Raw genomic sequence first — 57,671 nt, forward strand, 5'->3', positions numbered from 1 at the left:
TCGCTGGTTTTGGTCTTAGCACACTCAAGCAATTATTTAGAATGAAATAGCCCTGGAATTATTGGCTGTAATGAAAGCAGCTTAGAGGTTATTTAAAAAGTCTAAATTCATACTTTATCTCGTTCCCAATCGGAGACTAGGAACGAAAAAGTTTTCATCAACTACAACACATTGCAGGTTGCAGGAGTTACAAATTTGAAATCAACACTTAAACATTATTTAGGGCTTGCTGAATAAACGCAAAACTTAGATAAATCAAGAGTTTGAAGGTGAAAAAGGTGAATCAGGTGCAAGGAATCAGGGTGGAAATTAGCAAAAACCTATCACTTTACCAGATTCAAGACTATTCTTCTCTTCTTCTAATTCTTCCTCCTGACTCCTGACTCCTGACTCCTGACTCCTGACTCCTGACTCCTGACTCCTATTTCTATTCCTCTAACTCAATCTCTTCTTCTTCCTCAATATCATGAGGTTGAACTACAGAATTAGCAGAAACTACAGCCCCCTTATCGAGTTTTTCCAAAACCTGTTCTTTAACTTTGGCAGCAAATTCTGGTTTTTCTTCTAAATACTTAATCGCGTTATCTCTACCTTGGGAAATGTTTTCACCACTGTAGCTATACCAAGCACCTTTACGCAAAAGAACACCCGTTTCTTCAGCTATATCCACTAAACAACCAATGGTAGAAACACCCTTACCAAAAATAATGTCAAATTCGGCAATTCTAAAAGGTGGTGCAACTTTATTTTTAGCTACTTTGACTTTGACACGGTTGCCAAATTCATCAGTTCCTTTTTTCAAAGTTTGAATTCTGCGAATATCCAAGCGCACAGAAGCGTAAAACTTCAGCGCATTACCACCTGTTGTTGTTTCGGGACTACCATAGGTGACACCGATTTTTTGCCGTAACTGGTTAATGAAAAGAACTGTGCATCCAGATTTACCAATATTACCAGTGATTTTTCGGAGAGCTTGGCTCATTAACCGAGCTTGTAAACCTACGTGAATATCCCCCATATCCCCTTCAATTTCAGCGCGGGGAACTAAAGCAGCAACGGAGTCAATAACAACAATATCCACAGCCGCAGAACGCACAAGTTGATCAACTATTTCTAATGCTGATTCACCATTGTCTGGTTGAGAAACGAGTAAGTTATCAATATCTACACCCAATGCAGCGGCGTAGGTAGGATCTAAGGCGTGTTCAGCGTCCACGAAAGCCGCTATACCACCATTCCTTTGCACTTCTGCAAGAGCATGGAGAGCAATAGTAGTTTTACCAGAACTTTCTGGTCCGTAGATTTCGATTACCCGTCCTTTGGGTAAACCACCACCCAAGGCTAAATCTAGGGTGAGCGCCCCGGTGGATATTGTTTCTACCTTCATCCGGGTGGCATCACCTAAGCGCATAATTGCTCCCTTTCCGAAGCTGCGCTCAATTTGTCCAAGTACGATATTTAACGCTTTTTGCTTGCCAGAAGTCTCAGTATTAGCTGCCATTTTTGCCTCTAAGTATAGGATTTTCCAAAATTACTGGACGGGAGTTTTAATAGAACGGATATACTATCCTAACCGGAAAGTGTGCCAATTAGGAATGTTTACAAAATTATGTTTGCCAAGATCCTAAGGCGATCGCTGAAAAATTATAGCATTTTCGATTTAAGATTGTGAAAGACTGGCTGTATCGGCTTTCTATCTATCGCCATCGTTAAAGCCAACTGGTATAATTTTCAAGGTTAATAGCAGTAGTCTGAGCATAAATCAGTATGGAACGAGTCATCAAAAGCGGCACTGGTTGGCGCATAGGCTGGAATCCAGATGCACCAGAATTTAAAGGACTAGTGGGAACCCAAGATTGGGCGATAGAATTAACCGAAGCAGAATTAAATGAATTTTGTCGTCTATTGAATCAGCTTGCAGATACCATGAAGCATCTAGCTACAGAATTAATGGACGAGGAAAAAATTGCCTGTGAAGCCGAAAGTGACTTATTATGGATGGAAGTGGAAGGTTATGCTCATGCCTACAATCTGCGCTTTATCCTCAACACAGGACGAGGGACAGAAGGTAAATGGGAAGCGTCCGCCGTAGCTGAATTGTTGTCAGCCGTCCGAATGCTAAAAGTTTTTTGAATCACCCCTTGCTATTTTTCCTAACCTTGTGATATACTCGCAAGAGTGACTTAATTAATTTTAGATTCATACATTTGGAAACATCCCCACACCAAAAGTCTAAAATCTCAAGTTCACATTTACGGGACGTAGCGCAGCTTGGTAGCGCGCCACTTTGGGGTAGTGGAGGTCTAGGGTTCAAATCCCTACGTTCCGATTTACGGAAACTTTAATAATGGCATATTCTTCTAATTTTCAGTATATGTCTGAGTGGTTTATATGAAATACTGCTTTTGATGGTTGTGCGTCTCTCCAGATGTGGGAACATTTTAAGTACAGGATGTTTCATGCCAGCTCTGACGAATCAAAACTTATGGCTATTTATGTCTGATTTTAACTGGAAATTTTTAAAAGTAGTTTTATCTTGGCAAGGTTTATTGACTGTAATTATTACTAATTGCTTATTGATTCTCAACCTAGCTACAAAACCAGCCATTGCTCAAACCGGACAAGATTGTTGGCTATCACCGAAAGCAACTCAAGAAAAAGAAAACTTACGTTTATTAGCTTTTAAAGGCAATAAAGAGGCAGCGAGTCGCTATCAGAAATTACTCAAACAGCATACACAAGAATTAAAAACCTGTCGTAGTCAGACTTGGCCGCAAACTCAGGCTGTGTGGTTGCGCCTGTATCCCTGTGATATCCAGCCGGGAGCAGTTGATAAAATTATGGATAGAATTGTCAACCAAGGCTATAACCAAGTTTATTTAGAAGTATTTTATGATGGACGGGTACTATTACCAGCCGCAGCTAACCCAACTGTTTGGCCTGCTGTAGTTCGTCTTCCTGGTGCAGAAAAAATTGATTTATTAGCATTAGCAATAAAAAAAGGGCAACAACGGGGGTTAAAAGTTTATGCTTGGATGTTTACTAATAACTTTGGTTACACCTATGCTAAACGTGCAGATAGACAAAATGCGATCGCTCGTAATGGCAAAAATCAAACCAGCTTATCCGTAGTAGAAGATAGTTCCCAAGTCTTCATTGATCCCTACAACACCCAGGCTAAAACCGATTACTACCGTATGGTACAACAGGTTGTCCGCCGTCGTCCAGATGGTATTCTCTTCGATTATGTTCGCTATCCCCGCCAGACTGGTAGTGACTCCATTGCTACCAAAGTTCATGACCTCTGGCTATTTACTCCAGCCACTCAAGAAGTCTTATTTCGTCGCGCCAAAAATTCCAAAGGGTTAGAATTAATTCGTCGTTTTCTCACTAGGGGATATGTCAGTGCTGGCGACATAGCAGAAATTGATAAACGCTATCCTCAAGAAGATGAACCCTTATGGGAAGGGCGTATTCCCGCAAGAAAGCAGAAATCTTTACCTTCTCCAGAGGAAAAACAGCGGGTTTTGCAATTGGATTTGTGGTTACTCTCCGTTGCTCACGCTATGCAAGGTATCGTAGATTTTATAACTTTAGCAAGTTACCCAGCCAAACAAAAAGGTATTCCTGCGGGAGCAGTATTTTTTCCCGAAGGTAATCAAGCTTTAGGACAAGGGTATGATTCCCGCTTGCAACCTTGGGATAAGTTCCCCAGTACCCTAGAATGGCATCCCATGTCCTATGCAAATTGCGGAAATGCTAATTGCATTGTGGCGCAAGTTCAACAAGTTTTAAAAATGGCACAACCAGGCACAAAAGTGATTCCGGCCTTAGCTGGGAAGTGGGGAGAATCAATTAGCAATCGTCCCCCATTAGAAGTACAAATGCAAGCCCTCCGCCAATTATCTCCTCAAATTAAGGGTGTTAGCCATTTTGCTTATTCTTGGCAACATCCTGAACATGACAGTGAACGGAAAGCTTGTAATGTTCGGTGAAAAATGTGACAGCTACGAATCAACATACTTATCTAATGTAGCAGATAATGTAGTTTTAGGAACAGCACCAACAACTGTTTTAATTTGTCGTCCTCCCTTAAATATCATCAAAGTGGGAATACTGCGAATCCCATAATGACTAGCAACAGTAGGATTTTGATCAGCATTCAACTTTACCACTTTTACCTGTCCTGCATATTCCGCAGCCACTTCTTCCACTACAGGAGACAGCATTTTACAAGGACCGCACCAAGGGGCCCAAAAATCAACTAAAACAGGAGTTTGACTTTCTAGCACTTCTTGTTTAAATGTAGCTTCAGTAACATTGGTAATAGATGACATAAATTGTTTGCCTAGATTTCAATCAATAACTTAATAATATCGAATAAATGAGGAGAGCAGAAAAACCAAATTATCTGCGTTTATCTGCGTCTATCTTCTGCCATCTGCGTTTAATTATTGCCAATTATACCTGACTTGCATCGAAATTTTTATATAGGAATAATATTTGATTTATGAAAAGATACGTAGGGTGCGTCAGACCGCATAAATTCTATCAATCAACAGATTTGTAATATCTGACGCACCCTACAATACCTAATTTTTTTCAAAAATAAAATATGAGTTCTATACTTTCTTAAAGTGTCAATTTATCTCTAAATTAGGAGAATTTTGATCAGCACCGCAATGATGACAATAAGGTAATTCTTTATAGGTTAAATTATGACAACTATGGCATTCGACATATTGATAGTAACCGCAGTGGGGACAGTGGCTATCTTGAGGACGAATTTTTTTAGCACACCGAATACACTTTGATTTTTGAATTCTGTTAGCCGCTTGAATTTTATGATTAAAGACAACAGTTTGGAAGAATTTAATCATGCCAAAACCAACCAAGGGAATTAGCAAAATATAAGCGTAACTAATTAAGAAAATTAATCCCCCAAATAGGGAACTAATGATATCAAATAAGAATTGAAATATTATACCAATCTGTAAAAATTGAAATACTTTCAGAATTAGGGGAATGATAAATATCACTAGCAAATGCCAGCTAATTAATCCTATTAATCCATATCCTTTCCGTTGACTGAAATTATTAACTAATAATGCCATCAGAATGAGTGGAATTAAAAAGATAGCTTGAAAAACTAATTGAATGCTAGGATACCAAAAGGAAGCATCTTTATAATCTTTAGCAACTTGATTAAATTTAGTTTCATCTTTGACAAAAGACAATAAGTTAACACTTTCAGATTTTGTCAGCAGTTGATTTTGCAGATTAGCAATTTCCTGTTTTAAGGTGGAAATTTTTTCGCTATTTTGTGTTAATTCCTGTTTAGCTTTTTCGGCGCGAACCTGATTAATAGAATTACCTGAAGACTGACCGGCAATTTTTTCTAATAAGGTTGAATCATATTGTTGACGAATGGTAGCATTTGCTTGTTCAAGACGACTAATTTTATCTTGTGTCTGATTTATCGTGGTGAGAATTTTCTGATTTTGCGGATTATTCAGTTTATCTTTAGATTCACCATAGTTCAAACATATTTCCGAAACCTTACCCAAATGTCCAATTTCTGCATCTTGATATCTTTGCCGAATTTTTTGCTCGTTACTACCATAAGGTAATGAACTCCTCAAAAATTCATAATCTTTATTTTTGGTAGTTTGGGTTTTGTAACTATTCCATTCAGAATAACATGGATAAGCTTGAGTCGGGCTAAGATGCCATTCACTAATATTATTTAAACCCGTAAATACATTAATTAAAATAAAAATATCAACTAAAATAATGACAACTAAACTCACTTTATTTAGTGGTTCGTTGTTTACTGTTCGAGAGTTATTAAAAAACCGATTTGAAAGCCGGCGGATTCTGGTAAACATATAAACAGGATTGAGAATAGTTACAACTGAAATTAATTTACCATTTTCTGGTTACTTTGGTGTTTTTTGTTAAGTTTGATATACTTGTTACGTAGTTAGTTCTGACTTTTTGTGAGTAAGTTAAATATTTTTTCTCACGCAAAGACGCAGAGTTTGAGAGATGGAATTTTTGCTTTTTTATAATGAATAATAAAATTATATACCTTATCACATTAGAGCAAATTAAACCCAATATGGACTAAGTAGGTTAACAAAATAAAAATGAGGTATCTTGCGTTTTGTAAAATGGCTGAAACTCAACCAGAATAACGCATTAGGACAACTTTACATACCGATACATACCTTGAAATTTTTCTGTTAAACTACTTAGACACCACCGCTCATTTTATCCCCCCAAGTTATTTATTTGTCCAGGTTTTATGTTTATATAGCTAACGCCACGTTACGCTATCAGCAAGCCCTAATAATACACTAAATCGTAACTTAAAAAGCTAAATTGAATTTAAAAAATTCCACTCATCAAACCAAAGTGATCTATCTATTTGCTCAATTAATTCAATAAATTCAGTTTTTACATCAAAACTTACCCCATGAGGCTGTAAGGTAGCAGAAATAACAGTTTCCACATCATCTTTTGTCATCAATTTAAAAAGATCATTATTCATAAAACAGTTATTAACGTGCTGACTTACATTAGTGTTTAATTGTTGATCGTTAGCTTTCATGTATTTATTGTCTAAGACAATATTTAATTTAATTTGAAGATTTCTATACCAAAATGCTACGTCCTCATATTTCTTATCATTATAGCGGGTTGCTAACATAGGCTGACAATTTAAATAATTAGTTTGTAACTCATTTTCCAAAATATTAATATCAACATTCACACCTTTTTTAAATAACCATTTGTTTAACAGTCGAGCTAATTTTGATATATCAGTAAATAGAGTTGATTCAAATGTGTAAGCAGACCAAATATGAGATTTTAAATTAATTCTATTCTGAAACTCATTAGTAAGTCCAAATTGATGAATGTCAATCAAAAAATCTCTATCTATTATTAACACGGATTTCTGCCAAAGTGTTTGATTATTTTTAACTTCCGAAAAAACGGTTTTGTAATGTGAAATTCTCTCAGAAACTTCACTAACTCCTCCTAAAACCCAATAAACATATTTTTTATGATTACTAATATTCTGCTTCAGTAAGATATCAATTACTTGTGCATCATCTGCACCTTCAACAAAGATTAGAGTATCTGATTCAATGGCATTTAAAAAATCTAACCCACTTACAGTTCCTAATGCACTAATAACTGGATTAACTTGAGAGGGATAAATACCATAAAAACGTGACGTTACTGCTATCAGATTATTACTATTTATGTTTTTATATATGCCTGTAGGTTGACCATCAAGATGGAATAAATTAGATAAATTTGCACTACGAATTAACGCTTCGTTATGAGTTGTGATAAAAATTTGATTTTTTTCGGAGAATTGCACTAATATTTTTAACAAACGACTCTGGATTTCCCTATGAATATGACTATCGGGTTCGTCCAAAAGAATCAAATTTAAGTCTTTTTGAATAGAAGAAGGATGATAAAGATTTAGCAAAATTTCAATAATTTGTAAACTGCCACTACCTAGAAGTGCAATATCTTTTTCAATGTCTATTTCATTATGTTTAAAGTTAAATAAAACTGTTACATCTTTTTGAATTTGGCTAACTGTAGAAATATTCATGTTCTGATTTCGATTGTAAAGAATAAAAGATAGAGTCTCTAAAAAATTGCTAAACAAAGAAGGATCAGAAGAGTTATAAAGTTGATATAACCGATTACGAATAACGCTTGATGAATCACGATTGATAATAGATTCTTGGATTTGTGGGATTGTTACGAATCTTTCTATTTGCCGAATTGCACTAGAAGGTGAGGTATAGTAAAAACTAAAAGGAGACGGTAAATTTTGCAAAAAATTATTGAATTTGTTAAAATCATAACTTCCAAAATCAAGTAACTCAATTACATAGTTACGTCCTGAACTACTAATTTTAAAACATATTGTGATTTCTTCATTATCATTAACAAGTGTCGCGGATAATTCAATTTTATTATTTTTATCTCTTTGATAAAAAATATCTTCAAAATTAGGACTCAAAACACTATTAATTTGGGCTCTTCGGTAGTTGTTATGCCAAACTATTAGCTACACTCACTAAACAATATTACAAAATGTATCAATAAATATCTAAAAGTGCTGTAAGGGTTGACATATAAAGAATATTTGTTATTAACTATAAATACAATGCAGATTATTTTTAGATGAAATTAGTGCTATGACTGGTAAAAGAGATATTAAAGTTCTAACAGAGATTCTTGATTTAAGCGATGTAAAAGTTATATCACATCGTCTTCACACTGGGATTGGGATGATTTTACAAATTGAACAAGAAAAGTCATTTGCTACCTGTCCTAAGTGTGGCACAACCAGCCATAAATTACATCAAAATCATAGACATATTATTAAGGATCTCCCGTTTGGAGAAAAAGAAGTATTTTTAGAAATTAATCGCCGACAGTTTAAATGTCGAGAATGTAAAAAACCTTTTAGTGAAGATTTAGATTTTGTAAAAAAGAAAAGAACCTATACAAACCGTCTTGCACATAAGACGATACAAGAAGTTTTAGAAAATGATATTTATAGTGTAGCAGCAAAAGGTATAGTAACAGAAGACGAAATAGAAAGAATGTTAAAAGACGCATCGGAAGAATTACCAAATTTAAAACCTATAAATCTGAAAAGACTAGGAATTGATGAAATAGCTTTGAAGAAGGGACATGGAAATTACTGTGCTGTATTAGTAGATTTAGATCAAAGCAAACTAATTGCAATTTTAAGTGGACGAACAAAAGAAATAATCCAGCAAACCCTTATAGAATGGGGAACGGAGATTTTAGAAAATATAGAAGAAGTCAGTATAGATTTATGGACTGGCTATAAAACTTTAGTAACAGAATTAATGCCAAATGCTCAAGTAGTAGCCGATAGATTTCACGTAATGACACAGATTAATAAAGAATTAGATACACAAAGAAAAAGAGAAAAACGAAAAGTTGAAGATTTAATTAAGAAAGCAAATGCAACAGACAAATTAAAATATGAAGAAATATTAGCCGGATTAAAGAATAGTAAATATCCTTTACTTAAGAATCAAGATAAGTTAACTCAAGAGCAATTGGATAAACTTATTCAAGTTAAAAATGTCTCGCCTATTTTGAAGGAAATGCACGAATTTAAAGAAAAGATTAGGAAGATTTTTAATAACACAAATGATTGGTATACAGGAGTTTTTAAACTAGGTATGTGGTTATCAAGAGCTAAGAAATACTTCCCTAATAGCAACAATACTATTATTCGTTGGTATCAGGAAATTATAGCCTATTTTGATAATAGGACAACCAGTGGTACTGTGGAAGGAATTAATAACAAGCTTAAACTAATAAAACGGTCGGGATATGGATTTAAAAACTTTGAGAATTTCCGAATTAGATGCTTATTAAACTGGCATTTTGTTTAATAGTTTAGCATAACAAGTACCGAAGAGCCTTAATTTGATCAAAGTATTTGTCTTGAGTAGTTCCTAAAATATAATCATTTCTTCTATAGTTACTAGTTGTTCTAAGGGCTTTTCTAATTAATTTAGTAAAACATTCATGCCATAAAGATAACGCTTGTAGTAGTGTGGTTTTACCTGAATTATTAACTCCAGTAAAAATATTAAGAGTCTGGTTAAACTCTACTTCAATATCTTGAAATAACTTAAAATTCTTGACTTTAAACCGAGAAATATGCATAATATATTTCAAAAAATACTGTGATTTATACCCTGTTTACCAAACCCAGCAATTCTCATTTTGAAAAGAATAAAATAAGGTTAGAATCACGGATTAGACGGATTGCACTGATTTCACGGATTTTAGTAACTCTTATCATAGCAAAAAACCTAATCCGCGCCATCTTTTAATCCATATAATCCGCGATTCTGACTTTTGAGCGATGAAACCTTAAAATGAGAATTGCTGTACCAAACCATCGGTTATAGATGAACAAAAACAGTTAGATTAATTTTGGCACAATCATAGGCGAAACGTATAGATTAAAAACACTCTTGTTCCTCTCTTCCTTTGCGCCTCTGCGTCTCTGCGTGAAACAAATTCCTACTTTGATTCCTGCGCTTCCGTAGGTTGAGTAATAGCTTGACAATACCCAATTAGAGTATTAATTCGTTCTTCAATGGTTTTTAACCTAGCTTGTAGTGTTGTTAATTGCTTTGCTCCTTGAAGAAACATCATATCTACTTCCAATAGTCGCAACTGCTTACTTATTTCGGTTTTATAGGATTGTTCTCGTGAATTAGCATCAACCAAAGGAACAATTTGCTGGCTAAAAAACACCTGTAATTTGGCTAAATGCGGACGTAACTCCCCAGCATTGAGTTTACCTACTGTTACATTAGTCCGAAACTCATCTAGAAATGTTGCCAATTCCTGATATTTATCACAATTAAAAGACATCTGTTGCTAGTTAAGATAGTATTAATGTCAAGAAAATTTTCTTATATCCCCAAGCTTTCCATTGTTCCTGCTCAAAATCACAAGTCTCAAATTTTATTTGGAGGCTTGATTTACCGTCAATAGGTTTTTTATGATGTTTGGATGAAACCTACAATGGATGATGACCATAGGCAATTAGGACATCATCTCTCCAACCTTGTCTCTAAACCTTCAGTCAACAGCATCTATTTATAGAAATGCTGTTATTTTTGCTTATCTCTTAACCTATCCACAAATTACCTTTTTTATTTTATGAGTAGTGTAGCCGTCAAATCTCCTGTTGATGTTGTTCTCCCAGACTGGCTTAACAAATGTTTAATTGCACCGCCAGCGCCTATCCTTACGGAGGAAGAAGACCGAACGTATAACGGTAATGCCTTAATTTGTCGGGCTTTTCAATTTGCATATCAACTGCATGGTGGTCAAATTCGCAAATCGGGAGAACCTTATATTGCCCATCCTGTGGCTGTAGCGGAAATACTCCGTGAATTAGGTGGTAGTCCTGCTATGATAGCAGCCGGGTTACTTCATGATGTAGTTGAAGATACAGAAGTTACAAGTGAAGATATAGAAGCACGTTTTGGACCAGAAGTAAAACTATTGGTAGAAGGTGTTACCAAGCTGTCGAAAATAAATTTTACTAGCAAAACCGAAAGTCAGGCGGAAAATTTCCGGCGAATGTTTTTGGCTATGGCACAAGATATTCGGGTGATTGTGGTGAAACTGGCAGACCGTTTGCATAATATGCGAACCCTCCAATATATGTCAGATGCTAGTCGTCAACGCAGCGCCCAGGAAACGCGAGATATTTTTGCACCTTTGGCGAATCGCTTGGGGATTTGGCAAATTAAGTGGGAATTAGAGGATTTAGCATTTAAATATTTAGAACCAGATGCTTATCGGGAAACTCAGAAATGTGTGGCGGAAAAACGCACGGCACGGGAAGAAAAGTTACTCAAAGCTACGGATACTTTGCGCCGTCGGTTACTGAAGGCGGGAATTAATTGTTTGGAAATTAGCGGTCGTCCTAAACACCTTTATAGCATTTATCAGAAAATGCAGCGGCAGCAGAAGGAATTTCATGAAATTTACGATTTGGCGGCGCTGCGAATTATTGTCCAAACTAATGAAGAATGCTATCGGGCTTTGGCAGTGGTTCATGATTCTTTTCGTCCTATTCCTGGTAGATTTAAGGATTACATTGGCTTGCCGAAACCAAACCATTATCAGTCTTTGCATACGGGGGTAATTGGCTTGACTGGCCGCCCGTTGGAGGTGCAAATTCGGACTTTGGAAATGCACCATATTGCGGAATATGGTATTGCTGCCCATTGGAAGTATAAGGAAACAGGTGGTTCTGAAAATACTCCTGTTACCAGCACTGATGAAAAGTTTACTTGGTTAAGGCAGTTGCTAGATTGGCAAAGTGATTTAAAAGATGCTCAGGAATACTTAGATAGTGTTAAGGATAATCTATTTGAAGATGATGTTTATGTCTTCACCCCAAAGGGGGATGTTGTTCCTTTAAGTCCTGGTTCTACAAGTATTGATTTTGCTTATCGGATTCATACTGAGGTGGGAAACCACTGTGCGGGGGCGCGGGTGAATGGGCGGATTGTGCCTTTGTCAACGCGATTGCATAATGGCGATATTGTGGATATTATTACTCAAAAGAATTGTCATCCTAGTTTGGATTGGTTAAATTTTGTTAGCACTTCAGCGGCGAAGTATCGAATTAAACAGTGGTACAAGCGATCGCGCCGGGAAGAAAATGTCGCTAGAGGACGGGATTTATTAGAGAAGGAATTGGGGAAAACTGGTTTTGAAAGTTTGCTCAAATCAGACGCTATGTACACTGTCGCGGAAAGATGTAATTATCACAGTGTGGAAGATTTACTTGCTGGTTTGGGTTATGGGGAAATTACCTCGAATTTAGTGCTGAACCGTTGGCGAGAAGTTGTGAAGGCTAGACAACCGGTGAGTGATGTTGTCCCATTTATCCCCAAAGAACCAGCGCCAAAATCCTCGCGGGATACATCACTAATTACTTCCCGTGCTAGTGATTCCCCGATTATTGGTATGGAGGGCTTGGTTCATCATATCGCTGGCTGTTGTACCCCCATTCCCGGTGAAGCAATTGTGGGTGTGGTGACAAGAGGCAGAGGAATTTCTATCCATCGCCAAGGCTGTCATAATGTAGATCCTGTTGAATATGAGCGTTTAGTACCAGTGCGCTGGAATTCGGCTATGGAAAATCGTGGCCGTCCTCATACTTATCCAATTAATGTGCAAATTGAGGCTATGGATAGAGTGGGAGTATTAAAAGATGTACTTTCGCGTTTAAGTGACCAGGGTATCAATGTTCGTCATGCTCAAGTAAAAACTTGTCTGGGACAACCTGCGTTGATGGATTTGGGAATTGATGTCCGCGATTGTTCTCAGTTGGAACATTTATTTGTGCAACTCAAGAAAATGAGTGATATTCTCAATATTCGTCGGGTTTGTGAGGCTGAGGACTGCGGTTAGTTGGGTGTTACAGCTATTTTCATATTTTTTATCTCACGCAGAGGCGCTCCAGGCACGGAGAAAGAGATACATGAGAATGGCTGTAATTTCAAGGTTCTACACGATTTCATTTAGGGTTTGCAAAAGTTGATCTATTTCTGCGGCTGTGTTGTAATGGGCTAGTCCGATTCGTAATAGGCCGCCTGATGTTTCTACGTCTAGTTTTTCGGTGAGGTTAATTGCATAGAAGTTTCCGTACCAAGCAAATATTCCCTGTTCTCCTAATATTTTGGCTATGGTTGCTGGTGTTTTTCCTGCTATGCAGATAGAAACTGTTGGTGTGCGCCATGTAAATTGGCTGGGTTCGGTAATTCCATACAGGGTTAAACCGGGGATTTTTAATAATCCTAAAATCAGCTTTTTACTTAATTCTCTTTCGTATTGTTGAATGGCTGACATTGCTGATAATAATGCGGCTCGTCGGCTATGATAAGCTGATGCTAATTCGTGGTTTGGTTGGTCTATTTCGGTTAGGAAACGAGGACAATGGAAGGTGGTTAAGCCTTCTCTATCGGCTTCTATTAAGGAGGAAAGTAATTCGTTGTCTAAGGTTGGGGAAACATGACAACCTAATTTTGCTAAATAATTAATTGCTGCTACTAATCCTGCTAAACCTTCATGATTTAATGTTCCTGTTTCCCATCTGGAAGGGACTTCTTCTGATGCGGGTTTAACTTTATAAGGGGAAAATTTGGTTAAATGTTCTCTTTTTCCGTAAAGAATTCCTACATGAGGTGCGAAGAATTTGTAGGCGGAACAGGCGAGAAAGTCACAGTCTAAATGATGAACGTTTATCGGTGCATGGGGGGCATAATGGACGGCATCAACATATACTAAAGCCCCAAATTTATGGGCGAGTTTAACTATTTTAGTAATATCATTAATTGTGCCGACGGCGTTGGAAGCATAGGTAACTGCTACTAATTTGGTGCGGGAATTTATCTTTTTTTCTAAATCGGTTATATCTAATGTACAGTCAGCAATATTAATATCAACAGTCCGAATAATGACACCTTTTTCTTCTAAGGCATACCAGGGAGAAATATTAGCTGCATGGTCTAAGTCTGTAACAATTATTTCATCACCGGGTTGTAGTTCTCTCCCAATAGCGCGACTCACGGAGAAGGTGAGGGTGGTCATATTTGCGCCAAATACTACTTCATCATTATCGCATCCCAGGAAGTCAGCGATCGCCGCCCTGGCAGAAATAATCAAGGCATCGGTTCGCATACTGGTAGCAAAAGCACCGTGAGCATTAGCATTTGACCTGACTAAATAATCACTAATTGCGTCTAGTACACCACCGGGTACTTGTGTGCCACCGGGTCCATCAAAGAAAATCGCTGGTTTTCCGTTAATTGTTTGGGTAAGTGCGGGAAACTGGGAACGAATCCATTTTATGTCTAGAGATTCCATGATTTTCCTCTTTTTTATGATTTTTGTTTCGCGCCAGGACGCAAAGGAAGAATTATATTAACCTAGATTGTAGTCTAACATTTAATTTTGTTGTTTAGGAAAAGCAACATTACTTAAAAGCTTAATAGGGCTAATATTTTTTAATAGTTGTATTTGTTGTTGATTTTTGACTAACAATGCCCCTGCAAACCCTAATGAATTGACAGAAATTTCTGCAAATTCTTCAAATTGTCGAGGAACAATTAACATCCATTCTCGCGTTATCAAGAGATTATATGCTCCTGATTGCATATTATTTTCTAGGGGTTGAATTCCCAAAGTTTGTAGTAATGTATGATATTTTTTGAAGGTTATTTCGGCACTTTCTCCCAATTCAAGAGTAGTGAAAGTGTGTACAAAGGGAAATTCGGGGATAGTTCCCAGATCATTTTCTAATTTTGCTGTTTTCAAAAGGGGTGAAATGGGAATATCTGTTTCTGTGAAAGGAACAATTTGTAAATGTTTATGTGGTTGACTTGCTCCAGCAAGTTTACCACCGTTATAAAATACTAACCCATCAAATTCTGCTAAACAAGCCCACATAGCTGTAAAATCTTCCAGGGTAAGTAGGCTTTCCTGTGGTTCAAAAGCACGGGTAATTATCAAAAAGTGATAATCAACAACATTGAATTTATTTAAAATACAAACATGAGTAGGAGAGATATCTGCCACAAATAAACCTTCTTCATAAGGTAAAAAAGGATTAAATTCTTTACCAGTTTTAGCAGTTTTTTGATCTTGTTTTTCTTGATCAGCTTTTTTGCGATTGATATTTTCTAAAATTCTGACCACAAACTTGATTCCATCTTGTTCAATAATTTCCACCTCTGTGGGAATAGATTTTAATGCTCCAGATTTTAAAGCCTGTTCGGTAGTTTTTTTAATCCTTGTCCATAATGTACCGGATTGAAGTCGGATTTCTTGCTGGTGCATATTTTATAGTAGATAACTGACAAGTTTATATCATAAATTGGTTATATAAAATCAATAATTTCGGATTTACTTTTCCCTTCATTTAAACATTTATTGTAGATTGGGTTGACGCAAGGAAACCCAACAACTATTACTATAGGAATCCGGTTTGATTCTTGTTCATTATACTGAGACTCAATCGTTGATTAGATGGGGTTTACGGTTTACAGCTTGTTCAAAAATCAAATAGTAGCCCTATATTTTACCACCAATGTTGGGTTTCACTTCATTCAACCCAACCTACAAAAATTTAATCTTTCTTACCTCATACCTAAAACAACATTAATCAAAGTACCAAAATCTGAATCTGCCTATTCACCTAATATTTTATTATTAAATCCTGCTAACTTACCTAATGAATCTTTGTGGAAAAAAGAATCAACTATTACTCAAGCTGCTTCAGTTCCTTTAGTGATAGAAATTGTTATCAGTAATTGGCAAACAGACTATACTCATAAAGCCAATGATTATGAATCAATGGGTATTCCTGAATATTGGATAGTTGATTATGGTGCTTTCGGTGGTAAAAGATTTATTGGTAATCCTAAACAACCGACTATTTCTATTTATTCTTTAGTTGATGATGAATACATAGTTAATCAATTTAGAGGTGATGATTTAATTATTTCACCATTATTTCCAGAACTCAAATTAACACTTTTACAAATTCTACAAAATATAATAAATTAAGATTTAGATCCCCGACTTCTTTAAGAAGTCGGGGATCTTATGGGGAATTAAGCAATTAGAAAATAAGTGGTTAATTCTCCTCTACCTTTAATTTTAATTATCCCACGTTCTTCTAATTGAAATTCATCTTTAATTAATAAATAAGTAACTTCTGAAACGTGAATTTTTCCAGGAATCCCATGAGATTCCATGCGACTGGCTAGATTTACAGCGTCTCCCCATAGATCATAACTGAACTTTTTTAAGCCGATAACTCCAGCAACTACAGAACCTGTATTTATGCCAATTCGTATTTGAAAAGGTTGACCTGTAGAGGTTTTAAATTTAGTAATTTCTTGCTGCATATCCAGCGCCATTTTAGCAATAGCTACAGCATGATTTGGATGGGGATTAGGTAAACCACCGACTACCATATAAGCATCACCAATTGTTTTAATTTTTTCTAATCCGTAGATTTGAGCTAAACGATCAAAACTGGAAAAAATATGATTTAAAGAGTTAACTAATTCTATGGGTGAAATTTGAGTAGCTAATTCTGTAAAGTTAACAAGATCAGCAAAAAGAATTGTAACTTCATCAAACCGATTCGCAATCGCACTTTGTTGTTGTTTTAATTGGTGAGCTATTTCTGCGGGGAGAATATTTAATAATAAGCTTTCGGATTTTTCCTGTTCATTGCGTAAACGAATTTCTACTTGTTGACGTTCACGAATTTCTTGTCTAACTCTGGCAAACATTTGGTAAAATGCTAATATTACCTCGCCCATTTCATCCTGGCGTTTCTTAGACATGGTAGAAAAAACGGGATCGTCACTATCATTAGTAATAGCTTCTCCGGCAATTACTAGATCATCACGTAACTGTAAAATTGGTCTAATTACTGTTACTCCCAAAGTTAATATAGTAGTTAGAGTCACAAAAACTGAAATAATAAATATTAACCCTGCTATTCTTAAAGAAAAAGCAAACAATTCATTTTTGACAGCGGTAGAATTATGACGAATAATTAATATATATTTTCCTGCAAACATGGAAGCAGGCCAAGCTACATCATAGCGTGTACTGTTTTTGCTTTGGACTCGAATTATTTTATCTTTAACTAGATGAATGTGAGAAATAGTGGGTTTTTCTCCAAATGTTCCCACTAATTTGCCATTAGCTTGGTAAATTGCTCCACCTAAAATAACAGAATTAGGTTTGAGTTTTTGACTTGTTATTTTGAGAATTTCTTGAGAATCTGCCCCCTGTTGAATAAGATAAACTAAGGAAGAAAAAACTTCAGTAGAAACATTCTCTAAATTAGAAAGTAATTCATCCTGTCGTCGAAAATAAGACGGTATTAAAATTGCAATTTCAATGACAACAATGCTAGTAAATACCCAGGTAACTATGTACCGTGACAGCTTTGCTTGAAAAAGGTTTAGGCAAAATTTTACCTGCTTTAGCATTTACTGTTTTCTCCAGTATGATTTATAGATCCCAGACTTCTTTGAGAAGTCTGGGATTTTTATTATCTAAGAACAATATAATGTATCTCTTGTATCCCTTCCTGTCACGGGATTAGTCCCTTTTGCTACGTTACATAGTTTCTTTTGTTCATCTCGACGCAGTAGTACATCAGTAAAATCTGCACCGTCTATTATAGCACCATCAAATTTGGCACTAGCGGCAAATGCTCCTTCTAATATGGCGTTGGTTAAATCGGCTTTAATTAACCGCGCTGAATCTAAGGTAGCATTAGTTAGATCTACTCCCTGTAAATTTGCTGATTCTAGATTGGCGGCGAAAAAACTCACACCTCTTAAGTTAGAGTTACTAAAATTACTGTAGCGAAGATTTGCTTTAGTAAAACTGGAATCTGTTAAATCACGTCCAGAAAAATCAGCACTGATAAGAATTTCTTTGTTATATTCCAGTGCTACAGCAGAAGGGACAAAAGCTGCTAAGGCTGTGGTGGAAATCATCACCCAAAGTAATAAACTGAGTATACTTATCCAATTGCGATGCTTAGTATTCATGGTATTGTTAATTAATGGCTAATCCTTCTCCATTTAATTATGCAGATATTGGTAACATAGGTGAAGACCTGGTAGCCAAATGGTTACAATCTACAGGTTGGGAAGTTTTGCAGCGGCGCTTTTGTTGTCGTTGGGGGGAAATTGATATTATCGCTCAATATCAAGACTCAATTCTGGCGTTTGTTGAAGTGAAAACCCGCAGTTCTGGTAATTGGGATGAAGGGGGGAAAAATGCCATTACTCCCCAAAAACAAGCGAAAATTTGGCGGACGGCGGAAATATTTTTAGCCGAATATCCACAAAAAGCTGATTATGCTTGTCGCTTTGATGTGGCACTTGTTCATTATCAATTACAAAGTAAAAAGATGATTAGCGAAGAATTTTTAGAGCGTTTATCCATATCTGGATATGAATTTAAGCTGCTACAATATATTGAGGCAGCTTTTGAACAGTAATAATCATGATTGCAAAATTATTTTTACTTTGCGATACTTAATTGGGAATTGTTTACGCGAGTGTTTCTGGACAGTAGCCTAAACCTCTAACAAATTGTTGTCTAAATGCTTCAATTTCTTCTCTTTCCGGGCTACCATGAGAAACAACTGCTACTTGGTAACGACGCATTACGTCTACGGGTGTTTGTCCAGATTCTAAACTCCAAAATGCCATTTGGACTCTCATTGGTGGCTGATAGCTAATTCCCAATTCACTCAAGAACGCTCGAAAATCTCCGTCTTGTTGCTCTGAGACTGTTTCTCTGAGTTTGATTCTGACTACCCAACCATCAATTTGATGAATCACGCTTACAAAGGAGACAGGAAGTTGTGGTCTACCATGTAAGTATTGAACGATTCTCAGGGTGAGGGTGGCATTGCCTAGATAGTATAAGTATTCCATCATAATGTTATGGGATTAAATTTAGTTCTGCCTATCTATCTTCGTTAATGGGATGGGGTTCTGGGTAGGGTAAAAGCACCCGTTATCCTATGGGGAGATTTACCCAATAATTCAGGAGTCAGCACTTCGGCTTCGCTCAGTGACCGGTCAGGAGTCAGAATGAAGAAGAGGGAATGAAGAAGGAGTAAAAGTAATGGATAGCGGTTACAGTAAGTTTTTTAGCTCATTTAAGTGCATACTATTATAACAATTTAACAATTACTTAATTAATATGAAGCGACAAATTATACAATATAAAGCAGAAGCACAAAATGTTAATTTAGATTGTTCGTTGTCTGGTTATGACTACGAACTTCCACCAGAACTAATTGCCCAAAACCCTGCCGTTCCTAGAGATAGTTCTAAGTTACTGGTGATCAATTCACCTGAAGCTGGTAAAATTATACCACCTCTACATCACATTTTCCGTGATTTATCGGAATTGCTGAAACCGGGTGATTTACTAGTGATGAATAATACAAAGGTTATTCCCGCTCGGTTATATGGCTGTAAGGATACAGGTGCGGAGGTGGAGGTGTTGCTGTTGGAGGAACGAGGACATAATTGCTGGTTGGCTTTGGTGAAACCCGGTAAGCGGTTTAAGGTGGGTAGTGAGATTATTTTTACAGCGGGAGAAGATGGGAATAAACAGGAATTGAGGGCGACAGTTGTTGAGTCAGATCCAGAAACTGGGGGGCGCTTATTACAGTTTGATTTGCCTCCAGCAGTTCCTTTAGTACAGGTGTTAGGGAAGTTTGGACAGATTCCCCTACCGCCTTATATTACGGCTTCTACGGCGGCTGATGAACAGTATCAGACGGTGTATGCTCAAGAGCAGGGAGCGATCGCAGCCCCAACGGCAGGATTACATTTTACACCGGAATTACTAGAAAAACTGCGTAGTAATGGCATTAATCAAGCTTTTATTACTCTCCATGTTGGTATCGGTACTTTCCGCCCAGTAGAGGTAGAAGATGTCACTACCCACGCTATGCACGAGGAATGGATTGAAGTTCCCGCTGATACCGTTGAGCAAATTCGGGCTACTCAGGCTGCTGGGGGACGAATTATTGCGGTGGGAACAACAGCGGTAAGAGCTTTGGAAGGTGCGGCACAATCTGGGGATTTACAGCCCTTTGTCGGGAAGACAAACTTGTTTATTTATCCTGGGTATAAATGGCAGGTTGTGGAGGGGTTAATCACCAATTTTCATTTACCCCGTTCTAGTTTATTGATGCTGGTTAGTGCTTTAATTGGTAGAGAAAGACTATTGGATCTTTATCAGCAAGCAATTAGTTCTGAATATCGCTTTTACTCTTTTGGTGATGCTATGTTGATTTTACCAGAAGGGAAAAGTATTCAATTATGAATTTTTGATGAAGTGATGGATAATCTAATTTAGATTGGATTCAGTATAACTAAAGGGTAGTGAGTCATGTATCAAAAATGCCATAAATCTCCGTCTTTTAACATAGCTAAGGCTACATACAAGCAGGTATTAACAAGTATCGTCTCTACTTCTTCCGTATTTTTAATCTTGACTTTACCTGCAATTATTAATTCTCCCAACAGTCAGCTATCAGCAGCAGAAGTTGTTTCCCAAGATTTAGAAGCAGCGATATCTTTTCAACAGGGAGTGACATTTTATAATCGTCAAGATTTTCAAGGTTCAGAAATGGCTTTTCGTAAAGCCTTAGAGCGAGATCCTAATATTGGTGAAGCGCGAAATTATTTAGGGAATATTCTTTTACAACAAAATCGCTTAGATTTAGCTATCCAAGAATTTGGAGAAGCCATTAGATTAAATCCCAATTTGGGATCAGCTTATTATAATTTAGGTGTAGCCTTACAAAAACAGGGACAAAAAGAAGCCGCTATTACAGCTTATCGTCAAGCTTTAGTTGTAACTCCCACATTGGCTGATGCTTATTATAATTTGGGAATTATATTCTATGAACAAGATCAGCGTCAAGATGCTATTTCTGCTTATGAACAAGCCATTAATTTAGATAGAAATCATCAAAATGCTTATTTCAATTTAGCAATTGTTCAACAACAAGAAGGTCAAGTAGAATCGGCAATTACTGCTTATCGGGAAGTTTTAAAAATAAATCCTGAAAATTATGTAGCTTACAATAATTTAGGTAGTCTTTTAGTAAATCAAGGCAAAATTGCCGAAGCAATTAATATTTATAAAGCAGCAATTTTGCAAAACCCGAAAAACACCTCTGCTCACTATAATTTAGGAGTAGCCTTATATAATCAAGGTGTTTTTAACGAATCTGCTCAAGCATTAAGACGCGCTCGTCAACAGTATATAACGGAAGGAAATACTGAGCAAGTTGTCAAAACTGAACAAATCATCCAGCAAATTGCCCAGATTTTAGCACCCAAAACAACACCTGTAAATCAACCCGGTAGCGCAACAGCAATTACTACTCCACCAGTTGAACAAGCGCCCGCAAGTCTTCCCCCTGTTGAAGATTTACCTGCAAATACTTCGACAACTGAGAAAACTACTGTACCGGATTCCACACCAAATAAGGAAATCACAAATCCAAAATAATTGGTAATTGGTAATTGGTAAAATCTTACCCAGTCCCCAGTCCCCAGTCCCTAGTCCCCAATCCCTATATTGGTAACCGATTAATATCTTTATTACAACCAATTACAACCATTGCAGAACCTTTTTCTAAACGTTTAGTTGGTTCGGGATTAATGATAAATTTACCATCATGACTGACAGCCAACATATTTAAACCGTAGCGGTTACGCAGTTGAAGTTCAGCAATGGTTCTTCCATGAAATTCATCAGGGACAATTAACTCCACAATACTGTTATCTGGGTCAAGATCAAATCTTTCTAAAATTCCCGGTTTAGTGAGTGTTCGTGCTAAAGCACAACCAGCTTCATATTCTGGAAATACTACATGATCTGCGCCCACTCGTTGTAATAATTTGCGGTGAACTTCACTAGAGGCTTTTGCAACTACGTGAGGTACACCACCTTCTTTGACATTTAAGGTAGTAATAACACTTTCTTGAACGTAGTTACCAATAGCAACAATGACGGTATCAAATTCAAAAATTCCGGCTTCTTTCAGTGCTGCTGGTTCGGTTGAATCTAGTTGCAAAGCATGACCAACTATTTCTTCATTCAAGGCTTCAGAAACCCGTTTTTCGTCAATATCGGTAGCTAACACTTGATAGCCTAAATTATGCAATGTTGAACAAACAGAACGACCAAAACGACCTAATCCAATGACAGCAAATTGTTGGTTATCTTTACGTAAACTGCGAAGAAATTTTAATGATGAAAGGTTCATAATTTTATTGGTAATTGGTAATGGGGATTATCCAACAAGGAGATTTTCTTCGGGATAGTGAATTCTGGTAGGACGAGGATCACCTAAGATAGATGACATCAATAATAAAATACCAACGCGACCAATATACATGGTGAGAATTAAAATTAATTTGGCTGCGGTAGAAACAGTAGCGGTAATTCCTGTGGAAAGTCCGACTGTACCAAAGGCTGATACTACTTCAAAAAGAATTTGAATAAAAGCCAACGTGGGGTCAGTAATACTAATTAAAACCGTTGCAACAATCACTGTTGCTAGTGAACCAAACACTACCCCCACAGCTTTTAAAATTAAAGAGATGGCAATTTTACGATTATATAATAATACCTCTTCTTTGCCTTGGAGAATTGCCTTTGTACAACTGGTAATAACTCGTAGAGTAGTGGTTTTTATTCCTCCTCCTGTACCTCCAGGACTTGCACCAATAAACATGAGGGCAATCATAATAAATAATCCGGCATTAGTCATTTTTCCAATGTCAATGCTATTAAAACCAGCGGTTCTGGTGCTGACTGATTGAAACCAAGCTGCTAATATTTTGTCAAATAAATTTAGTTGTCCAAAGGTGCTATCGTTTCTAACTTCTATAAAGAAAAGAGCAATTGTTCCTAATACCAATAATATTAAAGTTGTGCTAGTTGCAACTTTGAAATCCAGGGAAAATATTAAACAACTTGTTTTTTTAATGATCCGATTACTCTGATAACCAAAACTATCGCGCAACCAAAGATACATATCCAAAATTACCTGATAACCAATACCTCCAAAGATGATTAAACAGCCAATTGTTACAATCACTAAAGGAGAAGATTGATAACCAATTAAACTGTCTTTGAATAAACTAAATCCAGCATTATTCCAAGCACTAACACTATGAAAAATTGCTAACCAAGTTCCTTCTTGCCAACCTTTTTCGGGAACAAAGGCTATCATTAATAAAAATACTCCCGTGAGTTCAAACAATAAGGTTGTTGCAATAATAGAACGGATAATTTGAGTGCTTCCACTCATGCCTGGACGGTCTAAAGCTTGTTGAATTGCTACTTTTTGTCTCAGGTCAAATTTTCTGCCAATTAATAATATTAAAAATGTGGTAGTTGTCATATAACCCAAACCCCCAATTTGCGCTAATAAGACAATAAACAACTGACCTAAAAATGAAAAATCAGTACCAGTATCCACTACGGCTAAACCTGTGACGCAAACCGCCGAAGTTGAAGTAAAGAGGGCAACAATTGGGTCATTCCAATTACCATTACCAGTAGAGAAAGGCATTGTCAAGAGAATTGCTCCCAAGAGAATGACAGCGACAAATCCCAAACAAATTGTCCGCGCAACAGTCATAAGTCATTAACCATGAAAAATAAATAAACTTTGTGCCGTTAGGCTATTTTGATATCTTCGCAAGGTAGAATTAATGAGTTATTCCCAGGCAGAAAAATATCCCTATCTAATTAGAAACATAGATGGTAGCCTATGAATAAGTTTTTTTTCAATTTCCTGTCATCTTTTTATTACTAAATTAATGAGTCAAATACTTTACAAACAAATTCAGGAATTTTACGATGCTTCCTCCAGTTTGTGGGAACAGATTTGGGGGGAACATATGCACCATGGTTATTATGGTGTAGATGGTAAACAGGTGAAAGAACGCCGTCAGGCACAAATTGATTTAATTGAAGAATTGTTAAAATGGGCTGATGTTAAGGGTGCCGAAAATATTCTTGATGTCGGCTGTGGAATCGGTGGTAGTTCTTTATACTTAGCTGAGAAGTTTGGGGCAAATGCTACGGGAATTACATTGAGTCCTGTACAAGCCGCTAGAGCGACAGAAAGGTCTTTGGCAATGAATTTGAGTCAAAAAACTAGATTCATGGTTGCCAACGCTCAGGAAATGCCTTTTGAGGATAACTCTTTTGATTTGGTTTGGTCACTGGAAAGCGGTGAACATATGCCAGATAAAACTAAGTTTTTGCAAGAATGCGATCGCGTATTAAAGCCCGGTGGAACTTTAATTATGGTGACATGGTGTCATCGGAATACGGATAAGTCACCGCTGACAACGGATGAGAAAAAGCACTTAGAAGATATTTATCGAGTCTATTGTTTACCTTATGTTATCTCTTTAGCGGAGTATGAAGCGATCGCTTGGCAATTACCATTAAATAATATTCGCACGGCTGATTGGTCAACCGCTGTTGCTCCTTTTTGGAATGTTGTCATTGATTCGGCTTTTACACCCCAAGCATTTATCGGTTTATTAATGGCTGGTTGGACTACAATTCAGGGGGCATTATCTTTAGGTTTAATGCGTCGAGGTTATGAAACTGGATTAGTTAGATTTGGATTATTACGAGGAACAAAATCAAGCAGTAGGTAGGGGCGCAGGGCCTGCGCCCATTCAGGAGTCAGGAGTAAAAGCCTTGTATGGCATAGCTTTTTGAGCAAGTTTTTACCTCATATATACTAAAAACGGTTGAGACATGGACTTTTATAGAATCACGAAAACCCCAGATTTATAGGGGTTTAGCACTGCTAAACCCCTACCCGAAGAATCAAGTAATTAAGCCGTGTTGAGTATAGCTGCAATATGTTGTAAGTTCAACTCTTTCAGATGGTGCAAACAAAAAAGAACAAAAGATGAATCAATTTTATCAACAAAATTCGGCTATTGCTCCAAAAAGTTGGTTTTATTCTTTTTGGAAATTTTCCCGTCCCCATACAATTATGGGAACAACTTTGAGTGTTTTGGGTTTATATTTAATTACCCTGGGTGTCACTTCCACAAATTTTTCTAGTTTGCATATTAGTCAAATTTTAGCAACATGGATTGCTTGCATCTGTGGCAATATTTATATTGTTGGTTTGAACCAATTAGAAGATATTGACATTGATAAAATCAATAAACCTGATTTACCTTTAGCGTCGGGAGAATTTACCAGAGGACAAGGACAATTAATCGTCATTATTACTGGTATTGTCGCTTTGGCTTTAGCATGGCTAACTGGACCATTTTTAATGGGAATGGTAACAATAAGTTTAGCAATTGGTACGGCTTATTCTTTACCACCAATTCGCTTAAAACAGTTTCCTTTTTGGGCTGCCTTGTGTATTTTTTCGGTACGGGGAACTATTGTTAATTTAGGTTTATTTTTGCATTTTAGCTGGGTATTGCAAAGAAGCCAAGGGATTCCGGGGGCAGTTTGGGCTTTAACAGTGTTTATCTTGGTATTTACATTTGCGATCGCTATCTTCAAAGACATTCCTGATATGGAAGGCGATAGATTTTACAATATCACAACTTTTACCCTCCAACTCGGACAACAAAAAGTATTTAATCTCGCACTTTGGGTATTAACAATCTGTTATGTAGGCATGATTTTAGTAGCCTTATTCAATCTTGCGGAAGTCAATACTATCTTCATCTTAATCACCCATATAGTAGCTTTAATTGTCATGTGGTGGCAAGGTGCAGGAGTTGATTTACAAGACAAACAAGCCATTACTAATTTCTATCAATTTATCTGGAAATTGTTTTTCATTGAATACCTAATTTTTCCCGTCTCCTGTTTATTAGCTTAAACTCATGTTAGAAACATTTCCTACTTCCAATCTAATCGCCATTTCTGTAGTTATTTTTGGTCTTGCCATTCTTGGTTATTTGAGTATCAAAACATTGATTACCTCCAACTTATTCCAAAAAGGCATCAACTTTTATCAAGCCAAAGATTTTGAAAATGCCGAAATAGTCTTGAGAAAAGTTATTGCTATCAACTCTACCAATGATATGGTACGTTTGTTATTAGGAGATATTTTAAATCAGAAAGGACAAATTACCGAAGCAAAAGCATTATTCTGTGAAGTAATTGATAGCAGTCCTAAAAATCCCGATGCTTATTTACGTTTAGCCAACATTCTCATGCAGGAACAACAGGAAGTAGAAGCGAAAGCTAATTTAGTTCAAGCAAAAGAATTATTACAAAAACAGCGTCAACCAGAAAGAGCGAAAAAGGTCAGCCTGTTGTTAGATAAAATGTCTAAACTGTGATTTTTTAACAACAAGATCCCCGACTTCTTTGAGAAGTCGGGGATCTGACCTACCTCCCCAGAAGAAATAGGCAGTAGGAAGAAATCCGGGTGTTCTGGTAAGATGAGTGAACCGTTTAATTGATTTTTCAGGAGTTAAAGAATGTCCATACCAGCAGATCCAGTTAAATTGATGAAGCAAGAAGTTGGTAAAGCCGCCGCCAATTTAGTAAAATCCGGTTCTATCGTTGGTTTGGGGACAGGTTCAACCACAGCTTACACCATTCAATATTTAGGAGAACGCCTCAAATCCGGGGAACTCAAAGATATTGTCGGTATCCCCACCTCATTTCAATCAGAAGTATTAGCAAAAGAGTATGGCGTTCCTCTCACCACTTTAGACGCTGTAGACCATATTGATATCGCTATAGATGGGGCAGATGAAGTAGATCCCCATAAAAACTTGATTAAGGGTGGTGGTGCTGCACATACCCGCGAAAAAGTTGTAGATTACCTAGCAAAGCAATTTATTGTTGTTGTTGATGGTGGTAAATTAGTAGAGCGCTTAGGTTCTAGTTTCGCTGTACCAGTTGAAGTTATCCCTATGGCTATCACCCCCGTCACCAATGCCATTAAAGCACTTGGTGGTAAGCCAGAACTACGCATGGGTGTAAAAAAAGCAGGACCTGTAATCACCGACCAAGGTAACATGGTTTTAGATGTCACCTTCGATAGCATAGATGACCCTGTAAACCTAGAAAAAACACTGAATAATATCCCCGGTGTTCTGGAAAATGGCATTTTCGTCAATTGTGCAGATATCGTTCTTGTTGGTGAAGTTATTGACGGTAAACCTGTAGTTAGACAACTTTAGATTATTCCCTAATCACATAGATAACCAGTTAGGAAAAAGGAGACAAGAGGAAGAAAAGGAACTCTTTTCTCATTACCTTTTTCCCAACCCAAATTCAGTATAATTTTACACATACATAATTGTAGATCACTTTTTTGTCAAAATCAGAATGACCAGGATTTTAGCTATAACTTTTACACCGCTTAAATCAAGAATTTCTTTGAGAATTTTTAATGAGTAAGTATAGCCTTTTTAAGGCTGAGAACCCATCTACAGCACAGTGGAAATAGAAGCATAGCTTAGTTGGAGATTCTTGTTTTACCGCCAGAGTAATGTTGTATGACTACTTAGTATAATTTAATATTAAATTAATTCTCATCTTGCCATATTGAAAACCAAAGTCTAGTGATATACAGCAATTTCCAATCATATAAGGTAAATTATAGCCCCCTCATCACTTGCGGGGAGGGGGTTGGGGGTGGGGTTCTTGTTCCGGGTTTGATGACAATTTGCTGTAAATCTCAACTATTGAGGCATACTATTCTTGGGGTACATATCTAGCTTTGAGCCAAAAGACAACCAGAAATGTAGAGACGTTTCCGCTAAATACCAGTAAATATCATCATCAACCGACTATTAAAAGAGTTTAAAATGGCAAATTCAACATCCGATTTATGGGCAAAAATCCGTCAGCAATTTGATAGCGCACCTTATCCTAATCATCCCCTTGATAAAGCTCCTGAAGATGATGTAAATTCACTTTATATTCATAGCTTAATTACCTCTTATTATCTGAGAAATCAGAAAGTTATAGACACCAAAGACAAAGTAATTTTAGATGCTGGATGTGGTACTGGTTATAAATCCTTAACTTTAGCAAAAGCCAATCCTGGTGCAAAAATTGTTGGTGTTGATATATCCGAAGAATCTGTTAAACTTGCACGGCAGCGTTTAGAATATCATGGTTTTAATAATGCTGAATTTCATGTTTTATCAATAGATGACTTACCCCAATTAAATTATCAATTTGATTATATTAATTGTGATGAAGTTCTGTATCTTTTTCCTGATATATCTGTGGCTTTGCAAGCAATGAAAGCTGTATTAAAGCCAGAGGGGATTATTCGTACCAATCTACATAGTTCATTTCAGAGATTTTCTTACTTTCGCGCTCAAGAAATATTCAAGATGATGGGTTTGATGGAAGGAAATCCAGAAGAATTAGAGATGGATATGGTTGTGGATACCATGAGAGCATTAAAAGATGATGTCAATCTCAAATCTGAAACTTGGAATTCCAACTATGAAGGAGAAAACGGAAAAGAACATATTCTGATGAATTACTTATTTCAAGGGGATAAAGGTTACACTATCACTGATATTTTCTCAGCTTTAAGAACTGCTGATTTAGAGTTTATCAAAATGAAAAACTGGCGACAATGGGACTTGATGAACTTATTTAAAGCACCAGATAATTTACCTGCTTTTCTGGCAATGGGTTTACTGGAAATAACTCCAGAAGATAGTTTACATTTATTTGAACTGCTCCACCCTGTTTATAGATTACTGGATTTTTGGTGTGGACATCCCCAAGCAGCACATCCTTTTGTACCTGTTTCAGAATGGTCTGATTTTAATTGGGAAAAAGCAACTGTACATCTACATCCACAGTTCAAAAACCCCAATTTAAAAACTAATATTACTACTTGTATAAGCGAAGGTAAAATCTTTTCTGTCTCTCAAGATTTAGCCTTAACTAAGGAATTTATTCATGTAGATAGCTCAATGGCTCTGTGCTTGCTACCTTTGTTTGATCAATCCCTAACAATGATGTCTCTAGTCGAATACTGGCAAAAGTTTAGACCTTTTGATCCTCTAACAGGAGAACCTATAGAAAAAGTCAAGGTTTTTCAGCTATTACAAAAGCTACTCTTAGTTCTCAAAGATTTTGATTTTATTATGTTAGAGACTCAATCTTGATTTTCTTTTGTAGTGAGCGATTTATATTTTTGGTTGGGTTAAGCCACAACAAAACCAATCTGAACTTTTATAACTTTGAGGATAATGTTGGGTTTCCTTCTGTCAACCCAACCTACATTACTATATTAAAACCTAAACAGACGAATTTTTTGGACTATACTAAACACGGTTGGGACATAGACTTTTACAAAATTACGAAAAACCTAGATTTGTAGGGGTTTAGCAGTGCTAAACCCCTACCCACAGTATCAAATGAATAAACCGTGTTGAGTATAAACCCTATTAGACATCTCCAGAAATTAAATATGCGTTATCTACAACCCTTGTAGAGACGTTCCATAGAACGTCTCTACATTCTTTTTTGGAGATATTTATTGTATTATATGTAGTCTGCTGAAATGATCTTTGCTGCTTTGGTTCAACAACAACATACCCTAAAATCATCTGTAATCATATATGGTTAACTTATACTTGTATCAATCTACCCTATACAAATATTGATTTTCAGCCTTAACCCAACAGTATTTGGTATCAGAAAAACTTTATTACTCCCTTTATCACCCAGGCTCTATTTCTTGAAAGTATCTCTAGCTAAAGGTTTTAGTCTATTTCCATCACAGTTATAAAGCTGTAAGTTAAATGGTAAAAAAAATTCTTTTCTGGGGGTGATATGAAACTGATCAGATGTGGGTAAGTTATTTGCATAGAGAAACAAACAATACTCCCAACCAAGGAAAACTACTATGAAAACTGAACTCAAAGCCAAGTTCATCCAACAAATCCTCAGCAAAAAGAAAGATAACGAAGGTTTCACCCTGATTGAACTGTTAGTTGTAATCATCATCATCGGTATTCTGTCTGCTATTGCGCTACCTTCTTTCCTCAACCAAGCAGCAAAAGCTAAACAATCAGAAGCTAAAACCTACGTCGGTTCAGTTAACAGAGCGCAACAGTCTTACCGGATTGAAAATACATCTTTTGCTACTACTTTTGACAATCTCAAAATAGGTATTCCTTCATCAACAGATTTCTATACATATACAATACCCTCTGCCGATACAACCAGCACAGTTGTTCTAGCGACCACAAAAGATCCAAATTCTCTCAAAGGTTTTTCTGGTGGTGTAGTCATTCTTACTAGTGGGCAGACTGAAGCTCTTGCTTGTCAGACAACAGGAGTACAGACAGCAACATCAGTTGCAGCACCTTCATTAAGCACCACTCCTCAAGCCTCAGCTTGTACTGGTCTGGAAAACATGAAATAAAGCTTAATTATTTGTTGTTAGAAATGCTAGATTAATTACGGTTTATCTAGTATTTTTTTATCTGAATATTGTTCAAGTAGGGGTTAACGGCTGTTGACTCCTACATTGTTCTTTATTTGGCAATAAAAAATTATATACTCAAAAAATTAATTTCACAACTAGTTCCAGGTTTTCAATCATGACTACCCAGTTAGATAATCAAGTTTATTCAAATCAAACTTTACTAAGTATTTCACAATATGAACACAATATTACTGAAAATCCCAGGGAAGTTTCTAACTATTGGTATTTAGGATTAGCCTTATTATTAGAGGATAGAGAAGAAGAAGCGCAGATCACATGGATGACTCCATTTCTTGAATTTGGAGAAGAACAATCTTGGTTGCAAGAATTAACAGAAATTTTATTAAATTCTGCTCAACAGCAAGAAGCAAATTCTAACAATAAATTAGCTTGGGTAATTCGTCAACACATTAAAGAATTTATACCTGATGATATTAATAATCTTTTAAAAATCGTTGAGCTAAATATTGACTTAAATATTGAGGATCTGGAAACGAATATTAATCAATTAGTTGAAACTATCTCTCAACTAACAGAAACCCCTGTTTTTGACGAAAATTTATTAGTTAAAGTGATTGAAAAGTTAGTTCATCTTGATCCAGTTACTCCTCCTTCCTTTGTTGATAAACTGGTTGAAATATTTATACCTAGTTTATCAACCTCTAAGACTATTATTCTATTACTGACCGGGAAAGCTGAAGCTTATTATCGGTTTTCTCAGTCTTATATGTCAATTTACTTTGCAAAAGTAGCTCTCCGTTTAGAACCTAATAATTTAGATTGTATTAGAAAAATTGTTGCTCCTCTACAAAGATTAGGATCAGATTATACTAAAGAATCTATTGATTGGGTGAAAAAATATTTAGCCCTTGCTCAAGAACCAACTGATCAAATTAATGGTTACCATTACTTACTAGACGCATTATTAACTTCTTGTGCAAGTTGGGAAAAAGCAGTTCAAGCTTACCAAGCATATAAACTATATTTATCTAATGTTGTCAACAGTAAATCAAACGATGAAAGCTTAGTGCAGCTTCTTAGCATTGGCGCTTTTTTGTTATACATGGAAGATAATCCACGTGAAAATAGATTAATTCGCAATGGATTAGCTGCTTTATGTCAACAAGTGTTGGGGAAAAGTTTTCCCGAAAATATTAATACCTATCAAAAACGTTTTCAATCACCTCGTCCTGCTTTGAGTGAACGTCCTTTAAGAATAGGCTATTTATCAGAATGTTTTCGTACTCATTCTGTGGGTTTCTTAGCTTGGTGGTTGTTAAAATATCATGATCGTCAACAATTTGATATTTATCTGTATTCTTTAAAAGAGAATGTTTATGACCCCCATCAACAAGCTTACAAAAACGAATTTGGTGATCGTTTTCATCAAGAATGTCTTTCTATGGTGGGAATGGCAGATAAAATTAATGCAGATGAGATAGATATTTTAGTGGATTTGGATAGTTTAACTTCCTATGGTAGTTGCGCCATTTTAGCATTGAAACCTGCACCCATTCAAGTTAGTTGGTTAGGGTATGATGGGACTGGTTTTCCCACAGTAGATTATTTTATTGCTGATCACTATGTATTACCAGAATCAGCACAGGATTATTATACGGAAAAGATTTGGCGGCTACCAGAAAATTATATTGGTATTGATGGCTTTAGTATAGGAACACCAACTCTCACCAGAGAATCTTTAGATATTCCTGATAATGGGATTATTTATTTTAGTTCTCAAACGGGATTAAAACGTAATTTCCATAATATTCGGTTACAACTGCAAATTCTTAAACAAGTCCCTAATAGTTATTTTCTTCTCAAAAGTCATCGAACTAATTATCAAGATTTACAAGATTTTATCGCACCAATTGCAGAAGCGGAAGGAGTTGATTTAAAACAATTAAGATTTTTACCTTCTGCTGATACAGATATGGAACATCGCGCTAATTTAGTTATTGCTGATATTGTTTTAGATACCTATCCCTACAACGGTGCAACAACAACCTTAGAAACCTTATGGATGGGTATCCCTATAGTAACTAGAGTGGGAGAACAATTTGCAGCGCGCAATAGTTATACAATGATGATGAATGTAGGTGTAACTGAAGGTATAGCTTGGAGTGATGAAGAGTATGTAGAGTGGGGTGTGAGGTTGGGTAAGGATGAAAAATTAAGACAAGAAATTGTTTGGAAACTGAAAAAGTCAAGACAAACATCACCGCTATGGAATGGTAAGAAATTTGCAGGGGAAATGGAGAATGCTTATCAGCAGATGTGGGAAAGGTATATTGATGATTGACAATAAATTAGGATAAAGCCGTATGATTGACAATAAATTAGGATAAAGCCGTTTCATTTGATAAAAAAGATATAGTGTTGATTGTACAACTGCAACTCTGAAGAGTTGCAGTTTATTAGGGATAAATTATGAAATAAGCGAGAGACTTATCATGGCAATTTCACAAGATGTAAATTTAGGTAATAATGTCATCATCCATCATCCTGAATTGGTTAATATGTATGGATGTAGGATTGGCGATGATACTAAAATAGGTGCTTTCGTAGAAATACAAAAAGGTGTGATTGTGGGTAATCGCTGTAAAATATCTTCCCACAGTTTTATTTGTGAAGGAGTGGAAATTGAGGATGAAGTCCTAATTGGTCATGGTGTCATGTTCATAAACGATCGTTATCCTAGAGCCACCAGTAACGGTAATTTGAAGACGGAAGCTGATTGGAATGTAACTCCAGTGAAAATTAAACGGGGAGCATCTATAGGTAGTGGAGCAGTGATTATGTGTGGAGTAACAATAGGTGAAGGAGCAATGATTGCTGCTGGAGCAGTAGTTACTAATAATGTTCCTGAATACGCGATTGCTCTAGGTGTACCCGCTAAAGTAACAGGTGATGTGCGGGAGCGTGAGTCATGATAGGAATTGGTGTAGTTGGTTATGGCTATTGGGGTCCGAATCTGGTACGTAACTTTTATGAAATACCAGAATCCCAGGTAATTGCTGTTAGTGATTTCAGTCCAGATAGATTGCTAAAAGTCCAATCTCGTTACCCTACTATTGGTGTGACGTTAAACTATCAAGACTTAATCAATGATGATCGTATAGAGGCGATCGCTATTGCTACTCCAGTTTCAGCCCATTTCGATATAGCTATTCAAGCTTTACAGGCTGGAAAGCACGTTTTAATAGAAAAACCCATGACCGCAAGCTCTGAACAGGCCTTACGATTAATTGCTGAAGCTGATAAACGTAATCTAGTTTTGATGGTGGATCATACTTTTGTTTATACAGGAGCAATTCGCAAAATACATGAGCTTGTAGAGAATAATACATTAGGTAATATTTATTATTATGACGCGGCGCGTGTCAACCTGGGATTATTTCAGCATGATGTAAATGTAATCTGGGATTTAGCAGTACATGACTTATCTATTATGGATTATGTCCTGCCTTCCAAACCTTGTGCTGTATCTGCCACAGGTATAAGTCATGTCAGTGGAGAGCCTGAAAATATAGCCTATATGACATTATTTTTTAATGAACAATTAATTGCCCATTTGCAGGTTAACTGGCTTGCTCCAGTAAAAGTTAGACGTACACTCATTGGGGGTAAGTAGGTAAACATAATAAAACCGATATATGTTTAGTTTTGTGAAACCCGTAAAACAACCTATTTGTAAGGCATTCATTGAATTTACATTTCGTCACATACCTTTAAATTTTTCGGTTTACCTACTTAGTCAAAAGATGATTGTCTATGATGATGTAGAACCTAGCGAAAAGGTAAAGTTATATGACAGAGGAATTACAGTCAATAACAATCAAGAGAATTTGTATAAAATGCTGATTGGTTATCGGACTGGGGATATGTGGTCTCCAAAATTGGATCTGACAGAAGCTCTCAATAGAGTGGTATCACACTTTATTAATTGTATTAAAACAGGCGATCGCCCTTTAACTGATGGTAAAGCTGGGTTACGAGTAGTAAAAATTCTGGAAGCTGCTACTGAGTCTATGAAACATCAAGGTAAATTAGTGGAATTGAACTGGACAGAAACAGAGGTAACAGGATGATCCCATTTATAGATTTAAAAACACAGTATGCTAGTATCAAAGATGAAATTAACCAAGCTATTTCTGGAGTATTGGAAACTACCCAATTTATATTAGGGGAAGAAGTAGAAGCCTTTGAAACTGAGTTTGCAGCTTACTGTGGTGCTGATTATGGTATTGGTCTAAATTCTGGTACAAGTGCTTTACATTTAGCATTGTTAGCTTTAGGAATTGGTGCTGGTGATGAAGTCATAACCGTGCCTTTTACCTTTGTGGCAACGGTGGCAGCTATCTGTTATACAGGAGCTAAACCAGTTTTTGTGGATATTGATCCTATCTCCTACACTATAGACGTTAACCAAATTGAATCTGCTATTACTAAAAATACTAAAGCCATACTTCCTGTTCATCTATATGGGCAACCTGCGGATATGGACTCTATTCTATCTATAGCTAAAAAGTATAATCTGAAAGTAATTGAAGATGCTGCTCAGGCTCATGGTGCTGAATATAAAGGCAAAAGGGTTGGTAGTATTGGTGATTTAGGTTGTTTTAGTTTCTATCCAGGTAAAAATTTAGGAGCTTATGGTGAAGCAGGTATTGTCACCACCAATAACCCTGACTATGCCCATACTATTAGAAAGTTAAGGGATTGGGGACAAGAAAAGAAATATCACCATGATTTCAATGGTTATAATTACCGCATGGAAGGAATACAAGGGGCTATATTACGAGTGAAGTTACGCCATTTAGAAACCTGGACTCAAGCAAGGAGAAATCACGCTCAACTTTATAACGAATTACTAGCAAATACTGAGTTAAAAACTCCTGTAGAAATGCCTTATAGTCGTCATGTTTATCATATATATGGGGTGCGATCGCCTGATAGGAATATTTTACAACAACAGTTAATGGCCAAGGGGGTACAAACAGGTATTCATTATCCTATTCCTGTTCATTTGCAGAAAGGTTATGCTGATTTAGGTTATAAATTAGGCGATTTTCCTTGTAGTGAGTTAGTAGCAAATGAGGAGTTATCTTTGCCTATGTATGCAGAGTTAACTAATGATAATATTAAAATTGTTACAGGAAATTTGGTTTAATCACATAGTCATGAATAACTTACCTGTTGGTTTCAACCATAAAAGATTACTAAGATTAATCAAAGATGCAATTGATAGATGTAACTTAGACTTAAGCGACCAGATTATTTTTACTGAGGCAGCAACAGGCGCTTATGTTGTAACACCTATAATAGCAGCTTTGGCTGGTGCTAAAAAAGTCTATGCAATTACAAAAGACACTCCATACGGAACCATAAAACAAGTCATAAACGAAACGGAAAGTTTGGCAAATTTAGCTGGTATAAGTTCTAATATCGAAATAATTACCGAAAAGACATCAGATATAGTTAGTAAAGCTGATTTAATTACCAATAGTGGTCATGTACGTCCTATAAATAAAGAAATGATTAATTGGATGAAACCATCGGTGGTCATATCCTTAATGTATGAGTCATGGGAATTTAGAGAAGAGGATATAGATTTAGATTATTGCCGTAAAACAGGTATTAAAGTCATAGGAGTTAACGAAAAGCATCCATCTATTGATGTTTTTTCTTTTTTGGGAATTATGGCTATTAAACAACTACTAGATGCTGGAGTAGCCGTTTATGGTAGTAAAATACTTCTACTCTGTGATAATCATTTTTCGGAGTTTATTCAAAAAACTTTATCACAAAATGGAGCAGAAGTTTATTGTCATAAACAATTGAAAGAAGCTGAAATGCAAATAAATTATGATGCTATTATTGCAGCTTTAAAACCACAGAAAAATCCTGTTTTATCTGAAGTGGATTTAAGGATTATTGCTCAAAATTTTTCTGATTGTGTTATTTTTCAGTTTTGGGGTGATATTGATTTGTATCTATGTCATCAACTTAATATTTTGATTTACCCTGATAAAACTATAAAAAAAGGACACATGGGAATTTTACCATCAGAAATAGGACCAGAAGCTATTATTAGGCTTCAAACAGGAGGCTTAAAATCAGGTTCAGTTGTAATCAAAAAATATGATATAATTGATAGAAAAAATATTGATTATATCCAAATAGTATAAAAAATACCTTATTTGTAACTAAAAAGATGAAACTATCTCAAATTGTGACTAATATTAAAAGGATTGAGGTTATCAATGATCAATCTTTTGAATCTATTGGACTGTTGGGGCATCAAGAGAGAAAAATGCTTGTAACACTCTATGATAAAAAATATTTAGACTCTTTAAAAAATAATGGTTATATCTCCTGCGTAATTACATATCCTGATTTGGTCAAAGAAATACCTAAAAACTTAGGAATTGCAGTTACAGAGCATCCCCAAGATGCTTTTTATGAAATTCATGAATACTTAGCAAATAATACTAACTTTTATGGCGAGAATTTTGATTCTCGTATTTCATCGGAAACGATAATTGCCGACGATTGTTACATTGCCAAGCAAAATGTTCACATTGGAAAAGGTACAGTTATTGAACCTAAAGCAGTTATTTTAGAAAATTCAGTAATTGGTGAAAATGTAATTATTCGTTCTGGTGCTGTGATTGGAGGAGAAGGTTTTGAGCCAAAATTAGTCAATGGAAAAAAAATTATTGTTCCTCATACTGGAGGAGTGAAAATAAATGATAGAGTGGAAATTCAATCTAATAGTCATATAGCTAAGTCTGTTTTTGGCGGATTTACTGAGATTGGAGAAAACACTAAAATAGATGCTCTAGTTCATATTGCCCATAACGTTAAAATAGGTAAGAATTGTGAAATAGCTGCTGGAGCGATTATTGCTGGAAGTACAACTATTAGAGACAACGTTTGGATTGGTCCAAATGCAACAATTTCATCTGAAATCTTAATTGAAGATAATGCTTTTGTTGCTTTAGGTTCAGCCGTATTTAAAGACGTAAAGCAAAACTCAGTAGTTTTAGGTGTACCTGCTAGATTCTTACGCTGGAGAAACGAATCGTGAAAAAAGTTTTAATAACTGGTGGTGCAGGATTAGTTGGTTCTCATATTGCCGATCAATTAGTTCAAAAAGGTGTTTCAGAAATAGTTATTCTCGATAACTTTGTTAGGGGTACTAAAGCTAATTTAGAATGGGCGATCGCTAATGGTAACGTCAAAATCATCGAAGGAGATATTAGAGATCAAACACTACTCAACGAAATCATGCCAGGTGTAGATGTTTTATTTCACCAAGCAGCGATTCGTATTACCCAATGTGCTGAAGAACCCAGATTAGCATTAGAGGTATTAGTTAATGGTACTTATAACGTTTTAGAAGCAGCCGTAAAAGCAAAAGTCAAAAAAGTGATAGCGGCTTCTTCCGCTTCTGTTTTGGGTATGGCAGAAGAATTTCCTACCACTGAATCCCATCACCCCTATAATAACCGTACTTTTTATGGTGCAGCTAAAACCTTCAATGAGGGAATGTTACGCACTTTTAATGAAATGTATGGCTTAGATTATATCGCCTTGCGCTATTTTAACGTTTATGGTGTGAGAATGGATATTTATGGGGTTTATACGGAAGTTTTAGTTAGGTGGATGGATCGTATTATCGAGGGAAAACCACCGCTGATTTTTGGTGATGGTTTACAAACTATGGATTTTGTTTCTGTGGAAGATATTGCCAAAGCCAATATTTTAGCTGCTCAAAGTAATATTACTGATGAAGTTTTTAATATTGCTAGTGGGGTAGAAACTAGCTTGAACGATTTAGCTTTTAGCCTTTTAAAAGTAATGAAATCTGATCTAAAACCTGAATATACAGCCGAGAGAAAAGTTAATCCCGTACAAAAAAGATTAGCTGATACAAGCAAAGCTAAAAAGTTACTAGGGTTTAAAGCAGAGGTTTCCTTAGAAGAGGGTTTAAGCCGTTTAGTTGATTGGTGGAAAACAACCAAGAATATTGTATAACCTATCTTAATAGTAGTTGGTGTTTAAACTCAGCTTTTTCAATCAAGGATAATTTAACTTACCTTATTCTTCTGGACACAATAATTGAGTATGAATGAACCCTTATCTTTTATCCCCATTGCTAAACCTTTTCTGGGTGAGGAAGAAGCCCACGCTGCAAGTCAAGCTATTTTATCAGGCTGGGTAACACAGGGTCCCCAAGTCAAGGCTTTTGAAGAAGAATTTGCGGACTATGTGGGAGCAAAATATGCTTGTGCCGTCTCTAGTTGTACCACCGCTTTACATTTGGCTTTATTAGCCGTAGGTGTTCAACCTGATGATGAAGTAATTACCGTATCCCATTCTTATATTGCAACAGCTAATAGTATTCGCTACTGTGGTGCTATTCCCGTCTTTGTGGATATTGAAACCGAATCTTATAATATTAATCCTAGTTTAATTGAGTCCGTCATCAGCGATCGCACAAAGGCAATTTTAGTAGTGCATCAAATGGGAATGCCTTGCAATTTAAAGGCAATTCTAGCGATCGCCAAAAAGCATTCTTTACCAGTGATTGAAGATGCTGCCTGTGCGATCGGCAGTGAGATATTATGGGAGGGAAAATGGGAAAAAATTGGTAAACCTCATGGAGATATTGCCTGTTTTTCCTTTCATCCAAGAAAAGTAATTACCACTGGTGATGGAGGAATGCTAACCACTTCTAATCCAGAATGGGACAAAAAAATCAGGTTATGGCGACAACATGGCATGAGTGTAACAGATACCGTGCGTCATGGATCAAAACAAGTTATATTTGAAACATATCCTGTTTTAGGCTATAACTACAGAATGACTGATATTCAGGCAGCCGTAGGGCGAGAACAATTGAAGAAATTACCAGAAATAATTTTTAAAAGAAGACACATAGCAGAAAAATATCAGGAATTACTATCTGATGTTTCTGGGATAGAACTGCCAACAGAACCAGTATGGGCAAAAACTAATTGGCAAAGTTATTGTATTAAATTAGCTGACCATATTGAGCAAGTGGAGGTCATGCAAAAATTATTAGATCAAGGAATTGCTACAAGAAGAGGTATAATGTGCGCCCATAGAGAAGAATCATATCAAACTCAACCTTGGCACTGTGGCATACAGTATAATTCCTGTGATTGTGTTAAAGCAGAATGTAAAAAGTTAAAATTTAGTCAACAATCTCAAGATAAATCTCTTATTTTGCCTCTTTTTCCAGATATGTTACCACAAGAACAACAAAAAACATCTGAAAATATCAAACGGATTGTGCAGACTTTATAAAACAAAATTCATATTATACATAAAAAATCAGGAGAAAGCTTTATGAAAATAGACTTAATTTATCTCGATTCCTTTTCCTACCCTTGGAATATTAGTAAAGGATGGGTGCAAACTTTAGAAAGAATGAAATTATTAGGACAAACATTTTGTGTAAATGAGTCAACCTCTGAAATTGTATTTCAAGAACTAAAAAAAAGTACAAGTGATATAGTTATATTAATAGGAGGAGATCATTATTTACCTTTTCTACATGATGAACCTCAAAAACGAGATTTTTGGCAAAATCTAAAACAAACTACTGTTTGTCTTTGCTGGGAAACCATAATTAATGCTAAATTTCCTAATACGATTGAAAAATCTTCAAGTGCTAAGTTATGTTTTGACTATTTTATTTGTTCTGATGAAAGAGACTTGAGTTTTTTCAATAATCAAAATAACATTTGTTTTGCTCCAGTGTGTGTTGATGAAAAAAGCTTTAAAGTCAAATTACCTATTCAAGAGCGCCCAAAACAAATGTTTTTCTTTGGACAGGTTGCAACTTTTAATATTCCTGGAGTATATGACCAAAGAAGAGAACTATTGCAACAGTTACTAGCAGCGCGAGCAGTAGTATTTGTTAATGGATGGATTGAAACTCATAATTCACCAGATGTATTAGTTAATCTATACAACAATTTTTATGCAGTAATTAATCTACCTACTAATATGGGAGGTTATACACAAAGAGTTTTTGAAGCCATGTCTTGTGGAACAACATTATTACAATACAGACTAGAATCTCAGCCTATATGTAGTAGTTTATTTGTTGAGTACGAAGATTACATCCCTTATGATGTTACAAACTTTCCCAAATTATTACATACCATCCAAAATCTTAATAATTTATTTGACTTAGAAAAAATCACTAAACAAGCTAGAGAAAAAATATTACAATATCATACAATAGAAAAAAGAATCCAACAAATTATTAAATTTGTCCAAGATGGTGAAAAAATTGAATATCAAATTCTTCCTGAACTAAAAAATACCAAAATCTCATCTAACCTGTCACAGTTCACATTATCTTACACTCAAACTAAATCACAGACTTGTAAAGTTTGTGGTTCAGATTCTCATTATTTCTCTACAGCAAAAATACTTCAGAAGTATGATGTTGATTATTTTCAGTGTTCAAATTGTGGATTTGTCCAAACAGAACATCCTTACTGGTTAAATGAAGCTTATTCGGAAGCTATAGCTACTAGCGATGTAGGTTTAGTCTATCGTAATAATATGATGGCAAATATTGCTACTAAATTGCTGTTTAATCATTTTGATCATGAAGCCAATTTTTTAGATTATGGTGGTGGTTATGGTCTTTTTGTAAGATTAATGAGAGACCAAGGGTTTAAGTTTTACTGGTATGATAAATTCTGTAAAAATATTTTTGCAACAGGTTTTGAATTAACGGAAAATATTAAATCTGATTTATTATTAGTAACAGCATTTGAGTTATTTGAACATTTTACTTATCCTCTACAAGAATTGGAGGAAATGCTGAAATTAGCTCCTAACATTTTATTTAGCACATCTTTATTACCGGAAAATAATCCTCAACCTGATCAATGGTGGTACTATACTCCCCATGAAGGTCAACATATATCTATTTATACCAGGAAATCCTTAGAGGTATTAGCGGAAAAATATAACTTAAAATTATATACTGATGGAAATTCTTTGCATCTTTTAACTAAAAACAAAAATCTCCCGGAAAATTTGTTTGAAGCAGTGATCATTAGTAACTTACCATCAGCTGAAAAACAATCTCTTCTATCCCATGACTTTAATCAGGTTGTTAGCCAGATACTAGCAAAAAAATCTGCATTGAATGTTAATGAATCGTTGAATATTACTGAACTAAAACCACCAATCATTCTCATAGACGGGGTATTCTTCCAGCTACTTAAAACCGGAATAGCTAGAGTTTGGAAATCTCTTTTAGAACAGTGGGTAAATACTGAATTTGCTAACCATATTGTAGTTTTAGATCGAGCTAATACCGCACCTAAAATCAATGGTATTCGTTATCGTGCCATATCTCCCTACAGCTATAACAATACCGAAAGCGATCGCCAAATGCTCCAGCAAATTTGCGATGAAGAAGGAGCAGAGTTATTTATTTCTACCTATTACACTACTCCTATTGATACACCTTCAGTATTTATGGCTTATGACATGATACCAGAAGTAATGGGAGCTAATTTTGATGAACCAATGTGGAGGGAAAAACATAATGCAATCAAACACGCATCTGCTTTTCTTTCTATATCAGAACATACAGCAAAAGATTTAAGTATATTTTTCCCCGATATATCATTAGAATCAATTACTGTTGCCCATTGTGGAGTTGATCCTCTTTTCTCCCCTGCTTCTGAAGATGAAATCAATGCCTTTAAACATAAATATGGCATTAATAAACCCTACTTCTTATTAGGTGGACTGGGAGGATATAAAAACACAATTCTCTTTTTTCAGGCGTTCTCCCAACTGATTAATAAACACAGTTTTGATATAGTAGCTACTGGTGCAGGTAATCAATTACCTTCCGAATGGCGACAATATACCGCCGGATGCACATTTCACGGATTACAGTTGAGTGATGCAGAATTAAGATTAGCTTATGCTGGAGCAGTAGCATTAGTTTATCCTTCTCAGTATGAAGGTTTTGGAATGCCAGTAGCCGAAGCAATGGCTTGTGGCTGCCCTGTCATTACTACCCCTAACGCCTCTTTACCCGAAGTTGGAGGAAAAGCAGTAATCTATGTCAAAGATGATGAAATTGAAGGTATGGCTAATGCTTTATGTGAGGTACAAAAACCCAGTTTAAGACGTAATTTAATTCAAGCTGGATTAGTACAGGCTCAGAAATTTTCCTGGTCTAAAATGGCTGATATTGTCAGCAATGTTTTAATTAATCAAACCCTTGAATCTTTACCTTTCAACCTCGGAGAAATTAATCTAATCATGTTTCCTGATTGGAATCAGTCAGAAGATGATTTATATGGGCAATTAGGAGAGGTAATCAAAGCACTAGCTACTGATTATCATGCTGATGAAACTACCTTACTCATCTATGCTAGTAACACCGATCCTGAAACTGCGGACGGAATATTATCTAGTATCGCTATGAATTTAATAATGGAAGATGAAATAGATATTACTGAAAGCATACAAATTTCTTTGATAGAAGAAATCAGTGAAAAACAGTGGCAAACACTACTACCACATTTACAGAGTAGAATTGTGTTAGAAGTAGAAAACCAAGAGGCGATATCTAAATTGCAAGCAGAAACCTTACCTACTTTTGAAATAGAAGTAGAATATTAATATTACTGATTAAGATAATCAAATTCCAGGAACAAAAGACTCTCCTTACATCTGGAAATTTTGCTATAATTAGCAAATTAAGTCATTTCAGCAAGAGGATAGTGTTGCAGAGATCAATCCTAATACCATTTGGTAATTCTGGACTCATTTCTATAATTTCACCGTCTATTAATTCGCAATTACGACCTGTTAAAATGTCCGATTGAATTATTTTATGATAGTCGTCAATTGTCCATTTCAATAAAGTTTTCATTGGGCAAAATCTCCATATTTTTCTACTATTGAACTTTAACAAACTGGATAAAGTTGCCTTCCGCACCCGCCAGGGAATAAATTCCCTGTCTCATAGCTCAAGTCCGTTAAAACGGACTAATAAATTTTCCTAGTATTTAGTCATCAAAATATAACTTTCGCTATTAGCAAGGAACTTGAGTTCCTGCTGGATAGGGGTTTTGCATTATACAAGATTACTCAATCATCAAATTCAACGCCTAATTCTCGTAATTTTGCTGCTAATCTATCAGCCCGATGTTTTTCTTGTTCAGCCCGTTGTCTTTCATATTCCGCTCGTTGTTTTTCTTGTTCGGCTTGTTCTTCTCCTGTTAATAATAAATTACCTTCTAAATCCCACCACCTTAACCAAGGTAACTCGACATTTTTATATGTTCCTTGCCAAATTCCTAATTCAACACCCATTTTTTCAATTACATAATGACCTCTTGCATTGGGTGGCATCAGGTGATATTGCCCTTCGATTAAATGATATAATTCTAAAGATGATTTTTTTTCTTCATAAATACCATAAAAAGGAACTCTTATCGCTTTTTCATAAACCCAAAATTTCCCCTGATATGGGGTTTCATCTCTTTCTTCTCTACCATTACCTGATACAAATTCAATGACAATTAGGGGAGCAACTAATTCTTGCCACATCACGTAAGAACGGCGCATTTGACCATTTAGAGCAGGTGGCACATCAGGAACATAAAACCAATCTGGCGCTTCTGCACCTCTTTCTGGTGGTTCTGTAATCCGCCAATAAATACCGCTATCCTGTCCTATGCAAAACTGTTTATCTGGATGAATTGTTTGTAATTTTGACCATATAGATTCTGTTAAAAGAATACTTTGGGGATGTTCTTGAAAGTTTTTCACAAATGTTCCATCTTCACAGGGTAATTGGGTATGATCCGGTAACTGTGTTGAAAGATCTAATTTGATGGTGTCCATAATTTTCCATTTTGGAAGAATATGTTGGTGTTAGCGAAGATGGAATATAGTTTTATATCCATCAAAACTATATTATAAACAATTCTGATATGACTTTTATCTAAGTTTACTCTGTCCGCAGAATCTCAGCAGCTTTAGCCCTAAGAGTGTCAATTTAGGTGGGTTGGCTGATTTGTTAAGAGGTTGTTTTAAAAGTCTTTGGTGATGTATCAAAAATCTTTAGATCCCCCCTAGCCCCCCTTAAAAAAGGGGGAAATGGAATCAAAGTCCCCCTTTCTAAGGGGGATTTAGGGGGATCTGCGGCTGTCAGATACCACACGAAAAAGTTTTCAAACAACCTCTAAGGGTTGGGTTACAGATAGAATTGAACCCAAACTCTTCAATAATTCCCGTTAGAGAACTCAGATGAGGGATAGTTTTGACTACATCGTCCATTCCATAGGCTTTTTGAGGATTGTTCAATGAAATTAAAAACAGAAACTGAACCAAATTTAGTCTAAAGAAATTGGAAATCTGGTAGAAAATTACATTAAGTTTAAGAAAAATCATTCCCCTCTGATGAAGTGATACCTTGAATGATTAGTTGCCCAAAAAGGCACATATATGAAAAGCTTTCCATTTTCTCTTGATAAAAGTAAGCAAAATAAATTTGTCAGCTTGGCTACATCTGCAATTGCAGCCTTATCCTTAGCAGGTGGTGTGAATGCTGCCAATGCCACTCCCATAAAAACACCGACAGCACAAGAATTAGCTTCTGTATCAATTCCCTATAATCAAACTCAACCAGTAGTTACCCAGTCTGTGACTCGTCAAATCCCTTATCAAGCAATGGGAATTGAACCGTTGATCATTATTCCTGTGATCATTATTGGTGGTTGTTTCTTCTTTGGTGGACTGGTAGTTATCGGTGAACGTGAAGTTGGCATTGTGGTGAAAAAATTCACCCTGTCTGGTAAAGGATTACCTGCGGGAAGATTAATCGCCCTCAATGGTGAAGCGGGTTTACAAGCCGATACACTTGCCCCTGGTTGGCATTGGGGTCATTGGCCTTGGCAATATGCAGTTAAAAAAGAATCGGTAATTGTTGTCCCTCAAGGTCAAATAGCGATGATTGTCGCCGCAGATGGCGCACAGAACCCCCCAGAACGGATTTTGGGCAAAATTGTCGAATGTGATAATTTTCAAGATGCTCGCAAATTCTTGACGAAAGGTGGGGAAAAAGGCCGACAAATGGGCTTTCTTACTGCTGGTAGTTACCGCATTAATACCGCGCTGTTTAAAGTGATTACAGCCGCTAACGCTTCGGCTCATGGCATGAATGCAGAACAATTGAATGTATATAGTGTCAAATCTGATAAAGTCGGTATTGTCACCACTTTGGATGGGTTGCCCATTTCCCCTGGTGAAATTGCTGGGGCTGTGATTGAAGGACACGACAACTTTCAAAATGGTCAAAAATTTATCAATGGTGGTGGTAAAAGAGGTTTGCAGGAGCAAATTTTATTATCCGGTTCTTGGAACTTGAATCCCTGGTTTGTGCAAGTAGAACAAGTACCCATGACAGAAATACCTATTGGTTATGTGGGTGTGGTAATTTCTTTTGTGGGTAAAGAACAAGAAGATATCAGTGGTGCAGCTTTCACTCACGGTAACTTGGTACACCAGGGACACAAGGGAGTTTGGGTAGAACCTCTGTATCCTGGTAAACACCCGACTAACTCCCGAATTATGAAAATTGAGTTAGTACCGACGACAAACATTGTTTTAAATTGGTCAGGGCGTACCGAACGACATAGCTATGATGAGAAGCTACAATCTTTAACTGTGCGATCGCGTGATGGTTTCGCATTTGATTTGGAAGTAGCGCAAATTATCCATGTTGGGGCTTTAGATGCACCAAAGGTGATTTCTCGCGTGGGGGCAATGCAAAATTTAGTAGATCATGTTCTAGAACCAACTATTGGTAACTATTTCCGCAACTCTGCTCAAAACTGCACTGTTCTCGACTTTTTAACAGCCCGGAGTGAACGCCAAACTGAAGCTGCTGAATATATTAAAATCGCTTTGCGTGCCTATGACGTGCAAGCAATTGATACTTTAATTGGTGATATTCAACCACCGGCGGCTTTAATGCAGACACAGACAGACCGGAAAATTGCTGAAGAAGAACGCAAGACTTACGAAGTACAGCAAATGGCGCAAACCCAACGCCAACAACTGGTGCGGGAAACGGCTTTGGCGAACATTCAGCAAGAAATGGTCAAATCTGAGCAAAGTGTGCAAATAGCCGAGTTAAAATCCCAAGCAGCCATTAAGGAAGCGAATGGGGAAGCTGAAGCAACTAAGCTAAAAGCCATAGCGGAAGCTGAGGGTATTCGCGCCACAGGTAACGCAAAAGCGGAAACCTACCGGACAGGCGTACAAGCTTTGGGTTTACAAGGTTACACCGCTATGCAGTTAATGCAAATTGTGGGCGATCGCAATGTCCGCATTATTCCTGATATCATTGTTGGTGGTAATAATGGCAGTAATAATGGTTTAGCAGATGGTTTGTTGTCTATGATTCTTTTGAATCAAACTAATAGCAAAACTCATCCAGAATCGAAAATCCCCACACCTCCACCTCTTCCTAATGCGGTAGTTGCTAAATCTGAATCTACTAATCATAATAGTTAGGCGAATAGAATTAGCGGCTACACAAACAAAGTCCGCATTTCGACAGGCTCAATGACCACCTGCGCGGACTCAAGAGATTTTGGCGTTGCTGATTCAGAGGATGCTTTTTTCACGCAGAGGCTCAGAGAGTAAGAGTTTGAGAGATGGAATTTTTAACTTTCATACCTCAATTCTCCAACGCCCAAAATTATTTTCATCCCTAAAATCAGCAACGCCTGATTTTCATAGCTATAACTACTTCAGATATTGGATTTTACGGAATTTGAGTCACAAATTACCCCTTTGAACGGTTACTAAATTATGTAGGTTTAATCAAAAATGAATAATCAAATCACTGGATTGTGTTAATTGTAAAATCATCAAATCCTTAAAATCAGAATGATAACCAACATCCTGAAAATCCTTAAATCCTGGACATTATCTCGACTTACTTCGACAAGCTCAGTACAAGTCGCTCGATAACCACCTGATTCAGACAATTGTGGTTGATTCAAAATTAAGTTAAAATAAAAGAAATAGCAAAATCCTCACCAGTATATGGTTACATTAACACAACTAACAACCCAAACCTTATACGATCAAGATTATTACCTGTGGATAAGAACAACCATTAACCAACTTCGCGCAGGACAATTTTCCGCGATTGATTTAGAGAACTTATTAGAAGAATTAGAAACTATAGGTAGAAGTGAAAAGCGAGCAATTAAAAGTTTATTAATTAAACTGCTGGAACATCTACTCAAGCTAAAATGTTGGGATAAGGAAAGAGAAAGAAATCAAGGACATTGGAAGGGGGAAATTAGGACATTTCGTACACAAATAAAAGATGAACTCAAAGATAGTCCAAGTCTAAAACCTTATATTTTAGAAATATTTGATGAATGTTATCAAGATGCTAGAAAATTAGTTAGCGACAGATCAGAACTTTCTCTTGACATATTCCCCCTTACCCCCATTGCTTCTTTAGAACAAATCCTAGATGAAAACTGGTTTCCTGAAATATAGCTGCAATCATAACCAAGATGATTAAGGCAAATGGTTGGAAATTGATAATTTTTGTGTAAAAATTAAGTTAGAAAATAAAGGTTAGGTAATGACAAAATGACTATTAATGTCAGTGTACCCGAAGCAACCATACAGTTAACCGAATTACTTCATCGAGTCAGACAAGGTGAAGAAGTTATTATTTCTGAAGCTGGTATACCTGTAGCACGAATTTCACCAGTTTACTCTAAATCTCCACGCATTCCTGGACAAGATCGCGGTAAAGTTATAATTTCTCCCGATTTTGATCTGCCACTACCAGATGTCATCATTAACGATTTTATTAATCCATCTACACCTCAATTATGAAGTTTTTGCTCGATACTCACGCTTTTTTATGGTGGGTGACTAATGCAGAAGAGTTATCTAATACCGTCCGAAAAATTATTACAGATCCCGATAATACTATACTTTTTAGCGTTGTTAGTGCTTGGGAAATTGTGATTAAATTCCGTACTGGTAAACTTAGCTTACCAGAAGAACCTGAAATTTATATTCCTTCTAGATTAGCAGCTAATCAGTTTCAAGCTCTACCAATTGAAATCAATCATGTTTTGCAAGTTGCCAATATACAAGACTATCATAAAGATCCTTTTGATCGCATTTTAATTGCTCAGAGTCAAATTGAAAAAGTCCCAATCTTAACTAAAGATAATCTCATTATTCAATATCAAGTGATGACAATTTGGTAATAGCTGCAATCATCAGAGTAAAGACGACTAAAATAGATACTTAACTCACCCTTTCTCAAGGAGTATCTAGCGGTGCAGCCAGATTTAGTAGGTTTAGAAATTAGCAAAGGGGAACTAAAACGCTTAACTGGATTTGATCCAGAAGACGTTTTCCGTCCCTCGATTATGGCAGACAAAGACAAGCGACTCAGTTTTTTTCTGAATGAAGCTTTGGTAGCTTTGGCTCTGACACCGATTATAGTTGGTGGTATTTATGCTTTTATCATTTTACCCACTTTGGGGTCTTCCAATAAAATGGGAGTGATTCTATTGATTATAGTACCTGTGGCGGTAGTTGTGGGGCGATCGCTCTGGCGGAAAAAAAACTGTCCCCACGCACTCACAATCCTACTAGACGAAGTTGAAAAATATCACCAAGTCGTCCAAGCTATAGATATTAATGATCAACTGACTAACTCCGGTAACACCCAAGGTAACATTAGCGACAGAGAACAGGTAATATCTGCACTACAACTAATTCGAGAAGATTTAGTCCGCGCCTTAAAAAGTGAACGGATTTTGCGCGATAATAAAAAGTTGCTTGCTAATAACCAAGATTTAGTGGTAAATAATTTAGCTAATCTGCAAACCTTACAAGTTAGTAGTCAAGCTAGTGAGTATGCTCAACTTCTTAATCAATCATTGCAGATTGCCTTAGATGTCCAAGCAGAAATCAGAAAATTACAGAAAGTCTAGTTTAAATTTCCTAAAAAATAAATGAATAACCAACCTAAAATAATTGTCCTTGATGATGATCCCACAGGTTCACAAACCGTCCATAGTTGTTTACTATTAATGCGCTGGGATGTAGAAACTTTACGGTTAGGATTAAAAGACGATGCTCCTATTTTCTTTATTTTAACAAATACTCGTTCCCTGACTCCAGAAGCAGCCGCATCTGTAACTAGAGAAGTTTGTCATAACCTCAAACTTGCCTTAGCAGCGGAAAAAATCGCCGATTTTCTCGTAGTTAGTCGTTCTGACTCTACCTTACGGGGACATTATCCCATAGAAACCGATGTGATTGCTGAAGAACTCGGTCCATTTGATGCTCATTTTCTTGTTCCCGCGTTTTTTGAAGGGGGAAGAATTACCCGCGACAGTATTCACTATCTAATTATTGATGGTGTTCCCACTCCCGTACATGAAACAGAATTTGCTCGTGATTCTGTCTTTGGTTACAATTACAGCTATCTTCCTAAATATGTGGAAGAAAAAACCAAGGGACGGATTAAAGAAGATAATGTTACTAGATTTTTACTCGCAGATATCCGTGCTGGTAGTTTAGAAAGTTTATTAGAACTTGAAAATAATCAGTGTGGTGTCGTAGACGGGGAAAATCAAGAGGATCTTAACACCTTTGCGGTAGATGTATTAACAGCCGCAAGTCAGGGGAAACGGTTTTTATTCCGTTCTGCTGCTAGTATTTTAACAGCTTTGGCTGCCTTACCACCCCAACCCATTGCTGCTGAAAATATGGCAAAATATGTGCGCGGTGGTAAACCTGGTGCAATTATTGTGGGTTCTCACGTTAAAAAGACAACTCAACAGTTAGAATCATTATTACAAGTTGAGGGGACGGTAGGCATAGAAGTGAATGTGGGCAGATTACTGGAAAATGGGGTAAATGAATCTGCTAAACTGCTAACCGAGATTCTGGAAAATGTCAAAGTAGTACATAATGCTGGTAAAACTCCAGTAGTTTATACTAGCCGTCAGGAATTGACATTTAAAGATGTCAAAACTAGGTTAGATTTTGGTAGCACGGTTTCCGCTTTACTGATGGATATTGTCCAGGGTTTACCATCTGATCTAGGATTCCTTATCAGTAAGGGGGGTATTACTTCTAACGATGTCTTGAGTACGGGACTGGCTTTAACTTCAGCCCGATTACTTGGTCAAATTTTAGCAGGTTGTTCTATGGTAATTACACCATCTGATCATCCCTTGTTTCCTAATTTGCCAGTGGTGTTGTTTCCCGGTAATGTCGGTAATGCTGATGCTTTGGGGATTGTTTATCAACGATTGATAGGGAATAGGGAATAGGTTTAATTATTACCAATTACCAATTACCAATTACCCATCACCAAACTTTTATGAAAATCTTAAATGTTAGTGTATTTTGGCTAGTGTTGCATGAATTTTGATTCTGCTAAACCTGATGAAATAAAGTCTGAATTTCCTAAATCAGAATCAATTTCTGATCAGGTTAATCAAGAGGTAAATAATTCTCTTTCTGTCGAAAATAATAATGTAGATTCTGGTAAATATGAGGAAATAAAGGCTGAATTTTCTAAATCAGAATCTATTTTTCATCAAGTTAATCAAGAGGTAAATAATTCTCATGTGGACGATATAAATAGGGATTTTGCTGATCATAAAGTAGAATCTGATCCTGTTATTCCTAATTCAGAGTTAAGTTCCGTAATTGCTTTTTTAAAGGGTAATGCTGCTGCTGAAAATCCAGAATTTAATATTCCTAATGGGGGGGAATCTGGTTCTATTTTAGCTGAGTTACCAAGTGCTGATTTAGAATTAATAGAACAAAAGATAGATCATAATATTCAAGTTCAGTTAAAAACTGAAGGAGAGCGACTATTATTAATTTTGCCCACCGAGTTGCAAGTACCGGCATCAGAATTTAATTGGGGGGAAATTTGGCAACAAATGAAACAGCGTCTTAATGCGGGCGATCGCTTACGGAAACCCAATACAGCCCTGCATCTAGTAGCACAAGATAGATTGTTAGATAACAGACAATTGCAAGATTTGGCAGAAACTTTAAATACATACCAAATTCAACTAAAATCTGTAGCTACCAGTCGGAGACAAACAGCGATCGCAGCTTGTACATTGGGTTATTCCGTAGAACAAATCCAACTCCAAACATCCCCCCTCACATCTAATATTCAACCGACTCCCAGCGCCCTAGCAGATGCCCTCTATCTGCAAATGACAGTCAGATCAGGTGTAGAAATTCGTCATCCTGGCACAGTCATCATCTTGGGAGATATCAATCCCAGTGGTATCGTCATTGCCGAAGGAGATATTCTCATTTGGGGACGATTGCGGGGAGTTGCCCATGCTGGTGCCGGTGGGAATCGGGAATCGTTGATCATGGCCTTGCAAATGGAACCAACCCAATTGCGAATCGCTGATGCTGTTGCTAGATCCCCAGAAAAAACCCTCACCACCTTCTTTCCTGAAGTTGCACATATTACACCTGAAGGTATTCGCATTGTTAAAGCCGCTGATTTTTCCCGCAGTCAATTAAGTAGTCGAACCCAATTAGTTACACAAAATCTGATCTAAAATTCTTGCTTAAGTTAAGAATCTACAGCAGCTTTCAACAGTCAGCAGTAAAACCCTTTTGGTGCAAGGCTTAATTAATATTCGTACCTCATTTACCTGCTACTGTATATGTAATTAATTTCTGTTAGGTTACTAAATTAGAATCAATCAATAGCAATAAAAATATTTTATTGTTGTTCCCTAAACTTTCATAAAGCATTATCATGACTCGCATTATTGTCATTACCTCCGGTAAAGGGGGAGTCGGTAAAACCACAGTTTCAGCTAATTTAGGGATGGCTTTAGCCAAAATAGGCAAACAAGTAGCCTTAATTGATGCCGATTTTGGGCTGAGAAATTTAGATTTACTTCTAGGACTAGAAAATCGCATTGTTTATACAGCGGTGGAAGTCTTAGCTAGGGAGTGTCGTTTAGAACAAGCTTTAGTTAAAGACAAACGCCAACCTAATTTGGTACTCCTCCCAGCTACCCAACATCGCAATAAAGAATCCGTCACACCTGACCAAATGAAATTACTGGTAAATGCCCTAGCGCAAAAATATGAATATGTGATGATTGACTGCCCCGCAGGAATTGAAATGGGGTTTAAAAATGCGACTGCACCAGCCAAAGAAGCCCTAATTGTCACCACTCCTGAAATTTCCGCCGTCCGTGATGCTGACCGGGTAGTAGGATTACTCGAAGCCCAAGGTGTCAAAAAGATTAACTTAATAGTTAACAGGATTAGACCGGCAATGGTACAGGCAAATGATATGATGTCTGTACAAGATGTTCAGGAACTTCTAGCCATCCCCATAATTGGAGTGATCCCCGACGATGAGCGGGTGATTGTCTCTACCAATCGTGGCGAACCTTTAGTATTATCAGACACACCCTCTTTAGCTGCGATCGCTTTTGAGAACATTGCTCGGAGATTGGAAGGGGAAACTGTCGAATTTCTGGAGCTTGACTCATCTAACAAAAACATCTTCTCCCGGTTGAGAAAGATGTTGTGGTCAAAGATTGTTTAATTTACTTGCCAGTGTTTCTGCCTTACACATACCCGCAATGATTCTTGAAATTTTAGAAAAATTTTTCGTTCGTAGTCCCGATAATAGCCGCGATGACGTTAAACGTCGTTTGCAAGTGGTAATCTCCCATGACCGTGCGGACTTAGACCCCCAAACTTTAGAAAAAATGCGTCAGGAAATCCTGGAAATCGTTTGTCGCTATGTCGAAATAGAAACAGACGGTTTGGAATTTTCCCTAGAAAGCAGCCAACGAACAACGGCTTTAATTGCTAATTTACCAATCCGTAGGGTTAAAGAAAGCCTAGATGAAACAGTTCTAGAAAGTCGTGATATCTTACTGTAGGGGCGCAGGCCCTGCGCCCTGAATTGTCTGGAATTGGATAGTAAAAGGCGAATGGGGGCATTAATTAATTTGACCACCTTCCCATGACTTGACCAATTACCGCCAATTCTAACATTAGTTTATCAAACAGGTCTGGGGTTAAAGATTGGGGTCCATCCGATAAAGCTTTAGCTGGGTTGGGGTGTACTTCTATCATTAATGAATCCGTACCCGCTGCGATCGCCGCCATCGCCATAGAAGGGACAAACTCAGACCACCCCACACCATGACTAGGATCAATCATAATCGGTAAATGCGTTAGTTTCCGCAAAACTGGCACAACCGATAAATCCAGAGTATTGCGAGTATACTGACGGTCAAAAGTTCTAATTCCCCGTTCACACAAAATTACATTCGGATTACCCGCCGCTAAAATATACTCCGCCGCCATTAACCAATCTTCAATAGTCGCCGCCATACCGCGTTTTAACAGCACTGGTTTGGGTTGCGCTCCCACTTTCTTCAGCATAGAGAAATTCTGCATATTTCTCGCCCCCACCTGAATCACATCAGCGACTTCGCCAATTTTCTCCAAGTCTTCCGTATCCATTACTTCGGTAATAATCCCCAGTCCGCTGACCTTCCGGGCTGTAGCTAACAATTCCAAAGCACTTTCACCATGACCTTGAAAAGCATAGGGTGACGTGCGGGGTTTATATGCACCACCTCGTAAAAACTTAGCCCCCGCCGCTTTTACCCGCAGAGCCGTTTCTACAATCATCTCTTCATTTTCCACAGAACAGGGTCCAGCGACAACTACCAAAGGATGATGTTCACCAAACACCACATCACCTTGAGGAGTATTCACCACCACCTCAGAGGCTTGTCCGTGACGGAACTGACGACTAGCTCGTTTGTAGGGTACTTCCACTCGTAATACTTGCTCAATCCATTGGCTTAATTCTTGAATGCGGGGGGGATCTAAATCCGCAGTTTCCCCAACTAAAGCAATGACTACTTTATGTTGACCAATAATCTTTTCTGGTGTCAGTCCCCAGCTAGATAGTTCTGTAGCAATCCGATTTATTTCTTCCTGTGGGGAACCAACTTTCATGACGATAATCATTTATGAGTTCCTTTTTAAGTAAATTTTTGATTAACTAACTTTAGATTAACAAGGAAAACTCATGAAAAAAAATGTAGCGTTAGGTACTTTTTCTTCAACAGGGAGTAATTGGTGCTTTTAATTTTACTAGAAAAATTAAAATCTATGTCTTTGTAAAAGGTTTTGTGCATAATTAAACATATATCTATAGTTATTATTTTATCAATGGACTGACAGGATGATGATTGTCAGAATCAGGATTTACAGGATTTAAGGATTTACAGGATGAGGATTTTGAGAAACCCCCGATTTCCTCATGATAGAAGAAGTCAGGGATATAATATCATTAATTTTCCTGTAATTCTGCATCAATTAACTTTTGAAATTCTTCCAAAGAATTAACACTAATACTCGATAAAAGTAGATTTTCTAGAATCGTCATATCCTCAATTTTTTTGAGAGAATCACTCATCAATTCTGGAACAGAATCAAATCTATTAGCGAGAATTTTGATAATATTGTTTTGGCAGTTTTCTCTAGCACCTAATTGTTTACCTTTTGCTTCACCTCTTTCTTGAGCCATTTCTTCAATAGTGCTTAGGAAAGGCATATTTAACTCCTTTTCATGCTGTTCTAATTTATCGTTGAACTCTGTTTGTAATGGTGGTGGTAAGGTCATCATTTTATCAATGAACTTAATTAAGTTGATAATATCAAATCTAGTTAAGCCCTTTTGATATAATGGTCTGACTATGTTCCATTTCCATTGTTCTCGTTCGGTTAAATTCCTAGTCGTGGCTTTGGTTTTTAGATGTGCCATAACCATTATAGCAAATAAATTGTTACTTGTGGTTAGGTCTTCCCATTGATAGTCTAGCAGTTTCACAATGCTGAATTGCATTTTTACTAAACTATCATCTAATCCATATTCATAACTATTTGGTCGCCATTTTTTATCTTCATCTCCTAATATGGCTAAACTGATGACTGGTTTATGAAATAAATCAAAGGAACGATAGTTATAGATGTACATTCTTTGCGTAAATTCTTTATCATATTGACTTTGTACTTCTATATGGATCAAAATCCAGATGATTTCATTGTTTAATAACCAAACTTGAAACAATTTATCGGCATAACGTTTTTTAGTTTGACTAGATGCGGTGATTTGTTCTAGTTCTTTATCTAATGATATTGGTGTTTTACTCCAATCAATTTTTTGGTGGAGGTTGGGGTAAAAGAATTGGATGAATAATTCAAAATATTCTCCTATTGCTTCTTTCCATGTTTGATCATAATTGGCGGTTGTTTCTGTCATTTTTTTTGTCAGAATCAGGATGTCCAGGATTTAAGGATTTACAGGATGAGAATTTTTAGATGATAGAAATTTCTTGATAATCACCCAATTCAGTTGTATTGATGACAGCACAAATTTTATCAACTTGTGTCCGAATTTTTGGCCATGAAGTTGACAGTAAAACCACAATTGCTATTTGACGTTCGCTCAAATTCTGTTGATAACGCAAATTCTGATCTGTTGTTATGAGTATTTGATATCCTTGAGATTCAGCAGCTTTTAATAAATCTCCATTTGATAAATTAGACCATCCTTCTTCATAAGCTGTTCTTACAGAATGGTCTGTTAAATATTTTCGTAGTGGCACAGGAGTTCCTTGATCAAAAAGAATTTTCATTTCTAATTATATCTAAGCAGCTAATTTTTGAAGCTCATAATTAAGTACAGCTTCAACTTGCGATCTTTGCACAGGTGGAAACCATTCCAAAAATTCATCTACTGTTGCACCATCGCGCAAATTTTCAAATAATGCAGCAACGGGAACTCTTGTTCCTCGAAATACCCATGCACCACTTACTTTATCAGGTTGTCTTTCTATTGCATCTAAAGTTTCCCATCCTTTCATGACTGATTCCTCCTTGGTAAATGGAAAAGTTACACTTGGATTAATTATAAAGTATTAATTGTCTGAATCAGGATTTTCAGGATTTAAGGATTTTCAGGATGTGATTGTCAAATGTTCCCTCAGTAAATTAGACTATATTCTAGTCGGTTTTAACCGACTTTAGCTTTAAGACAGGGAATTTATTCCCTAGATTCCTGGTTAGGATTTACAGAATAATGATTTTTGTCTGATAGCGTGGCGCAAGCCATATCAGGATATCCAGGATTTAATGATGTACAGCAATGACACAGACACGAATTGTAGTATCTTTATAGGAGCAAGACTATTTACTCTAGATTCATTGCTGACAAGTTAAGCAATAGATGAACTTTAAATTTAAAAAATAAACCATGATGAATAGTAATGATATCCAATCTTTAATTAGCAAGGCTGACGATTTACTGAAGAATCGGGACAGTAAACAAGCTATTGTCGTTATTCAACAAGTTTTAGAAATTGAACCAGATAATATTGAAGCTTTGAAAATTTATGCTCAGTCTCTAGTAAAACTTAATAAAGTAGAAGAAGCATTAACAATTTTTGAAAAAGCTTTGCGAATTGAACCAAATAATCTTAGTGTTTTGAGAAACTATGGTAGAGCTTGTGTAAAACTAAAGCAGTATGAAAAAGCCATTGATATTTTTAAAAAAACTTTGGAGATTGATCCTGATAATGCTTACACTTTAACTAGTTATGGTCAGGCATTAACAAAATGTGAAAATCATGAAAAAGCCATTGATATTTTTGAACGCTCATTACAAATTAAATCGGATAATGAAGTAACTTTAAATGGCTATGGAGAAGTATTAACAAAATTGGGAAATCATAAAAAAGCCATTGAAATGTTTGAAAAATCCTTAAAAATTAAACCTGATAAC

Annotated in this window: 51 protein-coding genes, 1 tRNA gene and 1 pseudogene (1 of these 53 running past the window's edge); 34 read left to right on the forward strand and 19 right to left on the reverse strand. The window is 36.5% G+C overall.

Features of this window, described 5'->3' with window-relative positions; translation table 11 throughout:
- Window positions 1–427: 427 nt before the first annotated feature.
- The gene (gene recA / locus FJR05_RS04820; protein ID WP_096669215.1) at window positions 428–1,501 is read right to left on the reverse strand and encodes a recombinase RecA; all 1,074 of its coding nucleotides are present in this window, start codon (window positions 1,499–1,501) and stop codon (window positions 428–430) included.
- A gap of 266 nt (window positions 1,502–1,767) precedes the next feature.
- Here recA and FJR05_RS04825 point away from each other — a divergent pair, with 266 nt between their 5' ends.
- From FJR05_RS04825 to FJR05_RS04835, 3 genes are all read left to right on the forward strand, one after another.
- Window positions 1,768–2,133 carry a DUF1818 family protein gene (locus FJR05_RS04825; RefSeq protein ID WP_168643049.1) on the forward strand — a complete coding sequence of 122 codons (366 nt, stop codon included), beginning with the start codon at window positions 1,768–1,770 and terminating at the stop codon, window positions 2,131–2,133.
- A gap of 122 nt (window positions 2,134–2,255) precedes the next feature.
- A tRNA-Pro gene (locus FJR05_RS04830) sits at window positions 2,256–2,329 on the forward strand.
- A 166-nt stretch (window positions 2,330–2,495) separates the two neighbouring features.
- Window positions 2,496–3,995 (forward strand): family 10 glycosylhydrolase, encoded by a 1,500-nt coding sequence (locus FJR05_RS04835; RefSeq protein ID WP_168643101.1) that lies wholly within the window; start codon window positions 2,496–2,498, stop codon window positions 3,993–3,995.
- 12 nt (window positions 3,996–4,007) lie between these two features.
- Here the strand turns inward: FJR05_RS04835 and trxA are convergent, their stop codons facing one another.
- The 3 genes from trxA to FJR05_RS04850 all read right to left on the reverse strand — a co-directional run bounded on the left by trxA (window position 4,008) and on the right by FJR05_RS04850 (window position 8,053).
- Window positions 4,008–4,337, reverse strand: coding sequence for a thioredoxin (trxA, locus tag FJR05_RS04840; RefSeq protein WP_168643050.1), 330 nt, complete (start codon window positions 4,335–4,337; stop codon window positions 4,008–4,010).
- A gap of 303 nt (window positions 4,338–4,640) precedes the next feature.
- Window positions 4,641–5,888 (reverse strand): hypothetical protein, encoded by a 1,248-nt coding sequence (locus FJR05_RS04845; RefSeq protein WP_168643051.1) that lies wholly within the window; start codon window positions 5,886–5,888, stop codon window positions 4,641–4,643.
- 491 nt (window positions 5,889–6,379) lie between these two features.
- Window positions 6,380–8,053, reverse strand: coding sequence for an ATP-dependent endonuclease (locus FJR05_RS04850; RefSeq protein WP_168643052.1), 1,674 nt, complete (start codon window positions 8,051–8,053; stop codon window positions 6,380–6,382).
- A 178-nt stretch (window positions 8,054–8,231) separates the two neighbouring features.
- Here FJR05_RS04850 and FJR05_RS04855 point away from each other — a divergent pair, with 178 nt between their 5' ends.
- A complete protein-coding gene (locus FJR05_RS04855; protein WP_174783577.1) occupies window positions 8,232–9,473 on the forward strand; it encodes an ISL3 family transposase in 1,242 nt (413 codons plus the stop codon).
- 4 nt (window positions 9,474–9,477) lie between these two features.
- Here the strand turns inward: FJR05_RS04855 and FJR05_RS27845 are convergent, their stop codons facing one another.
- Together FJR05_RS27845 and patD are read right to left on the reverse strand one after the other, a co-directional pair.
- Window positions 9,478–9,750, reverse strand: a complete 273-nt coding sequence (locus FJR05_RS27845) for an AAA family ATPase (protein ID WP_371416801.1) — start codon at window positions 9,748–9,750, stop codon at window positions 9,478–9,480.
- A 363-nt stretch (window positions 9,751–10,113) separates the two neighbouring features.
- Window positions 10,114–10,470 carry a heterocyst frequency control protein PatD gene (patD, locus tag FJR05_RS04865; protein WP_168643054.1) on the reverse strand — a complete coding sequence of 119 codons (357 nt, stop codon included), beginning with the start codon at window positions 10,468–10,470 and terminating at the stop codon, window positions 10,114–10,116.
- 291 nt (window positions 10,471–10,761) lie between these two features.
- On the opposite strand from patD, the gene FJR05_RS04870 reads away from it, so the two are divergent.
- Window positions 10,762–13,035, forward strand: coding sequence for a bifunctional (p)ppGpp synthetase/guanosine-3',5'-bis(diphosphate) 3'-pyrophosphohydrolase (locus FJR05_RS04870; protein ID WP_168643055.1), 2,274 nt, complete (start codon window positions 10,762–10,764; stop codon window positions 13,033–13,035).
- 96 nt (window positions 13,036–13,131) lie between these two features.
- Here FJR05_RS04870 and FJR05_RS04875 read toward each other — a convergent pair whose 3' ends face one another.
- Window positions 13,132–14,490: a cysteine desulfurase-like protein gene (locus FJR05_RS04875; protein WP_174783578.1), complete on the reverse strand. Its 1,359-nt coding sequence runs from the start codon at window positions 14,488–14,490 to the stop codon at window positions 13,132–13,134.
- An 81-nt stretch (window positions 14,491–14,571) separates the two neighbouring features.
- Window positions 14,572–15,462 carry a DUF4922 domain-containing protein gene (locus FJR05_RS04880; RefSeq protein WP_168643056.1) on the reverse strand — a complete coding sequence of 297 codons (891 nt, stop codon included), beginning with the start codon at window positions 15,460–15,462 and terminating at the stop codon, window positions 14,572–14,574.
- A gap of 189 nt (window positions 15,463–15,651) precedes the next feature.
- Between FJR05_RS04880 and FJR05_RS04885 the strand changes: the two genes are divergently transcribed.
- Entirely contained in the window at window positions 15,652–16,191 is a 540-nt protein-coding gene (locus tag FJR05_RS04885; RefSeq protein WP_254446737.1) for a Uma2 family endonuclease, read from the forward strand.
- A gap of 47 nt (window positions 16,192–16,238) precedes the next feature.
- Here FJR05_RS04885 and FJR05_RS04890 read toward each other — a convergent pair whose 3' ends face one another.
- Window positions 16,239–17,639, reverse strand: a complete 1,401-nt coding sequence (locus FJR05_RS04890) for an adenylate/guanylate cyclase domain-containing protein (protein ID WP_168643057.1) — start codon at window positions 17,637–17,639, stop codon at window positions 16,239–16,241.
- Window positions 17,640–17,705: 66 nt separating this feature from the next.
- Complete coding sequence (locus FJR05_RS04895) at window positions 17,706–18,209, reverse strand: pentapeptide repeat-containing protein (RefSeq protein WP_168643058.1); 504 nt, start codon at window positions 18,207–18,209, stop codon at window positions 17,706–17,708.
- Window positions 18,210–18,223: 14 nt separating this feature from the next.
- Here FJR05_RS04895 and FJR05_RS04900 point away from each other — a divergent pair, with 14 nt between their 5' ends.
- Window positions 18,224–18,664, forward strand: a complete 441-nt coding sequence (locus FJR05_RS04900) for a YraN family protein (protein ID WP_168643059.1) — start codon at window positions 18,224–18,226, stop codon at window positions 18,662–18,664.
- Between the two features lie 52 nt (window positions 18,665–18,716).
- On the opposite strand, the gene FJR05_RS04905 is transcribed toward FJR05_RS04900, so the two are convergent.
- On the reverse strand, window positions 18,717–19,106 hold the full coding sequence (locus tag FJR05_RS04905; RefSeq protein WP_168643106.1) for a hypothetical protein: 390 nt from the start codon (window positions 19,104–19,106) through the stop codon (window positions 18,717–18,719).
- 271 nt (window positions 19,107–19,377) lie between these two features.
- On the opposite strand from FJR05_RS04905, the gene queA reads away from it, so the two are divergent.
- Together queA and FJR05_RS04915 are read left to right on the forward strand one after the other, a co-directional pair.
- Complete coding sequence (gene queA, locus FJR05_RS04910; RefSeq protein ID WP_168643060.1) at window positions 19,378–20,514, forward strand: tRNA preQ1(34) S-adenosylmethionine ribosyltransferase-isomerase QueA; 1,137 nt, start codon at window positions 19,378–19,380, stop codon at window positions 20,512–20,514.
- 66 nt (window positions 20,515–20,580) lie between these two features.
- Window positions 20,581–21,711, forward strand: a complete 1,131-nt coding sequence (locus FJR05_RS04915; protein WP_168643061.1) for a tetratricopeptide repeat protein — start codon at window positions 20,581–20,583, stop codon at window positions 21,709–21,711.
- Window positions 21,712–21,775: 64 nt separating this feature from the next.
- On the opposite strand, the gene FJR05_RS04920 is transcribed toward FJR05_RS04915, so the two are convergent.
- Together FJR05_RS04920 and FJR05_RS04925 are read right to left on the reverse strand one after the other, a co-directional pair.
- Window positions 21,776–22,471, reverse strand: a complete 696-nt coding sequence (locus tag FJR05_RS04920; RefSeq protein WP_168643062.1) for a TrkA family potassium uptake protein — start codon at window positions 22,469–22,471, stop codon at window positions 21,776–21,778.
- Between the two features lie 27 nt (window positions 22,472–22,498).
- Window positions 22,499–23,854 (reverse strand): TrkH family potassium uptake protein, encoded by a 1,356-nt coding sequence (locus FJR05_RS04925; RefSeq protein ID WP_168643063.1) that lies wholly within the window; start codon window positions 23,852–23,854, stop codon window positions 22,499–22,501.
- 181 nt (window positions 23,855–24,035) lie between these two features.
- Between FJR05_RS04925 and FJR05_RS04930 the strand changes: the two genes are divergently transcribed.
- From FJR05_RS04930 to FJR05_RS05005, 15 genes and pseudogenes are all read left to right on the forward strand, one after another.
- Window positions 24,036–24,890, forward strand: coding sequence for a methyltransferase domain-containing protein (locus tag FJR05_RS04930; protein WP_168643064.1), 855 nt, complete (start codon window positions 24,036–24,038; stop codon window positions 24,888–24,890).
- A 260-nt stretch (window positions 24,891–25,150) separates the two neighbouring features.
- Window positions 25,151–26,092: a homogentisate phytyltransferase gene (locus FJR05_RS04935; protein WP_168643065.1), complete on the forward strand. Its 942-nt coding sequence runs from the start codon at window positions 25,151–25,153 to the stop codon at window positions 26,090–26,092.
- A 4-nt stretch (window positions 26,093–26,096) separates the two neighbouring features.
- A complete protein-coding gene (locus FJR05_RS04940) occupies window positions 26,097–26,558 on the forward strand; it encodes a M48 family metallopeptidase (protein ID WP_168643066.1) in 462 nt (153 codons plus the stop codon).
- Window positions 26,559–26,699: 141 nt separating this feature from the next.
- The gene (gene rpiA / locus FJR05_RS04945; RefSeq protein WP_168643067.1) at window positions 26,700–27,410 is read left to right on the forward strand and encodes a ribose-5-phosphate isomerase RpiA; all 711 of its coding nucleotides are present in this window, start codon (window positions 26,700–26,702) and stop codon (window positions 27,408–27,410) included.
- A 630-nt stretch (window positions 27,411–28,040) separates the two neighbouring features.
- Window positions 28,041–29,369 carry a class I SAM-dependent methyltransferase gene (locus FJR05_RS04950; protein ID WP_168643068.1) on the forward strand — a complete coding sequence of 443 codons (1,329 nt, stop codon included), beginning with the start codon at window positions 28,041–28,043 and terminating at the stop codon, window positions 29,367–29,369.
- A 743-nt stretch (window positions 29,370–30,112) separates the two neighbouring features.
- A complete protein-coding gene (locus tag FJR05_RS04955; RefSeq protein WP_168643069.1) occupies window positions 30,113–30,634 on the forward strand; it encodes a type IV pilin-like G/H family protein in 522 nt (173 codons plus the stop codon).
- Between the two features lie 178 nt (window positions 30,635–30,812).
- Window positions 30,813–32,999, forward strand: a complete 2,187-nt coding sequence (locus FJR05_RS04960) for a hypothetical protein (protein ID WP_168643070.1) — start codon at window positions 30,813–30,815, stop codon at window positions 32,997–32,999.
- Between the two features lie 151 nt (window positions 33,000–33,150).
- Complete coding sequence (locus tag FJR05_RS04965; RefSeq protein WP_168643071.1) at window positions 33,151–33,630, forward strand: acyltransferase; 480 nt, start codon at window positions 33,151–33,153, stop codon at window positions 33,628–33,630.
- A pseudogene (locus FJR05_RS27850) lies at window positions 33,627–34,788 on the forward strand (Gfo/Idh/MocA family oxidoreductase). Before FJR05_RS04965 ends, FJR05_RS27850 begins: the two are co-directional and overlap by 4 nt.
- Entirely contained in the window at window positions 34,785–35,870 is a 1,086-nt protein-coding gene (locus tag FJR05_RS04980; protein ID WP_168643072.1) for a DegT/DnrJ/EryC1/StrS aminotransferase family protein, read from the forward strand. The pseudogene FJR05_RS27850 and the gene FJR05_RS04980 overlap by 4 nt, the downstream one beginning before the upstream one ends.
- Window positions 35,871–35,880: 10 nt before the next feature.
- A complete protein-coding gene (locus tag FJR05_RS04985) occupies window positions 35,881–36,888 on the forward strand; it encodes a hypothetical protein (RefSeq protein ID WP_168643073.1) in 1,008 nt (335 codons plus the stop codon).
- A gap of 26 nt (window positions 36,889–36,914) precedes the next feature.
- Entirely contained in the window at window positions 36,915–37,790 is an 876-nt protein-coding gene (locus tag FJR05_RS04990) for a UDP-3-O-(3-hydroxymyristoyl)glucosamine N-acyltransferase (protein ID WP_168643074.1), read from the forward strand.
- The gene (locus tag FJR05_RS04995) at window positions 37,784–38,740 is read left to right on the forward strand and encodes an SDR family NAD(P)-dependent oxidoreductase (protein ID WP_168643108.1); all 957 of its coding nucleotides are present in this window, start codon (window positions 37,784–37,786) and stop codon (window positions 38,738–38,740) included. Before FJR05_RS04990 ends, FJR05_RS04995 begins: the two co-directional genes overlap by 7 nt.
- Window positions 38,741–38,830: 90 nt before the next feature.
- Window positions 38,831–40,036, forward strand: a complete 1,206-nt coding sequence (locus tag FJR05_RS05000) for a DegT/DnrJ/EryC1/StrS aminotransferase family protein (protein ID WP_168643075.1) — start codon at window positions 38,831–38,833, stop codon at window positions 40,034–40,036.
- Window positions 40,037–40,078: 42 nt separating this feature from the next.
- Window positions 40,079–43,402 (forward strand): glycosyltransferase, encoded by a 3,324-nt coding sequence (locus tag FJR05_RS05005; RefSeq protein ID WP_168643076.1) that lies wholly within the window; start codon window positions 40,079–40,081, stop codon window positions 43,400–43,402.
- Between the two features lie 82 nt (window positions 43,403–43,484).
- Here the strand turns inward: FJR05_RS05005 and FJR05_RS05010 are convergent, their stop codons facing one another.
- Together FJR05_RS05010 and FJR05_RS05015 are read right to left on the reverse strand one after the other, a co-directional pair.
- Complete coding sequence (locus tag FJR05_RS05010; RefSeq protein WP_168643077.1) at window positions 43,485–43,655, reverse strand: hypothetical protein; 171 nt, start codon at window positions 43,653–43,655, stop codon at window positions 43,485–43,487.
- A 218-nt stretch (window positions 43,656–43,873) separates the two neighbouring features.
- Window positions 43,874–44,632, reverse strand: a complete 759-nt coding sequence (locus FJR05_RS05015) for a Uma2 family endonuclease (RefSeq protein WP_168643078.1) — start codon at window positions 44,630–44,632, stop codon at window positions 43,874–43,876.
- A gap of 603 nt (window positions 44,633–45,235) precedes the next feature.
- Between FJR05_RS05015 and FJR05_RS05025 the strand changes: the two genes are divergently transcribed.
- The 9 genes from FJR05_RS05025 (at window position 45,236) to minE (ending at window position 53,748) form a co-directional block, all read left to right on the forward strand.
- Window positions 45,236–47,308, forward strand: coding sequence for an SPFH domain-containing protein (locus FJR05_RS05025; protein ID WP_168643079.1), 2,073 nt, complete (start codon window positions 45,236–45,238; stop codon window positions 47,306–47,308).
- 537 nt (window positions 47,309–47,845) lie between these two features.
- Window positions 47,846–48,313: a DUF29 domain-containing protein gene (locus FJR05_RS05030; RefSeq protein WP_168643080.1), complete on the forward strand. Its 468-nt coding sequence runs from the start codon at window positions 47,846–47,848 to the stop codon at window positions 48,311–48,313.
- Window positions 48,314–48,409: 96 nt separating this feature from the next.
- Window positions 48,410–48,661, forward strand: coding sequence for a type II toxin-antitoxin system Phd/YefM family antitoxin (locus FJR05_RS05035; RefSeq protein ID WP_168643081.1), 252 nt, complete (start codon window positions 48,410–48,412; stop codon window positions 48,659–48,661).
- The gene (locus FJR05_RS05040; protein WP_168643082.1) at window positions 48,658–49,044 is read left to right on the forward strand and encodes a type II toxin-antitoxin system VapC family toxin; all 387 of its coding nucleotides are present in this window, start codon (window positions 48,658–48,660) and stop codon (window positions 49,042–49,044) included. The genes FJR05_RS05035 and FJR05_RS05040 overlap by 4 nt, the downstream gene beginning before the upstream one ends.
- Before the next feature lie 72 nt (window positions 49,045–49,116).
- Window positions 49,117–49,779, forward strand: coding sequence for a hypothetical protein (locus FJR05_RS05045; RefSeq protein WP_168643083.1), 663 nt, complete (start codon window positions 49,117–49,119; stop codon window positions 49,777–49,779).
- Window positions 49,780–49,800: 21 nt separating this feature from the next.
- Window positions 49,801–51,129, forward strand: a complete 1,329-nt coding sequence (locus tag FJR05_RS05050; protein ID WP_168643084.1) for a four-carbon acid sugar kinase family protein — start codon at window positions 49,801–49,803, stop codon at window positions 51,127–51,129.
- A gap of 90 nt (window positions 51,130–51,219) precedes the next feature.
- Complete coding sequence (gene minC, locus FJR05_RS05055; protein WP_174783579.1) at window positions 51,220–52,395, forward strand: septum site-determining protein MinC; 1,176 nt, start codon at window positions 51,220–51,222, stop codon at window positions 52,393–52,395.
- Window positions 52,396–52,598: 203 nt separating this feature from the next.
- The gene (gene minD / locus FJR05_RS05060) at window positions 52,599–53,405 is read left to right on the forward strand and encodes a septum site-determining protein MinD (protein ID WP_168643085.1); all 807 of its coding nucleotides are present in this window, start codon (window positions 52,599–52,601) and stop codon (window positions 53,403–53,405) included.
- A gap of 37 nt (window positions 53,406–53,442) precedes the next feature.
- A complete protein-coding gene (gene minE / locus FJR05_RS05065; RefSeq protein ID WP_168643086.1) occupies window positions 53,443–53,748 on the forward strand; it encodes a cell division topological specificity factor MinE in 306 nt (101 codons plus the stop codon).
- 64 nt (window positions 53,749–53,812) lie between these two features.
- On the opposite strand, the gene aroF is transcribed toward minE, so the two are convergent.
- From aroF to FJR05_RS05085, 4 genes are all read right to left on the reverse strand, one after another.
- Window positions 53,813–54,853 (reverse strand): 3-deoxy-7-phosphoheptulonate synthase, encoded by a 1,041-nt coding sequence (gene aroF, locus FJR05_RS05070; RefSeq protein WP_168643088.1) that lies wholly within the window; start codon window positions 54,851–54,853, stop codon window positions 53,813–53,815.
- A 325-nt stretch (window positions 54,854–55,178) separates the two neighbouring features.
- Window positions 55,179–56,150 (reverse strand): hypothetical protein, encoded by a 972-nt coding sequence (locus FJR05_RS05075; protein ID WP_168643089.1) that lies wholly within the window; start codon window positions 56,148–56,150, stop codon window positions 55,179–55,181.
- Window positions 56,151–56,205: 55 nt separating this feature from the next.
- Window positions 56,206–56,526: a hypothetical protein gene (locus tag FJR05_RS05080; RefSeq protein ID WP_168643091.1), complete on the reverse strand. Its 321-nt coding sequence runs from the start codon at window positions 56,524–56,526 to the stop codon at window positions 56,206–56,208.
- Between the two features lie 12 nt (window positions 56,527–56,538).
- Window positions 56,539–56,754, reverse strand: coding sequence for a DUF433 domain-containing protein (locus FJR05_RS05085; protein WP_168643093.1), 216 nt, complete (start codon window positions 56,752–56,754; stop codon window positions 56,539–56,541).
- A gap of 389 nt (window positions 56,755–57,143) precedes the next feature.
- Between FJR05_RS05085 and FJR05_RS05090 the strand changes: the two genes are divergently transcribed.
- Window positions 57,144–57,671, forward strand: partial view of a tetratricopeptide repeat protein gene (locus FJR05_RS05090; protein WP_217385520.1) — the start only. It continues 2,469 nt past the right edge of the window; 528 of the gene's 2,997 nt are visible here — the first part of the coding sequence; the start codon lies at window positions 57,144–57,146; its stop codon lies beyond the right edge, outside the window.

Origin of the sequence: Dolichospermum sp. UHCC 0259, assembly GCF_009711935.1 — a bacterium.
In the GTDB taxonomy this organism is placed as follows: Bacteria; Cyanobacteriota; Cyanobacteriia; order Cyanobacteriales; family Nostocaceae; genus Dolichospermum.

Excerpts from the sequence above, each read along its gene's own strand:
- FJR05_RS05035 (WP_168643081.1), top strand. The coding sequence starts at position 48,410 with ATGACTATTAATGTCAGTGTACCCGAAGCAACCATACAGTTAACCGAA.
- FJR05_RS04905 (WP_168643106.1), bottom strand. The coding sequence starts at position 19,106 with ATGGAATACTTATACTATCTAGGCAATGCCACCCTCACCCTGAGAATC.
- FJR05_RS04915 (WP_168643061.1), top strand. The coding sequence starts at position 20,581 with ATGTATCAAAAATGCCATAAATCTCCGTCTTTTAACATAGCTAAGGCT.
- FJR05_RS04940 (WP_168643066.1), top strand. The coding sequence starts at position 26,097 with ATGTTAGAAACATTTCCTACTTCCAATCTAATCGCCATTTCTGTAGTT.
- FJR05_RS05080 (WP_168643091.1), bottom strand. The coding sequence starts at position 56,526 with ATGAAAATTCTTTTTGATCAAGGAACTCCTGTGCCACTACGAAAATAT.
- FJR05_RS04965 (WP_168643071.1), top strand. The coding sequence starts at position 33,151 with ATGGCAATTTCACAAGATGTAAATTTAGGTAATAATGTCATCATCCAT.
- FJR05_RS05025 (WP_168643079.1), top strand. The coding sequence starts at position 45,236 with ATGAAAAGCTTTCCATTTTCTCTTGATAAAAGTAAGCAAAATAAATTT.
- FJR05_RS05030 (WP_168643080.1), top strand. The coding sequence starts at position 47,846 with ATGGTTACATTAACACAACTAACAACCCAAACCTTATACGATCAAGAT.
- patD (WP_168643054.1), bottom strand. The coding sequence starts at position 10,470 with ATGTCTTTTAATTGTGATAAATATCAGGAATTGGCAACATTTCTAGAT.
- FJR05_RS04920 (WP_168643062.1), bottom strand. The coding sequence starts at position 22,471 with ATGAACCTTTCATCATTAAAATTTCTTCGCAGTTTACGTAAAGATAAC.
- FJR05_RS04890 (WP_168643057.1), bottom strand. The coding sequence starts at position 17,639 with ATGCTAAAGCAGGTAAAATTTTGCCTAAACCTTTTTCAAGCAAAGCTG.
- FJR05_RS05015 (WP_168643078.1), bottom strand. The coding sequence starts at position 44,632 with ATGGACACCATCAAATTAGATCTTTCAACACAGTTACCGGATCATACC.
- trxA (WP_168643050.1), bottom strand. The coding sequence starts at position 4,337 with ATGTCATCTATTACCAATGTTACTGAAGCTACATTTAAACAAGAAGTG.
- FJR05_RS04935 (WP_168643065.1), top strand. The coding sequence starts at position 25,151 with ATGAATCAATTTTATCAACAAAATTCGGCTATTGCTCCAAAAAGTTGG.
- FJR05_RS04990 (WP_168643074.1), top strand. The coding sequence starts at position 36,915 with ATGAAACTATCTCAAATTGTGACTAATATTAAAAGGATTGAGGTTATC.
- FJR05_RS05085 (WP_168643093.1), bottom strand. The coding sequence starts at position 56,754 with ATGAAAGGATGGGAAACTTTAGATGCAATAGAAAGACAACCTGATAAA.
- FJR05_RS05050 (WP_168643084.1), top strand. The coding sequence starts at position 49,801 with ATGAATAACCAACCTAAAATAATTGTCCTTGATGATGATCCCACAGGT.
- FJR05_RS04980 (WP_168643072.1), top strand. The coding sequence starts at position 34,785 with ATGATCCCATTTATAGATTTAAAAACACAGTATGCTAGTATCAAAGAT.
- FJR05_RS04870 (WP_168643055.1), top strand. The coding sequence starts at position 10,762 with ATGAGTAGTGTAGCCGTCAAATCTCCTGTTGATGTTGTTCTCCCAGAC.
- rpiA (WP_168643067.1), top strand. The coding sequence starts at position 26,700 with ATGTCCATACCAGCAGATCCAGTTAAATTGATGAAGCAAGAAGTTGGT.
- FJR05_RS04950 (WP_168643068.1), top strand. The coding sequence starts at position 28,041 with ATGGCAAATTCAACATCCGATTTATGGGCAAAAATCCGTCAGCAATTT.
- FJR05_RS27845 (WP_371416801.1), bottom strand. The coding sequence starts at position 9,750 with ATGCATATTTCTCGGTTTAAAGTCAAGAATTTTAAGTTATTTCAAGAT.
- FJR05_RS04855 (WP_174783577.1), top strand. The coding sequence starts at position 8,232 with ATGACTGGTAAAAGAGATATTAAAGTTCTAACAGAGATTCTTGATTTA.
- FJR05_RS04885 (WP_254446737.1), top strand. The coding sequence starts at position 15,652 with ATGGGGTTTACGGTTTACAGCTTGTTCAAAAATCAAATAGTAGCCCTA.
- FJR05_RS04930 (WP_168643064.1), top strand. The coding sequence starts at position 24,036 with ATGAGTCAAATACTTTACAAACAAATTCAGGAATTTTACGATGCTTCC.
- FJR05_RS04955 (WP_168643069.1), top strand. The coding sequence starts at position 30,113 with ATGAAAACTGAACTCAAAGCCAAGTTCATCCAACAAATCCTCAGCAAA.
- FJR05_RS05005 (WP_168643076.1), top strand. The coding sequence starts at position 40,079 with ATGAAAATAGACTTAATTTATCTCGATTCCTTTTCCTACCCTTGGAAT.
- FJR05_RS04960 (WP_168643070.1), top strand. The coding sequence starts at position 30,813 with ATGACTACCCAGTTAGATAATCAAGTTTATTCAAATCAAACTTTACTA.
- FJR05_RS05000 (WP_168643075.1), top strand. The coding sequence starts at position 38,831 with ATGAATGAACCCTTATCTTTTATCCCCATTGCTAAACCTTTTCTGGGT.
- recA (WP_096669215.1), bottom strand. The coding sequence starts at position 1,501 with ATGGCAGCTAATACTGAGACTTCTGGCAAGCAAAAAGCGTTAAATATC.
- FJR05_RS04900 (WP_168643059.1), top strand. The coding sequence starts at position 18,224 with ATGGCTAATCCTTCTCCATTTAATTATGCAGATATTGGTAACATAGGT.
- minE (WP_168643086.1), top strand. The coding sequence starts at position 53,443 with ATGATTCTTGAAATTTTAGAAAAATTTTTCGTTCGTAGTCCCGATAAT.
- FJR05_RS04875 (WP_174783578.1), bottom strand. The coding sequence starts at position 14,490 with ATGGAATCTCTAGACATAAAATGGATTCGTTCCCAGTTTCCCGCACTT.
- FJR05_RS04845 (WP_168643051.1), bottom strand. The coding sequence starts at position 5,888 with ATGTTTACCAGAATCCGCCGGCTTTCAAATCGGTTTTTTAATAACTCT.
- FJR05_RS04985 (WP_168643073.1), top strand. The coding sequence starts at position 35,881 with ATGAATAACTTACCTGTTGGTTTCAACCATAAAAGATTACTAAGATTA.
- FJR05_RS04880 (WP_168643056.1), bottom strand. The coding sequence starts at position 15,462 with ATGCACCAGCAAGAAATCCGACTTCAATCCGGTACATTATGGACAAGG.
- FJR05_RS04825 (WP_168643049.1), top strand. The coding sequence starts at position 1,768 with ATGGAACGAGTCATCAAAAGCGGCACTGGTTGGCGCATAGGCTGGAAT.
- minD (WP_168643085.1), top strand. The coding sequence starts at position 52,599 with ATGACTCGCATTATTGTCATTACCTCCGGTAAAGGGGGAGTCGGTAAA.
- aroF (WP_168643088.1), bottom strand. The coding sequence starts at position 54,853 with ATGATTATCGTCATGAAAGTTGGTTCCCCACAGGAAGAAATAAATCGG.
- FJR05_RS04925 (WP_168643063.1), bottom strand. The coding sequence starts at position 23,854 with ATGACTGTTGCGCGGACAATTTGTTTGGGATTTGTCGCTGTCATTCTC.
- FJR05_RS05075 (WP_168643089.1), bottom strand. The coding sequence starts at position 56,150 with ATGACAGAAACAACCGCCAATTATGATCAAACATGGAAAGAAGCAATA.
- minC (WP_174783579.1), top strand. The coding sequence starts at position 51,220 with ATGAATTTTGATTCTGCTAAACCTGATGAAATAAAGTCTGAATTTCCT.
- FJR05_RS04835 (WP_168643101.1), top strand. The coding sequence starts at position 2,496 with ATGTCTGATTTTAACTGGAAATTTTTAAAAGTAGTTTTATCTTGGCAA.
- FJR05_RS05040 (WP_168643082.1), top strand. The coding sequence starts at position 48,658 with ATGAAGTTTTTGCTCGATACTCACGCTTTTTTATGGTGGGTGACTAAT.
- FJR05_RS05010 (WP_168643077.1), bottom strand. The coding sequence starts at position 43,655 with ATGAAAACTTTATTGAAATGGACAATTGACGACTATCATAAAATAATT.
- queA (WP_168643060.1), top strand. The coding sequence starts at position 19,378 with ATGAAGCGACAAATTATACAATATAAAGCAGAAGCACAAAATGTTAAT.
- FJR05_RS04895 (WP_168643058.1), bottom strand. The coding sequence starts at position 18,209 with ATGAATACTAAGCATCGCAATTGGATAAGTATACTCAGTTTATTACTT.